Source organism: Leifsonia sp. GW821-FHT13C05 (assembly GCF_058806515.1).
In genome coordinates this window covers 1-56056 of the sequence record NZ_JBXAPT010000010.1, presented here as the reverse complement: position 1 = coordinate 56056, position 56056 = coordinate 1, and the positions used below count along the sequence as shown (strand labels likewise).

The 56056-nt window shown below is 69.6% G+C and carries 52 protein-coding genes (1 of these 52 cut by a window edge); 20 read left to right on the top strand and 32 right to left on the bottom strand.

Features of this window, described 5'->3' with window-relative positions; genetic code table 11:
* The 4 genes from AC1ROC_RS19875 to AC1ROC_RS19860 form a co-directional block, all read right to left on the bottom strand.
* A protein-coding gene (locus AC1ROC_RS19875; protein ID WP_493001920.1) for a heme/hemin ABC transporter substrate-binding protein crosses the window boundary here: on the bottom strand, nucleotides 1-904 show its 5' portion. It extends 254 nt beyond the left edge of the window; the window shows 904 of its 1158 coding nt (coding positions 1-904); its start codon is at nucleotides 902-904; its stop codon lies beyond the left edge, outside the window.
* Nucleotides 901-3123: an HtaA domain-containing protein gene (locus AC1ROC_RS19870; protein WP_493001919.1), complete on the bottom strand. Its 2223-nt coding sequence runs from the start codon at nucleotides 3121-3123 to the stop codon at nucleotides 901-903. The genes AC1ROC_RS19875 and AC1ROC_RS19870 overlap by 4 nt, the downstream gene beginning before the upstream one ends.
* 194 nt (nucleotides 3124-3317) lie before the next feature.
* On the bottom strand, nucleotides 3318-4367 hold the full coding sequence (gene lplAB, locus AC1ROC_RS19865; protein WP_085369671.1) for a lipoate-protein ligase LplAB: 1050 nt from the start codon (nucleotides 4365-4367) through the stop codon (nucleotides 3318-3320).
* A gap of 37 nt (nucleotides 4368-4404) precedes the next feature.
* Entirely contained in the window at nucleotides 4405-5250 is an 846-nt protein-coding gene (locus AC1ROC_RS19860; protein WP_493001918.1) for an alpha/beta fold hydrolase, read from the bottom strand.
* 72 nt (nucleotides 5251-5322) lie between these two features.
* On the opposite strand from AC1ROC_RS19860, the gene AC1ROC_RS19855 reads away from it, so the two are divergent.
* Nucleotides 5323-5754: a MarR family winged helix-turn-helix transcriptional regulator gene (locus AC1ROC_RS19855; protein ID WP_085369675.1), complete on the top strand. Its 432-nt coding sequence runs from the start codon at nucleotides 5323-5325 to the stop codon at nucleotides 5752-5754.
* Between the two features lie 5 nt (nucleotides 5755-5759).
* Nucleotides 5760-7058 (top strand): MFS transporter, encoded by a 1299-nt coding sequence (locus AC1ROC_RS19850; RefSeq protein ID WP_493001948.1) that lies wholly within the window; start codon nucleotides 5760-5762, stop codon nucleotides 7056-7058.
* A 60-nt stretch (nucleotides 7059-7118) separates the two neighbouring features.
* Here the strand turns inward: AC1ROC_RS19850 and AC1ROC_RS19845 are convergent, their stop codons facing one another.
* From AC1ROC_RS19845 to AC1ROC_RS19815, 7 genes are all read right to left on the bottom strand, one after another.
* On the bottom strand, nucleotides 7119-8600 hold the full coding sequence (locus tag AC1ROC_RS19845; RefSeq protein WP_493001917.1) for a rhamnulokinase: 1482 nt from the start codon (nucleotides 8598-8600) through the stop codon (nucleotides 7119-7121).
* Complete coding sequence (locus tag AC1ROC_RS19840) at nucleotides 8597-10633, bottom strand: bifunctional aldolase/short-chain dehydrogenase (RefSeq protein ID WP_493001916.1); 2037 nt, start codon at nucleotides 10631-10633, stop codon at nucleotides 8597-8599. The genes AC1ROC_RS19845 and AC1ROC_RS19840 overlap by 4 nt, the downstream gene beginning before the upstream one ends.
* A complete protein-coding gene (gene rhaI, locus AC1ROC_RS19835) occupies nucleotides 10633-11796 on the bottom strand; it encodes an L-rhamnose isomerase (RefSeq protein WP_493001915.1) in 1164 nt (387 codons plus the stop codon). Before rhaI ends, AC1ROC_RS19840 begins: the two co-directional genes overlap by 1 nt.
* A 9-nt stretch (nucleotides 11797-11805) precedes the next feature.
* Nucleotides 11806-14127 (bottom strand): alpha-L-rhamnosidase, encoded by a 2322-nt coding sequence (locus AC1ROC_RS19830; protein WP_493001914.1) that lies wholly within the window; start codon nucleotides 14125-14127, stop codon nucleotides 11806-11808.
* A gap of 40 nt (nucleotides 14128-14167) precedes the next feature.
* Complete coding sequence (locus AC1ROC_RS19825) at nucleotides 14168-15001, bottom strand: carbohydrate ABC transporter permease (protein WP_085369685.1); 834 nt, start codon at nucleotides 14999-15001, stop codon at nucleotides 14168-14170.
* Nucleotides 14998-15936 carry a carbohydrate ABC transporter permease gene (locus AC1ROC_RS19820; protein WP_085369686.1) on the bottom strand — a complete coding sequence of 313 codons (939 nt, stop codon included), beginning with the start codon at nucleotides 15934-15936 and terminating at the stop codon, nucleotides 14998-15000. Before AC1ROC_RS19820 ends, AC1ROC_RS19825 begins: the two co-directional genes overlap by 4 nt.
* A 106-nt stretch (nucleotides 15937-16042) precedes the next feature.
* Nucleotides 16043-17347 (bottom strand): ABC transporter substrate-binding protein, encoded by a 1305-nt coding sequence (locus AC1ROC_RS19815; protein WP_085369688.1) that lies wholly within the window; start codon nucleotides 17345-17347, stop codon nucleotides 16043-16045.
* Nucleotides 17348-17624: 277 nt separating this feature from the next.
* Between AC1ROC_RS19815 and AC1ROC_RS19810 the strand changes: the two genes are divergently transcribed.
* From AC1ROC_RS19810 to AC1ROC_RS19795, 4 genes are all read left to right on the top strand, one after another.
* Nucleotides 17625-18632 (top strand): LacI family DNA-binding transcriptional regulator, encoded by a 1008-nt coding sequence (locus tag AC1ROC_RS19810; RefSeq protein WP_085369689.1) that lies wholly within the window; start codon nucleotides 17625-17627, stop codon nucleotides 18630-18632.
* 77 nt (nucleotides 18633-18709) lie between these two features.
* Nucleotides 18710-19501, top strand: a complete 792-nt coding sequence (locus AC1ROC_RS19805) for a nucleotidyltransferase domain-containing protein (protein ID WP_493001913.1) — start codon at nucleotides 18710-18712, stop codon at nucleotides 19499-19501.
* A gap of 63 nt (nucleotides 19502-19564) precedes the next feature.
* Nucleotides 19565-20227, top strand: coding sequence for a nucleoside/nucleotide kinase family protein (locus tag AC1ROC_RS19800; protein WP_493001912.1), 663 nt, complete (start codon nucleotides 19565-19567; stop codon nucleotides 20225-20227).
* Nucleotides 20224-20478 (top strand): glutaredoxin family protein, encoded by a 255-nt coding sequence (locus tag AC1ROC_RS19795; protein ID WP_168688386.1) that lies wholly within the window; start codon nucleotides 20224-20226, stop codon nucleotides 20476-20478. Before AC1ROC_RS19800 ends, AC1ROC_RS19795 begins: the two co-directional genes overlap by 4 nt.
* Here the strand turns inward: AC1ROC_RS19795 and AC1ROC_RS19790 are convergent.
* A complete protein-coding gene (locus AC1ROC_RS19790; RefSeq protein WP_085369693.1) occupies nucleotides 20475-21101 on the bottom strand; it encodes an MBL fold metallo-hydrolase in 627 nt (208 codons plus the stop codon). The two genes, AC1ROC_RS19795 and AC1ROC_RS19790, sit on opposite strands and share 4 nt — an antisense overlap.
* A 113-nt stretch (nucleotides 21102-21214) precedes the next feature.
* Between AC1ROC_RS19790 and AC1ROC_RS19785 the strand changes: the two genes are divergently transcribed.
* Both AC1ROC_RS19785 and AC1ROC_RS19780 read left to right on the top strand, forming a co-directional pair.
* Nucleotides 21215-22186, top strand: coding sequence for an aldo/keto reductase (locus tag AC1ROC_RS19785; RefSeq protein ID WP_085369694.1), 972 nt, complete (start codon nucleotides 21215-21217; stop codon nucleotides 22184-22186).
* Complete coding sequence (locus tag AC1ROC_RS19780) at nucleotides 22183-23043, top strand: aldo/keto reductase (RefSeq protein WP_168688384.1); 861 nt, start codon at nucleotides 22183-22185, stop codon at nucleotides 23041-23043. Before AC1ROC_RS19785 ends, AC1ROC_RS19780 begins: the two co-directional genes overlap by 4 nt.
* Nucleotides 23044-23152: 109 nt before the next feature.
* Here AC1ROC_RS19780 and AC1ROC_RS19775 read toward each other — a convergent pair whose 3' ends face one another.
* Nucleotides 23153-24034 carry a LysR family transcriptional regulator gene (locus tag AC1ROC_RS19775; RefSeq protein ID WP_085369696.1) on the bottom strand — a complete coding sequence of 294 codons (882 nt, stop codon included), beginning with the start codon at nucleotides 24032-24034 and terminating at the stop codon, nucleotides 23153-23155.
* A gap of 87 nt (nucleotides 24035-24121) precedes the next feature.
* On the opposite strand from AC1ROC_RS19775, the gene AC1ROC_RS19770 reads away from it, so the two are divergent.
* Nucleotides 24122-24658 (top strand): GNAT family N-acetyltransferase, encoded by a 537-nt coding sequence (locus AC1ROC_RS19770; protein ID WP_168688383.1) that lies wholly within the window; start codon nucleotides 24122-24124, stop codon nucleotides 24656-24658.
* Nucleotides 24659-24723: 65 nt separating this feature from the next.
* Here AC1ROC_RS19770 and AC1ROC_RS19765 read toward each other — a convergent pair whose 3' ends face one another.
* The 6 genes from AC1ROC_RS19765 to ddaH all read right to left on the bottom strand — a co-directional run bounded on the left by AC1ROC_RS19765 (nucleotide 24724) and on the right by ddaH (nucleotide 30069).
* Entirely contained in the window at nucleotides 24724-24981 is a 258-nt protein-coding gene (locus AC1ROC_RS19765; protein ID WP_493001911.1) for a hypothetical protein, read from the bottom strand.
* Nucleotides 24978-25625: an MOSC domain-containing protein gene (locus tag AC1ROC_RS19760; RefSeq protein ID WP_493001910.1), complete on the bottom strand. Its 648-nt coding sequence runs from the start codon at nucleotides 25623-25625 to the stop codon at nucleotides 24978-24980. Before AC1ROC_RS19760 ends, AC1ROC_RS19765 begins: the two co-directional genes overlap by 4 nt.
* A gap of 17 nt (nucleotides 25626-25642) precedes the next feature.
* On the bottom strand, nucleotides 25643-25921 hold the full coding sequence (locus tag AC1ROC_RS19755) for a hypothetical protein (RefSeq protein WP_493001909.1): 279 nt from the start codon (nucleotides 25919-25921) through the stop codon (nucleotides 25643-25645).
* Between the two features lie 391 nt (nucleotides 25922-26312).
* The gene (locus AC1ROC_RS19750) at nucleotides 26313-27791 is read right to left on the bottom strand and encodes a peptide MFS transporter (RefSeq protein ID WP_493001908.1); all 1479 of its coding nucleotides are present in this window, start codon (nucleotides 27789-27791) and stop codon (nucleotides 26313-26315) included.
* 86 nt (nucleotides 27792-27877) lie between these two features.
* Nucleotides 27878-29197 (bottom strand): ornithine--oxo-acid transaminase, encoded by a 1320-nt coding sequence (gene rocD, locus AC1ROC_RS19745; RefSeq protein WP_493001907.1) that lies wholly within the window; start codon nucleotides 29195-29197, stop codon nucleotides 27878-27880.
* Between the two features lie 11 nt (nucleotides 29198-29208).
* Nucleotides 29209-30069, bottom strand: coding sequence for a dimethylargininase (ddaH, locus tag AC1ROC_RS19740; protein WP_434950950.1), 861 nt, complete (start codon nucleotides 30067-30069; stop codon nucleotides 29209-29211).
* Nucleotides 30070-30255: 186 nt separating this feature from the next.
* Between ddaH and AC1ROC_RS19735 the strand changes: the two genes are divergently transcribed.
* From AC1ROC_RS19735 to AC1ROC_RS19715, 5 genes are all read left to right on the top strand, one after another.
* A complete protein-coding gene (locus AC1ROC_RS19735; protein WP_168688378.1) occupies nucleotides 30256-30693 on the top strand; it encodes an Lrp/AsnC family transcriptional regulator in 438 nt (145 codons plus the stop codon).
* 57 nt (nucleotides 30694-30750) lie between these two features.
* Nucleotides 30751-31173, top strand: coding sequence for an SRPBCC family protein (locus AC1ROC_RS19730; protein WP_493001906.1), 423 nt, complete (start codon nucleotides 30751-30753; stop codon nucleotides 31171-31173).
* Nucleotides 31174-31279: 106 nt separating this feature from the next.
* Nucleotides 31280-31972, top strand: a complete 693-nt coding sequence (locus tag AC1ROC_RS19725; RefSeq protein WP_085369704.1) for a response regulator transcription factor — start codon at nucleotides 31280-31282, stop codon at nucleotides 31970-31972.
* A gap of 78 nt (nucleotides 31973-32050) precedes the next feature.
* Entirely contained in the window at nucleotides 32051-33610 is a 1560-nt protein-coding gene (locus AC1ROC_RS19720) for a sensor histidine kinase (protein WP_493001905.1), read from the top strand.
* Nucleotides 33611-33623: 13 nt separating this feature from the next.
* Entirely contained in the window at nucleotides 33624-34028 is a 405-nt protein-coding gene (locus AC1ROC_RS19715; RefSeq protein ID WP_247597247.1) for a GntR family transcriptional regulator, read from the top strand.
* Between the two features lie 41 nt (nucleotides 34029-34069).
* On the opposite strand, the gene AC1ROC_RS19710 is transcribed toward AC1ROC_RS19715, so the two are convergent.
* Entirely contained in the window at nucleotides 34070-34897 is an 828-nt protein-coding gene (locus AC1ROC_RS19710; RefSeq protein WP_493001904.1) for an aldo/keto reductase, read from the bottom strand.
* 30 nt (nucleotides 34898-34927) lie between these two features.
* Nucleotides 34928-38572, bottom strand: a complete 3645-nt coding sequence (locus AC1ROC_RS19705; RefSeq protein ID WP_493001903.1) for a proline dehydrogenase family protein — start codon at nucleotides 38570-38572, stop codon at nucleotides 34928-34930.
* Between the two features lie 157 nt (nucleotides 38573-38729).
* Between AC1ROC_RS19705 and AC1ROC_RS19700 the strand changes: the two genes are divergently transcribed.
* Nucleotides 38730-39623 carry a LysR substrate-binding domain-containing protein gene (locus tag AC1ROC_RS19700; protein WP_493001902.1) on the top strand — a complete coding sequence of 298 codons (894 nt, stop codon included), beginning with the start codon at nucleotides 38730-38732 and terminating at the stop codon, nucleotides 39621-39623.
* Between the two features lie 141 nt (nucleotides 39624-39764).
* Here the strand turns inward: AC1ROC_RS19700 and AC1ROC_RS19695 are convergent, their stop codons facing one another.
* The gene (locus tag AC1ROC_RS19695; protein ID WP_493001947.1) at nucleotides 39765-40076 is read right to left on the bottom strand and encodes an SdpI family protein; all 312 of its coding nucleotides are present in this window, start codon (nucleotides 40074-40076) and stop codon (nucleotides 39765-39767) included.
* Nucleotides 40077-40287: 211 nt separating this feature from the next.
* Here AC1ROC_RS19695 and AC1ROC_RS19690 point away from each other — a divergent pair, with 211 nt between their 5' ends.
* Both AC1ROC_RS19690 and AC1ROC_RS19685 read left to right on the top strand, forming a co-directional pair.
* Nucleotides 40288-41928, top strand: coding sequence for a phytoene desaturase family protein (locus AC1ROC_RS19690; protein WP_493001901.1), 1641 nt, complete (start codon nucleotides 40288-40290; stop codon nucleotides 41926-41928).
* Between the two features lie 103 nt (nucleotides 41929-42031).
* The gene (locus AC1ROC_RS19685; RefSeq protein WP_434950933.1) at nucleotides 42032-42598 is read left to right on the top strand and encodes an SRPBCC domain-containing protein; all 567 of its coding nucleotides are present in this window, start codon (nucleotides 42032-42034) and stop codon (nucleotides 42596-42598) included.
* Between the two features lie 11 nt (nucleotides 42599-42609).
* Here the strand turns inward: AC1ROC_RS19685 and AC1ROC_RS19680 are convergent, their stop codons facing one another.
* Nucleotides 42610-43566 carry a DNA-3-methyladenine glycosylase family protein gene (locus tag AC1ROC_RS19680; protein ID WP_493001900.1) on the bottom strand — a complete coding sequence of 319 codons (957 nt, stop codon included), beginning with the start codon at nucleotides 43564-43566 and terminating at the stop codon, nucleotides 42610-42612.
* 77 nt (nucleotides 43567-43643) lie between these two features.
* Between AC1ROC_RS19680 and AC1ROC_RS19675 the strand changes: the two genes are divergently transcribed.
* The gene (locus AC1ROC_RS19675; RefSeq protein WP_493001899.1) at nucleotides 43644-45041 is read left to right on the top strand and encodes an FAD-binding oxidoreductase; all 1398 of its coding nucleotides are present in this window, start codon (nucleotides 43644-43646) and stop codon (nucleotides 45039-45041) included.
* 115 nt (nucleotides 45042-45156) lie between these two features.
* On the opposite strand, the gene AC1ROC_RS19670 is transcribed toward AC1ROC_RS19675, so the two are convergent.
* From AC1ROC_RS19670 to AC1ROC_RS19660, 3 genes are all read right to left on the bottom strand, one after another.
* Complete coding sequence (locus tag AC1ROC_RS19670; protein ID WP_493001898.1) at nucleotides 45157-45687, bottom strand: acyl-CoA thioesterase; 531 nt, start codon at nucleotides 45685-45687, stop codon at nucleotides 45157-45159.
* Nucleotides 45688-45861: 174 nt separating this feature from the next.
* The gene (gene menD / locus AC1ROC_RS19665) at nucleotides 45862-47622 is read right to left on the bottom strand and encodes a 2-succinyl-5-enolpyruvyl-6-hydroxy-3-cyclohexene-1-carboxylic-acid synthase (RefSeq protein ID WP_493001946.1); all 1761 of its coding nucleotides are present in this window, start codon (nucleotides 47620-47622) and stop codon (nucleotides 45862-45864) included.
* Complete coding sequence (locus AC1ROC_RS19660) at nucleotides 47615-47971, bottom strand: PLD nuclease N-terminal domain-containing protein (RefSeq protein ID WP_085371298.1); 357 nt, start codon at nucleotides 47969-47971, stop codon at nucleotides 47615-47617. The genes menD and AC1ROC_RS19660 overlap by 8 nt, the downstream gene beginning before the upstream one ends.
* Before the next feature lie 42 nt (nucleotides 47972-48013).
* Between AC1ROC_RS19660 and AC1ROC_RS19655 the strand changes: the two genes are divergently transcribed.
* Nucleotides 48014-48298, top strand: a complete 285-nt coding sequence (locus AC1ROC_RS19655) for a DUF4229 domain-containing protein (RefSeq protein WP_247597245.1) — start codon at nucleotides 48014-48016, stop codon at nucleotides 48296-48298.
* A gap of 73 nt (nucleotides 48299-48371) precedes the next feature.
* Here the strand turns inward: AC1ROC_RS19655 and AC1ROC_RS19650 are convergent, their stop codons facing one another.
* The 3 genes from AC1ROC_RS19650 to AC1ROC_RS19640 form a co-directional block, all read right to left on the bottom strand.
* On the bottom strand, nucleotides 48372-49349 hold the full coding sequence (locus AC1ROC_RS19650) for a 1,4-dihydroxy-2-naphthoate polyprenyltransferase (protein WP_493001897.1): 978 nt from the start codon (nucleotides 49347-49349) through the stop codon (nucleotides 48372-48374).
* Nucleotides 49350-49431: 82 nt separating this feature from the next.
* Nucleotides 49432-50466, bottom strand: coding sequence for an AMP-binding protein (locus AC1ROC_RS19645; protein WP_085371309.1), 1035 nt, complete (start codon nucleotides 50464-50466; stop codon nucleotides 49432-49434).
* Between the two features lie 252 nt (nucleotides 50467-50718).
* Nucleotides 50719-51630, bottom strand: coding sequence for a 1,4-dihydroxy-2-naphthoyl-CoA synthase (locus AC1ROC_RS19640; protein WP_493001896.1), 912 nt, complete (start codon nucleotides 51628-51630; stop codon nucleotides 50719-50721).
* Nucleotides 51631-51686: 56 nt separating this feature from the next.
* Between AC1ROC_RS19640 and AC1ROC_RS19635 the strand changes: the two genes are divergently transcribed.
* Complete coding sequence (locus tag AC1ROC_RS19635; RefSeq protein ID WP_085371302.1) at nucleotides 51687-52679, top strand: o-succinylbenzoate synthase; 993 nt, start codon at nucleotides 51687-51689, stop codon at nucleotides 52677-52679.
* A 4-nt stretch (nucleotides 52680-52683) separates the two neighbouring features.
* Here AC1ROC_RS19635 and AC1ROC_RS19630 read toward each other — a convergent pair whose 3' ends face one another.
* The 3 genes from AC1ROC_RS19630 to AC1ROC_RS19620 are packed head-to-tail and all read right to left on the bottom strand — an operon-like array spanning nucleotide 52684 to nucleotide 55842.
* Nucleotides 52684-53706 carry an HAD-IIA family hydrolase gene (locus AC1ROC_RS19630; RefSeq protein ID WP_085371303.1) on the bottom strand — a complete coding sequence of 341 codons (1023 nt, stop codon included), beginning with the start codon at nucleotides 53704-53706 and terminating at the stop codon, nucleotides 52684-52686.
* A complete protein-coding gene (locus AC1ROC_RS19625; protein ID WP_179150882.1) occupies nucleotides 53681-54727 on the bottom strand; it encodes a hypothetical protein in 1047 nt (348 codons plus the stop codon). The genes AC1ROC_RS19630 and AC1ROC_RS19625 overlap by 26 nt, the downstream gene beginning before the upstream one ends.
* The gene (locus AC1ROC_RS19620; RefSeq protein WP_143466083.1) at nucleotides 54625-55842 is read right to left on the bottom strand and encodes a hypothetical protein; all 1218 of its coding nucleotides are present in this window, start codon (nucleotides 55840-55842) and stop codon (nucleotides 54625-54627) included. The genes AC1ROC_RS19625 and AC1ROC_RS19620 overlap by 103 nt, the downstream gene beginning before the upstream one ends.
* Nucleotides 55843-56056: the final 214 nt, after the last annotated feature.

The following is a 56056-nucleotide window of genomic DNA, read 5'->3' as shown; positions in this document are numbered from 1 at the left end:
CGGTGATGCCCGCCTCGGTCGCCACGTCGACGGCACCGAGCGCTCCGATCAGGTCGTCGGCGCCCATCCCCTTCCCGAACAGGAAGAACACTCCAGCGCGGCCGCGCACGTAGAGCATGGCCGCACGCAGCCGGTCGTCGCCGGTCGGCGCCATCTCCGCGATGGTCTTCTTCGCCGCCGCGAGGTCGCCCGCCACGCGAGCGGCGAGCCGCTTGCCGTCCGCGTCGAGCCCGACCGCGTGAGCGACCGTCTCGATCTGCGAGCCGATGGCGCCGATGCTGCGTTCCGCGTCGAAGAACACGACAGTGACCCCGGATGCGCGGAGCTGGTCCTGCACGTCGCGCGGCCCGAGCGTCGTGTCCGTGAGCACCAGCGTCGGGTGCAGCGCGAGGATCGCCTCACCGTTGAGCTCGTGCCCGTTCTGGGTCACCAGCGGCAGTTTCGACATCACCCCGAGCGTGTTCGATGCTCCCCGGCCGACGAGCGCATCGCCGAGCCCGAGGCCGACGACCGTCTCTGCGAGGGTGCCGTAGACGTCCAGGGCCAGGATGCGGCTGGTGTCAGCGACCGTGACCCTGGTGCCGGAGGCGTCGTCGACCGTCACAGGCAGCTTCGGCTTCGGCGCGGTGGTGATCGGCACGACGTCGGCGACGGGCGCGGCGGTCGACGGACCGGTGATGGTGCGCGGGTCGGCGAGGCCGCTCAGCGCATCCGGTGCCGTGGCCGTGCTGCTCGGCGCTGGTGATGCGGCCGACGTCGCCGCCGTCGCGCCGCATCCCGAGAGCGTCGCGACCACGGAGACGACGGCGGCCAGCCGCAGGAGTCGGGCGGACCGCGACGGCCGCCGACGCCCGTGGGCGGAGCCGACGGCCCCGCCCACGGCTGCTTCGGTGCTGGAGGTCACGCCTGCGCCACCGCCTGGGTGGACGCGCGGCGCCGCACGGCGACGACCGCCGCGACCCCGACCAGGACCATCAGGCCGCCGAGCAGCGGCCAACCGCCGGCGTCTCCTCCGCCGGTGGTGGCGAGGCTGGACGCTGTCGCGCTGTCGCAGGCGACGGATGCGCCGAGCGGCAGGCTGAACGAGACGGGATCGAGGGCGGTGCCCGCCTCGTAGAACCCGGCGAATGCGGATGCGCCTGCCGCGGTGAGCGTGACGGGAGCGTCCGTCGCGGTCACCCGGGAGCCGGATGCTCCTCCGTTCAGCGCGACGGAGGCGAACGCGATCCCGGAGTGGTCGCTGGCGGCGCCTCCCATGTCGGTCGAGTGCACGTCGGCGACGATGGTGGCCGAGTCCGGCCCCGTCACGCGGAGGGCGATGTTGGAGAGCACGAGGCTGAGGACGCCGCCGTGACCGGAGAATGAGACGCTGCCGGGGAAGCGCGCGATGCCCTTCTCGTCCTCGGGGTTGTAGCTGCCGGAGCCGTTCGACCAGCCGAACCGGCCGTCGGCGTACGTCACGCCGGAGAGGGTCCACGATCCGTTCGCGATCCCGCCGGAGATGTAGGTGCGGAAGCTCGACTTGAGGCCCCAGCTCATGGTCGCGCCGTCGATCGAGCGGGCGACGCAGACCGGCTCTGCGACCGCGGTCGGTGCGGTCACGACCGCGGGGACCGCGGGCTCGACGGGCGGGGTGACCACCGGGGCCGCCGTGACGGTGTGCGAGACGGGAGCGGCCGTCGAGCCGGCGAACGCGGAGGGGTCGGCCGGAGTGAACGTGGCCGACAGTGTGCGCTCGCCCTGGGGAAGGGTGGAGATGCGGGTGGTGGCCTGGCCGTCGCGGAGCACGAGGTTGCGCGCGACCACGGTGCCGCCGTCGAGGATGCTCACGGTGCCGTCGGCCTTCGGCGAGACGGTGACGGTCACATCCACACCGGCGCCCGCAGCCGAGCTGACCGACGAGGTGGTGAGGCTGAGGGTGGTGGCGACGGGCGCCACGGCGGGGACGGCGAACGCGATCGGCGTGTACGTGTCCTGGCTGCGGTCGGCCGAGCCGTGTGCGGCGAAGGTGTACACGCCGCACTCCTCGGTGGAGCAGTCGACCTGGCGGCCGTTCGAGGTGAAGACCTGCGCGATCCCGCTCAGTGTGGTGGTGAACGCGCCGTCCGCTCCGATCGTGCGCACCCACGCGACGCCCTGGAAGAGCGAGGCGGTGAGGTTCCAGGCCGGCTCGTTCGCGGCCGACTTGGGTCCGACGCCGACGTAGACGCCCGGCACGGCTCCGCCGGTCGCGGCGAAGCCCGCGCCCGTGACGGTGATGGATGCGCCGGCGGGGTCGAGCCCGGTGGCCGGGGCGACGGTGACGGATGCGGGGGCGGGCGCGCCGACGGCGGTGACCGTCACGCTCACGGCCGAGGCGGTGGATGCGGCGAAGGCGGTGGAGTCGGACGGGGCGAACGATGCGGCGATCGCGTGCGAGCCGACCGCGAGACCGCTCGTCGTGAGAGCCGCGGTGGCGCCGGAGACGTTCGCCGTCCCGAGCGTCGTCGCACCATCGGTGAAGGTGACGACACCCGCGGCGGCCGGGCTGACCGTCGCCGTGACGGTCACGGGCGAGCCGTCCGTGACGCTGGCGGCGCTCGATGCCAGCGCCAGCGTGGTGGAGGCGGGCGGGGCGGGAGCGTAGACCAGCGGGGTGGTCGAGTTCTGGCTGGTGTCGCTCATCCCCTGGCCGTGGCCCTTGGAGGTGTAGACCGCGTACGCCGCGATGGATGCGCTGGCGGCGGGGACGGTGACCGTGACGGAGAACGTGCCGTCCGCGTTCATCGGCGCCGTGCGGCCGGACGGGCTGGTGCCGTCGACGTTGCCCGGCGCGATCCAGACCGTCTCGCTGCTGATCAGGCTGCTCGCTCCGAGGTAGAAGCCGGGCAGTCCGGCCGGGCCGACGCCCAGGTAGATACCCTGCGTGCTCGGGGTGAAGCCGCTGCCGCTGAGCGTGATCGTGCCGCCCGCTGCCGGGACCTGCTGGGCGGAGACCGCCGGCCCGGCCGCGTGGGCCGGGGTGGCGACGGCGGTGACGCCGAGCGCCGCCAGGGCGGTCGCGACCAGGGCGGCGAGCAGGCGCGTGCCGCGTGGTCTGGCCGGTGCCGTGGCGGCTGTGGGCGGGGAACTCATCGATCTCATGGCGCTCCTGTGAGCGGGTCGGCGCACCGCCGACCCGCTGGACTCTGAATGGTGTGGTTAGGTAAGGCTTAGCTAACTAAGCTTTGCCTAACCTAACAAGATCGCCGCTCCGAACGCAATCAAGCCCAGGGTTTTTCCTCGCAAGACGACGACGAAAAAGCCTGGGCTCGATGGATGCGCGGGGCGCGAGAGGACTACGGCACGCGGTACAGCCACTCCGGGGTGCCGAACTTCTCGGCGACCAGCTTCTCGGCGGCGGCATACTCCTCCGGAGTGATGTCGCCGGGGGTGGCGCCGTAGAGCTGCGTGAAGGTCTGCTTCATGCGCTCGATGATCTCGGCACGGGTCATGCCCGTCTGGCTGCGCAGGGGGTCGACGCGCTTCGCGGCGCTGGTGATGCCCTTGTCGCTGATCTTCTCGCGGCCGATGCGCAGCACCTCGGTCATCTTCTGGCCGTCCATGTCGTAGCTCATGGTCACGTGGTGCAGCACGGCGCCGGAGCCGAGACGCTTCTGCGCCGCCCCGCCGATCTTGCCCTTCGGGCTGGTGATGTCGTTGAGCGGCTGGTAGAACGCGTCGATGCCGAGCGACTTGAGGGCGACGATCGCCCACTCGTCGAGGAACGCGTAGCTGTCGGCGAAGCTCATCCCCTGCACCAGGTCGGCGGGCGCGTAGATCGAATAGGTGACCACCGAGCCGGCCTCCATGAACATCGCGCCCCCGCCGGAGATGCGGCGCACCACGTCGAAGCCGTACTTCTCGGCGTTCTCCGCATCCACTTCGTTCTTGACGGACTGGAAGCTGCCGATGACCACGGCGGGCTCGTCCCACTCCCAGATACGGAGGGTCGGACCGCGGCGGCCCTCCCCCACCTCGGTGGCGAGAACCTCGTCGAGCGCCATCTGCATCACAGGAGGCACGGCCTTGGAGTGCACGATCTGCCAGTCGTAGTCGCGCCAGCTGGTCGCGCGGGCGAGCGAACGGCGCACGGCGACGGCGACACCCTCCGGCGAGAACCCGAGCAGCGTGGCACCCTCGGGCAGCGCACCGCGGACGGCGGCGGCGATGGTCGCGGCGTCCGCCTCGGCGGGGAGGCCGTTCACCGCGTTGTCGATCGCCTCCAGCGCGGTGTCCGGTTCGAGGAAGAAGTCACCGGCCAGGCGGAAGTTCGCGAGTCTGCCGTCGATCACATCCAGGTCGACGACGACGAGCTTGCCACCAGGAACCTTGTATTCACCGTGCATGACTACAGCCTAGATCGCCGCAGCGCCGATCGAGCGGCTACACCCGGGACGGGATGCGCGCATCCAGCCAGGCGGTCAGGTCGGCCATGACCTCCGCCTTGTTCGTCTCGTTGTAGATCTCGTGCCGGGCGCCCGGGTAGACGATGGTGGTCACGTCGGTGAGCCCCGACCGCTTCCGGTATGCCTGCTCGAGCCTGCGGGCGCTCGCCTCGCCGCCGAGCGGGTCGTCTCCACCCACCTGGATGAGCAGCGGCAGGTCGCGCGGGAACGAGCGGGCCGGGCGGCCGAGCAGCCGGGAGGCGTCGAGCAGGCCGAACAGCTTGGCCAGCGGGACGGACGTGGTCAGCGGGTCGTCGACGAAGGCCTGGGCGACCGCGGGGTCACGGCTCAGCCACTCGACGCCGGTGGTGCCGAGGTGGGCGTGCCGCTTGTTCAGGTCGCCGCTGTTCATCGAGCCGAGCACCCGGTATGCGGTGCCGGAGAGCACGGCGGCGTCGTAGTCGCTGCTGTGTTTGTTGAGGATCATCTGACCCATCAGCGAGCCCCAGCTGTGGCCGAAGAACACGAGTGGGAGGTCCGGGTTCTGGTCGCGGATGATCCCGGAGAAGTCGTGCAGCGCATCCACGGCGGCCCGCAGACCGCCGACCCCCAGGTGACCGAGCTTCTCCGGGTCGTTCCACTGGGCCATGCCGGTGCGGCCGTGGCCGCGGTGGTCGTCGGCGTAGACGGTGTACCCGTCGGCGTTAAGTTGCGCGGCGAGCTCCCGGTATCGACCGGCGTGCTCGCCGACCCCGTGGGCGACCTGGACCACCGCACGGGGGGAGTCGACCGGATACACGTCGTAGGTGATCGGGATGCCGGCGGCGTCGTCGTAGGTGGGCACGTCGCCATTCTGGCGCACGCCGCAGGCGAACGGGATTTATTTAGCGAGACTAATTTGTTAGGCTAACGATGTATGGCTCAGCGACTCTCCACCCACGACCTCAGCACCGCCGTCCGCATCGCGGTGGCGCGCCTGTCCCGTCGGCTGCGCGCGGAGAAGGCGGACGACGAGCTGAGCGACACGCAGACCTCGGCGCTCGCGTTCCTGGTGCGCGAAGGTTCGGGCACGATCGGGCAGCTCAGCGACCACGAGCGGGTCAAGCCGCCGTCGATGAACCGCACCATCAACTGCCTCGAAGAGGCGGGCTACGTGCGCCGCACCCCGGATGCCGACGACGGCCGCAAGGTGGTCGTCGTGCCCACGGAGCAGGGCCTCGCCCTCGTGGCGGAGACCAGGCGGCGACGGGATGCGTGGCTGCACAAGCGACTCCGCACCCTCACGCCGGAGCAGCGCGCGACACTGGCGGAAGCCGCATCCATCCTGCGTGAGCTGGCCGATTCGTGAGTGCGATGTTCCGCTCGCTCTCCGGAGTGAACTATCGCATCTGGGCCGGCGGCGCGATCGTCTCCAACGTCGGCACCTGGATGCAGCGCACGGCCCAGGACTGGATCGTCCTCACCCAGCTCACCCACAACAACGCGGCCGCCGTCGGCTTCGTCATGGCGCTGCAATTCGGGCCGCAGCTGCTTCTCCTGCCCGTCACGGGATGGGCGGCCGACCACCTCGACCGCCGCAAGCTGCTCATGGCCACACAGGGGATGATGGGCACGCTCGGCCTCGGGCTGGGCATCCTGACCGTGACCGGGGTGGTGCAGCTGTGGCACGTCTACGTCTTCGCGCTGCTGCTCGGCTGCGTCGCCGCCTTCGATGCGCCGGCCAGGCAGACGTTCGTGTCCGAACTGGTGGCAGGGCCGAACCTGTCCAATGCGGTGGCCCTCAACTCGGCGTCGTTCAACATGGCGCGACTGCTCGGTCCGGCCGTCGCCGGCCTGCTGGTGGCGGTGGTCGGCGCTGGATGGGTGTTCCTCATCAACGCGGCGACGTTCGGAGCCGTACTGCTGTCGCTGAAATTCCTGCGGGTGGAGGAGCTGTACCGGTCCGAGCGTGCGAAGAAGCAGCGCGGCGGCCTGGTCGAGGGCTTCCGGTACGTGCGCCGCCGCCCGGACATCATGGTGATCCTGGTGATGGTGTTCCTGATCGGCACTTTCGGCCTCAACTTCCCGATCTTCATCTCGACGATGTCGGTGTCGGTGTTCCATGCCGGGGCGGGCGAGTACGGCCTGCTGTCGTCGATCATGGCGATCGGCTCCGTGGTGGGTGCGCTGCTTTCCGCCCGCCGCGAGCGTCCCCGCGTCGCCCTGCTCTTCGCCGGGGCAGCGTTCTTCGGCTTCGGCTGCGCCCTCGCCGCCGTGATGCCCGACTTCTGGCTGTTCGCCGCGGCGCTCATCGTCATCGGCGTCTCCTCGCAGACCCTGATGACCACGGCCAACGGCGTGGTGCAGATGACCACGGACCCGAAACTCCGCGGCCGCGTGATGGCGATCTACATGGCGATCTTCATGGGCGGCACCCCGGTCGGCGCCCCGATCGTCGGCTGGGTGGCCGACACGCTCGGCCCGCGCTGGGCGATGGGCGTCGGTGCAGCATCCGGTTTCGCGGCGGCCATCGTCGGCGTGTTCTACCTGGTCAAGTACCGCCACCTGCGCCTCCGCTTCGCGGCCTGGCGCCCCCGCTTCACCCTCTCGCCCCGCGAGGTCGCCCGCGAGGACCTCGCCGACACCGAGGCCACCGCCGCCCGCGCCTCCTGACCCCCGGCGCCCGCCGCGAGATGCCAGTAACTGCTGCGCATCCCGGGCGTTTCGCGACAGTTAGTGGTGTCTCGCGAAGGCAGGCGCGTACTCGACCGGCGCGTGCGTGCGCAGCACGAGGGCGCGCAGCGCCTCCAGCGAGCCGCTGACCAGGCCGTGCGCCCGCGCCTGCACCAGCACGTTGCCGATGGCGGTCGCCTCGACCGGACCGGCGAGCACCGGCACGCCGCAGCGGTCGGCGACCAGCTGGCAGAGCAGCCGGTTCCGTGCCCCTCCGCCCACGATGTGCACCACGTCGACCCGACGACCGGACAGCTCGGCGGCCGACCGCACCGCCGCCGCGAACGCCTCGGCCAGGCTCTCCACGATGCTCCGCACGTATTCGACCGGCCCGGCCGGTGCGGCCACGCCGTGCTCCGTGCACCACTCCGCGATCCGCGCCGGCAGGTCTCCCGGCGCCAGGAACCGTGGGTCGTTCGCATCGAAGACCGTCACCGGCACACCGGCACCCAACGCCTCGGCACGCTCCAGCAGCTCCACCAGGTCCACGTCCAACCCGGCGTCGCGCCAGCTCCGGATGCTCTCGCTCAGCAACCACAGGCCCATCACGTTGTGCAGGAACCTGACGCGCCCATCCACCCCGCCCTCGTTGGTGAAGTTGGCGTCGCGCGCAGCAGCAGTCAGCACCGGATGCTCCAGCTCCACGCCCACGAGCCCCCAGGTCCCGCAGGAGATGTACGCCGCGTTCGAGCTCCGCATGGGCACCGCCACCACCGCGGACGCCGTGTCGTGCGAGCCGACCGCGGTCACCACCGGGCCGCCACCGCCACGAGCACCGCCATCACCACCATCCGGGATGCGCACCTCGCCCCGCACACTCGGCAGCAGCGGACCGAGCACGGTCCCCGCATCCACCACCGGCCGGAACACTCCCCGCGCAATCCCCAGCGTCTCGATCAGCGCCGCGTTCCACGCGCCATCCACCCCCAGCAACCCGGTCGTCGACGCGTTCGTGCGCTCGGCGACGCGTTCTCCGCTCAGCCAGTACGCGATCAGGTCCGGGATGAGCAGCATCGTGTCGACCCCGTCGAGCCGCCCGTCCGCGCGGTCGACCGCCAGCTGGTACAGCGTGTTGAACGGCAGGTACTGCAGCCCGTTCTGCCGATACAGCTCGTCGGAGGGCACGCGCGCGTGCACCGCTGCCACCCCCGCCGCCGTCCGCTCGTCGCGGTAGTGGTACGGGATGCCCTGCAGCACTCCGCCGCGCAGCAGCCCGTAGTCGACGGCCCACGCATCCACGCCGACGCTGACGATGCCCGGCTCGGCGTGCAGCGCATCCCGCAGCCCGCCGATCACGTTGCGGTACAGCTCGGGGATGTTCCAGTGCAGCGCCGCCCGCTCGCCCTCCCAGATTCTGACGGGCGTGTTCGGGAACCGTGCGGCCTCGGTCAGGTCGAGCGTGTCCTGCCCGACCCTCCCGATCATGACCCGCCCGCTGGTCGCGCCGAGGTCGACGGCCGCGACGGTCCCCGTTCCGTTCATCGCAGGAACGCCGCCGCCACGCCGGCATCCACCGGGATGTGCAGTCCCGTCGTGTGATCGAGGTCGGACGAGCACAGCACGAACACCGCGTTCGCGACGTGCTCCGGCAGCACCTCCCGCTTGAGCAGGGTGCGCTGCGCGTAGTACTGCCCGAGCTCCTCCTCCGGCACCCCGTACACCGCGGCGCGTTTGGCGCCCCAGCCGCCCGCGAAGATCCCGGAGCCGCGCACGACGCCGTCCGGGTTGATCCCGTTGACGCGCACCCCGTGCTCGCCGAGCTCGGCCGCCAGCAGCCGCACCTGGTGCGCCTGGTCGGCCTTCGTCGCCGAGTACGCGATGTTGTTCGGTCCCGCGAAGATCGAATTCTTGGACGAGATGTAGACGATGTCCCCGCCGAGCTTCTGGTCGATCAGCACCCGCGCGGCGGCGCGGGACACCAGGAAGGAGCCCTTCGCCATCACGTCGTGCTGCAGCTCCCAGTCGGCCACGGTGGTTTCCAGCAGCGACTTCGACAGCGACAGCCCGGCATTGTTGACCACCAGGTCGAGCCCGCCGAACGCCAGCAGGGACGCATCCACTGCCGCCTGCACCGCGCGCTCGTCCGTGACGTCCGCCTGCACCCCGACGGCCACGTCCGTCCCGCCGATCGACGCGGCGGCAGCCTGCGCCTTCGCGAGGTCGAGGTCGGCGATGACGACGCACGCACCCTCCGCCGCGAGGCGGGTGGCGATGGCCTTGCCGATTCCGGATGCCGCACCCGTCACGAGCGCGATCCGTCCGGCGAGCGGTTTCGGCTTCGGCATCCGCGCCAGCTTCGCCTCCTCCAGCGCCCAGTACTCGATGCGGAACTTCTCCGCCTCGTCGATCGGCGCGTACGTCGACAGCGCCTCCGCTCCGCGCATCACGTTGATGGCGTTCAGGTAGAACTCGCCGGCCACCCGCGCCGTCTGCTTGTTCGCGCCGTAGCTGAACATCCCGACGCCGGGGACGAGCACGATCGCCGGGTCGGCGCCACGGATCGCAGGCGAATCCGCGGTGGCGTGCCTGTCGTAGTAGCCCTGGTAGTCGGCCCGGTACGCCTCGTGCAGCTCTTCCAGCCGCGCCACCGAGTCCTCCACGGACGCGTCGGCGGGCAGGTCGAGCACCAGCGGCTTGACCTTCGTGCGCAGGAAGTGGTCGGGGCAGGAGGTGCCGAGCGCCGCCAGCCGTGGATGCTCGGAGCGCGCCAGGAAGTCGAGCACCGTCTCCGAGTCGGTGAAGTGCCCGACCTGCACCCTGTCCGTCGACGCCAGCGCCCGCAGGTGCGGCGCGAGCGCCGCCGCCTTCGCGCGGCGCTCCGCCTCCGGCAGTGCGCTGTAACCGTCCAGGACGGTTCCGAACGGCTCGTCCCTCCCGTGCTCCGCGATGTACGCGGCGGCGGTCTCGATGATCCACAGCGAGTTCGCCTCCGCCTCCCCCGAGGTCGCGCCCCACGCGGTGATGCCGTGACCGCCCAGGATGCAGCCGATCGCCTCCGGATGCGCCGCCTTCAGCTCCGCGATGTCGAGCCCGAGCTGGAAGCCGGGACGCCGCCACGGCACCCACAGCACCCGTCCTCCGAACGCCTCAGCGGTCAGCCGCTCACCATCGGCAGCCGTCGCGAACGCGATCCCGGAATCGGGATGCAGGTGGTCGACATGCGCCGCATCCACCAGCCCGTGCATGGCCGTGTCGATCGACGGCGCTGCGCCGCCCTTTCCGTGGAGCGTGTAGTCGAACGCCGCGACCATCTCGTCCTCGCGCTCGACACCGGGATACACGCCCACCAGCGCGCGCAGCCGGTCGAGCCGCAGCACGGCCAGCCCCGCCTCGGTCAGTGTGCCCAGGTCTCCTCCCGAGCCTTTCACCCAGAGCAGTTCGACCGGTTCACCCGTGACGGGATCGGTGTCCGTGCCCTTCGCCGACGTGTTGCCGCCCGCGTAGTTGGTGTTGCGCGGGTCTGCGCCCAGCCGGTTCGACCGGGCGATCAGCGCCTCCGCCGCCTCGGTGGCCATCAGGCGCCCCATCCTGCCTGCACGCCGCCGACCCTGTCCGCCTCGATTCTCTCCTGGTATCCGGATCCTGCGTACGCCTTCATCGGATCGGCGGGCAGCCCGCGGGACTCGCGCCACTCGGCGAGCGCCGGGCGCACATCCGTGTAGAACGCGTCCATCAGGATGCCGTTGGCGCCGAGCACGTCGCCGGCGGCCTGGGCGGCGGAGAGCGCCTCCCTGTCGATCAGCAGCGCGCGGGCGGTCATCTCCTGCACGTTGAGCACCGACCGGATCTGGCCGGGGATCTTCTTCTCGATGTTGTGGCACTGGTCGAGCATGAACGCCACATCCGGGTTGTTGAGCCCGCCGCCACGCACCACCTCGGCGATGATGCGGAACAGCTGGAACGGGTCGGCGGCGCCCACGATCAGATCGTCGTCGGCGTAGAACCGCGAGTTGAAGTCGAACGAGCCGAGCTTCCCGAGCCGCAGCAGCTGCGCCACGATGAACTCGATGTTCGTGCCGGGCGCGTGGTGCCCGGTGTCGAGGCAGACGTACGCCTTGTCGCCGAGCGCGACGGTGTGCGCGTAGCTGGTCCCCCAGTCCGGAACGTCGGTGTGATAAAACGCCGGCTCGAAGAACTTGTACTCGAGCACGAGCCTCTGGTCATCGCCGAGCCGCGCGTAGATCGCGGCCAGCGACTCGGCGAGACGGTCCTGCCTGGCCCGGATGTCGTCCTGGCCCGGATAGTTCGTGCCGTCCGCGAGCCAGATCTTCAGATCGCGGCTACCGGTCTGGTCCATCACGTCGATGCAGCGGAAGTGGTGGTCGATCGCCTTCTGCCTGATCGCCGGATCGCTGTGGGTCACCGAGCCGAGCTTGTACGCGTCGTCCTGGAACGTGTTCGAGTTCACCGTGCCGAGCGACACCCCGTTGTCCTCCGCGTGCTTGCGCAGGTCGGAGTACGAATCGACCACATCCCACGGGATGTGCAGCGCCACCTTCGGGGCGAGCCCGGTGTGCTTGTGCACCTGCGCGGCGTCCGAGACCTTCTCGAACGGGTCGCGCGGGGTGCCTGGCGATCCGAACACCTTGAACCGGGTGCCCGAGTTGCCGAACGCCCAGGATGGGAGCTCGATCGCCTGGTCGGCGAGGTCCGCTGCGATGGCGGTGAGGTCAGTCATGGTGCCTGGTCATTTCTCTGAAGCGGTGGCTGCGGCGAGCGCAGGAGCAGCGAAGGGGACGGTCACGGAGACGGGGCCTCCGCTGAGCTGCCGGTCGTCCTGGCCGGGCAGGCGGAGCACGCCGTCCACTCCGGCCGGGAGCTCGGCGTCGACGGTGAGCTCGTCGCCGTCGACGGTCCAGTGCACGGCAACGCGGCCGTGTGGGGTGTCGAGCGTCGTCTCCGCCTCGGTGATGCCGCCTCCGGGCTGCGGGGCGACGAGCACCTTCGCGTATCCGGGGGCGAGCGGGGCGAGACCGCCGACGACCCTGTGCATCCAGTCGGCGACCGCGCCGAGCGCGTAGTGGTTGAACGAGGTCATCTCGCCCGGGTTGATGGTGCCGTCCGGCAGCATCGAGTCCCAGCGCTCCCAGATCGTGGTCGCGCCCATCGTCACCGGGTAGAGCCACGACGGGCACTCGCGTTCGAGCAGGAGCCGGTACGCCGCATCCAGGTGCCCGGTCTTCGTGAGCGCGTCGGTGATGAACGGCGTTCCGGCGAACCCGGTGGAGATGCGGTATCCGGCCTCGGCGCTGAGCTCGGCGAGCCGGGCGCCGGCGGCGGCCTCGTCGGCGGCGTCGAGCAGTCCGAACACGATGGCCAGCGCGTACACCGTGGTGCAGTCGCTCTTCACGACGCCGTCGTTCACGTATTCACGGTTGAACGCCTCGCGCAGGCCGGTCGCGATCCGCTCGAACTCCGCCTGCTCCTCCGTGCGGCCGAGCAGCGCCGCCGTCTCTGCGACGATCCGCGCAGAGTGGTACGCGCACGCGGTGGCCACCACGCCCTTGTCCGCCTTGGCCTTCGCGGGGTCCTCCGGCGGAGCATCCGGGTCGAGCCAGTCGCCGAACTGGAAGTTGCCGTCCCAGACGCCTGCGGGAGACAGGAGCGACTTCACCCGGCGCACGTGACTGGCCATCGAGTCGAACTGGCGGCCGAGCACATCCTGGTCGCCGTATGCCTGGTAGAGCGTCCAGGGCACCCAGACGGCCGCGTCGCTCCAGATCGCCGTAGAGTCCGCAGGGCCGAACTCGGTCGGGATCTCGCGGTCGGTGTACTTGAGCACATCCGGGATGACGAACCCGACGATGCCGTCGTGATGGCGCTGCTCCGCGTCGAGATCGATCAGCCAGTCCGAGAGGAAGGAGTCCACGTCGAAGAGGAAGGCGGCCGTCGGCGCGAACGCGGCGATGTCGCCTGTCCAGCCGAGGCGTTCGTCGCGCTGCGGGCAGTCGGTCGGCACGTCGACGAAGTTGCCGCGCATCCCCCAGACCACGTTCTCGTGGAACTGGTTCAGCATCGGGTCGGAGCTGCGGAAGGTCCCGATGCGCTCCAGGTCGGAGCCGATGGCGACGGCGGTCAGGTCGTCCGCCGTCAGCTCGCCCGGCCATCCGGAGACCTCGGCGTAGCGGAAGCCGTGGAAGGTGAACGTGGGTTCGAACACGTCGTCGCCGCCGCTCAGGATGTAGCGGTCGGTGGCGAGCGCGGAGCGCAGCGGCCGGGTGCCCAGCTCGCCGTGCTCGAGCACCTCCGCGTGCCGGATGGTGACCTCGGCGCCCTCGTCGCCCCGGACCGAGACGCGCACCCAGCCGACGAGGTTCTGCCCGAAGTCCACGAGCGTCTTGCCCGACGGCGATGTGCTGATCTCCACGACCGGCAGCTCGTTCCAGCGGTGGACGCGCGGCCCGACGTACGGGGTCAGAATGGCCGTGTCGAAGTCCAGCGCGTGAACACCCACCCAGCCGTCGCCCGCGAATCCGGCGGAGAGCCAGGAGTCGTCCCTGCGGCGGGCGTCGATGGTCTCTCCGTCGTAGAGGTCGTTCGCGAGCACCGGGCTCGGCCCTGCGGTCCATGCGCCGTCGGCGTCCGTCACGACCGTCTGCGTCGAGCCGTCGGCGAAGGTGACCTCCAGCTGCGCGAACGCGCCGAGCTCCGAGCCGTAGAAGCCGGAGCGTCCCGTCCAGCCGAGCCTGCCGCGGTACCAGCCGTTTCCGAGGGCGATACCGAGCACGCCGACCGCGCCCTCCGCACTCCCCGCGTCGCCGGCCAGCAGGTCCGTCACGTCGTACTCCGCGTAGCGCAGGCGCCACTCGTAGCTGCTCCATCCGGGAGTCAGCAGGTCGTCGGAGACGGGGCGGCCGTTCAGCCACGCCTCCACCACGCCGAGCGCGCTCAGGGTGAGGGTCGCGTTCGTCACGGCGCCGTGGCCGCCGTCGATGCCGAACTCGCGGCGGAGCAGCGGTGCCCCGTCGAAGTCGTCGTCTGCGGCGATCATGCGAGCTTGCCAGTTCATTGATGTCACTCCAGTGTTCTCGTTCGTGGTCACGGTGATGTCAGCCCTTGACGGCGCCGCTGGTGATGCCGGCGACGATCTGCCTGTTGAAGAAGATGTATGCGATGAGCGGGGGGATGGTGATGAGGAAGATGGCCATGAAGAGCAGGTTGTAGAAGCTCAGGTTCTGGCCGGAGAAGGTGTACAGCGCGAGCTGCACCGTCACGTTCTGGTCGCCGGGGAGGAAGTAGAGCGGTCCGGCGAAGTCGTTGAAGACGAACACCGACTGCACGACGATCACGGTCACCACGACCGGGCGCAGCAGCGGGAGCACCACCCGGAAGAAGAGCCGGATCGGGCCGGAGCCGTCGAGCACCGCCGCCTCGTCCAGCTCCCGCGGGATGTTCCCGACGAACGCCCGGAACAGCAGGATGCAGAACGAGAGCCCGAAGGTCGCCTCGACCAGGATCATCCCGGGCATCGTGCCGAACAGCTGCAGCCCCTGCAGCACCCAGATGGTCGGGACGACGGCGGGCGGCACGATCAGCCCGGCGAGCACGAAGAAGTTGACGACGGGGCCCCACTTGCTCTTCTTGCGGGCGAGCACGTACCCGGCCATCGCCGACAGCACCACCATGATCGCGACAGCGCCGATGGTGAGGATCGCGCTGTTGATGATGGCGCGCCAGATGACGCCGTCGTTCGAGTTCAGCGTCTCCCAGAAGTTCTGGAAGAACAGGAACTCCTTCGGCCAGGAGAACGCGAGGTTCGATGCCTCCGCAGGGGACTTCGCCGCCTGCAGCAGCACGAAGACGAACGGGACGAGGAAGACGACGACGGAGACGACGATCGCGATGATGCCGACGATCCAGGCCCTGGTGCGCTCGCGGCTCACAGCTCCACCTGCTTTCTGTTGAGGAAGTACGAGAGCGGCACCATGATCACCGTGACGACGAGGAAGAGGACGACGTTGCCGGCGGTCGACAGACCGTAGAAGCCCGCCTGGTACTGCTTGTAGATCACGGAGGCGATCACGTCGCTGGTGAAGCCCGGGCCGCCCCCCGTGGTGGCCCAGATGATGTCGAACGACCGCAGGCCGCCGATCAGCGACAGGATGATGACGGTCGCCGTCGCTCCGCGGGTCAGCGGCATCGTGATCTGGCGCAGGATCTTCCAGGAGCTCGCCCCGTCGATCTTGGCCGCCTCGAAGTACTCGTTCGGGATGGCGACGATGCCCGCCATGAAGATCAGGGTCGCGATGCCGACGCCCTTCCAGATGTCGACGCCGGCGATGGAGTAGAGCGCGAGGTTCGGGTCGGTGAACCAGCCGGGCTGCGGGAGCCCGAAGAACCCGAGGACGGCGTTGACCATCCCGTGGAAGGGGTCGAGCAGAGACTTCCACATGATGCCGACGCCGATGGTGGAGAGCAGCACGGGGAAGAAGACGACGGCCCTGAGGTAGCCGCGGCCGACGATCGGCCCGGTGAGCAGGATCGCGAGGAAGAAACCGATGATGACCTTCGCACCCGACGTGATCACCGCGTAGATCAGGGTGTGGATGAAGCTCGTGTACAGCTGAGGGTCACGGAAGAACTGGACGAAGTTGTCGAAGCCGATGAACTGCGAGTCGAACAGCGACCAGCGGGTCAGCGAGAAATAGAACGACGAGAACGTCGGGATGGCGAAGAACACGACGTAGAGCGCGACCGCCGGGATGAAGAACCAGGTCGGGTAGTACGACTTGATCGGTCGCCGCTTCTTCGGTGGCGGCGCGATGTCCGCGATGATGTCGGCCGCTTGGATGGCGGTCGCTGGGTTGGCCGTCGACATGTTTTACTCCTCGTCGAGTTCAGTGCGATGGTGCTGTGGTGCTGTGCGGGGCCGACGGCCGTGGCCATCGGCCCCGCGGTGCTGCGCAGTGCTGCGTCGTCCCGGGTTACCAGCCCTTGAGGCCGAGCTGCTGCGCCTGCGCCTTCACATCGTTGTCGTAGAGCGCAGCGCCCGCCTTGGCATCCGTGATGCCGGAGCCGACCTGGATGAGGATCTTCTCGAGGTTCGGTCCCTTGATCGGGGAGAGGAACTCGAGCGCCAGCCCGGTCTGCTTGGCCTCCTGGTACTTCAGCTCGTCCGCGACGAGGGCGGGAGCGTCATCCGGGAGCTTGCAGCTGCTGATCGCGAACGGCCCGGCGGGGACACCGGCCGAGTTCTGCACGTCGCAGCCCTTCGGCGAGTTGATGAACGCCACCAGCTTCTTGGCCGCGGTCAGCTTGTCGCCCGTCGTCGACTTCGGGATGTACGCGCCGTTCGCCTCCCAGACCGTCGCCTGGCCTTCGCCGGAGTCGGCGGGCATCGCGAAGTAGCCGATGTCGTTGACCTGGTCGGGGTTGCTCTGCACCACGTTGCTGATCACCGCGGTGATCATCGGGTACTGCGCCGCTTCGCCGGTGGCGAGCAGCTTGAGCGCGTTCACGTTGGTCAGGGACGCGTAGTCCTTGTTCATCAGACCCTTGTCGAAGACCTCCTGCGTGTGCGTGAAGCCGGCGAGCGCGGGCGGGTCGACGTACTTGGCCTTGTTCTCGGTGTACTTCGTCGCCCACTCGGGATCCTGCTTGCTGATGTTGGCGAAGTCGGCGAGGACGAAGAGCTGGCTGGTCCAGGTGTCCCCGTACGACTGGAGCACCGGGATGATGCCCGCCGCCTTGATCTTCTCGCTGTTGCTGATGAACTCGGCCCAGGTCTTCGGCACGGTCAGACCGAGCTTCTCGTAGACCTTCTTGTTGTACATGATGCCGCCGTTGAAGGTCGTGCCCCACGGTGCGCCGTACGTCGCCTTCGACGTGCTGACGGTCTTCTTGAAGTCGGGGGTCAGTTCCTTCACCCATGCCTCGTCGGTGAGGGGCTGAAGCTGCGTGTCCGGGTTGAGCGCCTGGAACAGCGATCCGGAGTTGTAGAGGAAGACGTCGTCCATCGTGCGGGTGGAGAGCCTGGTCTTGATCAGGTTGTCGCCGTCCGTGCCGCCCGGGCGCGTGTTCACCTTGACCTTGATCGACGGGTTCTCCTTCATGAATCCGTCGGCGATCGACTTGGCGAACTTGGTCGCAGCTGGGTCGTTTCCGCCGGCCATGAGGGTGATGGACGATCCGCCGCCGCCACTCGATGAGCAGGCGACGAGGGTGGCGGCCAGCACGGCTGTGCTGGCGACTGTGGCGGCAACGCGAGCTGCCGTCCTTCGAGAGAACATGAATACCTCCTTGTATTGGCGCTGCAGGTCCCAGAGTGCGCGCTGGGTTCGCATTGAAACGCTTCATTTGAAGATAGGGGGCGGGTGGAGGGACGTCAACACGCGATTGTAACGATTCAGTAACGAGCCATTGTTTGTTGTCTTCCCCGGCAATTCACACGGGATGCGGGGAAGGACTATCGTTCAACCCATCGGCAGCCCGCGCCGCCAGCGATTCGTCGCAGGGGCGACGCGCGTTAACGATTCAATGTCCTAAACTGCGATCGGGAGGGCGATCATGGCATCGGCGAGCGTGAAGGATGTGGCCGCACTGGCCCGCGTCTCCATCGGCACCGTCTCGAACGTGCTGAACCGCCCGGAGATCGTCTCCCCGGAGACGGTGGAGCGGGTCACCCTGGCGATGGAGAAGTTGTCGTACGTGCGCAACGAGGCGGCCAGGCAGCTCCGCGTGGGCCACAGCAACGCGCTCGGCCTGATCACCCTGAGCGGCAGCAACCCGTTCTTCACCGAGCTGACCACCGCCGCAGAAGACGGCGCAGCCCTGGCCGGATACTCGGTCATCGCGGGCAACAGCGACGAGAAGAAGGAACGCGAGTCCGGCTACCTCACCCTGTTCGAGGAGCTGCGCGTCCGCGGCGTGCTCATCTCCCCGGTGGGCAACGTGGCGCCCAGGCTGCGCCGGATGCGCGACCGCGGCATCCCGTCGGTGCTCGTCGACCGGGTGAGCAAGGACGTGTCGATCAGCTCGGTCTCGGTGGACGACATCGCCGGCGGAGCGCTGGCCGCCCAGCACCTGATCGACACGGGCAGGCGACGGATCGCGTTCGTCGGGGGCCCGCTCGAGATCCGGCAGGTGAGCGACCGTCTGCAGGGCGCCCGGCAGGCCGTCGCCGCGCATCCGGGTGTCACCATCGAGGCGATCACACTCCCCGCGCTGACCGTGCAGGAGGGCCGCCGGGCGGGCGACGCCATCGTGGACCGCTCCCCCGCCGAGCGCCCGGACGCCGTCTTCGCGGCGAACGATCTTCTCGCGATCGGGCTGCTGCAGGCCCTGTTCATGCAGGGCAAGATCGCCATCCCGGACGAGATCGCACTGGTCGGCTACGACGACATCCTGTTCGCGAGCGCATCGGTGGTCCCGCTCACCTCGATCCGTCAGCCCAGCCGCCTCATCGGAGAGACCGCCGTCGACATCCTGCTCGAAGAGGCGGACGACCCCGACCTCGAACCCCGTCAGATCCTGTACCAGCCGGAGCTGGTCGTCCGGGCGAGCAGCTCGGACTGACCCCGGCCGTCGCCGCCCCGGGCGCCACCACCGTCGTCCGCGCATTGAAGCGATTCACCCCGAATGGAGACCCACCGTTGCTGCACCATGACCAGGCCATCGAACGCTACCTCGCCCGCGAGACGGCACGGCCGGACACCGTCGCCGTCATCCTCACCGGCTCCGTCGCCCGCGGCACGGAGCGCGTCGACTCGGACGTCGACCTCTACCTCGTCGTGACCGAGGAGCGCTGGGCGGACGCCGACGCCGCCGACCTCCTGATGTACACCGAGGACGACGACATCGGCTACGACGGCGGCTACTTCGACATCAAGCTCGCCACCCTGTCCTACCTCGACGATGCCGCCGACCGCGGCGACGACCCGGTGCGCGACTCCTTCGCCGCATCCCGGGTCGTCTTCAGCCGCGTCGACGACCTGGATGCACGCATCGCCCGCATCCACCCGTCGTCCCTCCCTGAGGCCGAGTGGGACGCCAAGGTGGCGTCGTTCCTCGCGCAGGCCAGGCTGTACGGCGGTTACTTCCTGCAGCAGGCGGCCGCGAGCGGCGACCAGCTGCTGCTGCGGCACGCGTCCGTGCACCTCGTCACCTCGGCCGCGCGGGCGCTGCTCGCGGCCAACCGCGTCGCGTTCCCCGGCCCCAAATACCTGACGAAGCTCGTCGCCGGGCTGGACAGCAAGCCCGACGGTTTCGACGCCCTGCTCACGGCCGTACTCGCCGATCCGACCCCCGCCACCGCCGACGCGCTCCTCGCCTCGCTGGAAGCCTTCACCGGAGACCTGCTCCCGCCCGCGCACACGCTCTCCCGTTTCGCCCGGGACAACGAGCTCGCCTGGCGCTACCGCACCGCTCCGCCCGAGTACTCCTGACGTGCACGCACGCGCTCGCGCACCGCGCACCACACCCTGGCCTCGATGCCCGAGAATGAGGGGATGAGCGAAGCCGGGGCAGCACGGGCGGAAGAGCTGCTGCTGGCAGCGCGAGGCGGGCGCGTGCTGCTCGGGATCGCCGGCAGCCCCGGCTCGGGCAAGACCACGCTGGCCCGCACCATCGTCGAGCGGGTGAACGAGCGCGCGGGCGGCCGCCCGCTCGCCGCGCACCTCCCGATGGACGGCTTCCACCTGGCCAACACGACACTGGATGCGCTGGGCCGCCACGACCGCAAGGGCGCGATCGACACGTTCGACGCCTGGGGTTTCGTCGCCACCCTCCGCCGGGTCGTCGCCGAGCAGGCCCACACCGTCTATGTCCCTGCGTTCGAGCGCACCGTTGACGAGCCGGTCGCCGCCTCCATCGCCATCGAGCCGGAGACGCGGCTGGTGGTGGTGGAGGGCAATTACCTGCTGGCCGACGCCGAGCCGTGGTCGCGCATCCCGAGCCTGCTGGCGGAGAGCTGGTTCGTGTCGACGCCGGAGCACGTGCGCCTGGCACGGCTGATCGACAGGCACACCCGCCACGGCCGCACCCCGGAGGCGGCGGAGGCGTGGGCCCGCGAGGTCGACGGCGCCAACGCCGCCATCATCGAGCCCAGCCGGATGCGCGCGACCCGCCTCGTGGACGGCTCCCAGCCGGAAGCGCTTAGGCTCGATGAATGACTTCCGCTGAAACCTACGACAAAGTGACCATGTTCGGCGCGGACTGGTGCCGCGACTGCATCCGCTCGAAGGCCCTCCTCGACCGCCTCGGCGCCGACTACGACTACGTCGACCTGGTCGCGACCCCGGAGAAGGCCGACGTGGCCCTCTCGATCAGCGGTCGCACGAACATCCCGGTCATCGCCTTCCCCGACGGCTCCTACCTGGTGGAGCCGACGGACCCGGAGCTGGAGGCGGCGCTCAGCCGCTAGGCCAACCGGTCCGGGGCTCCGTGCCCCGGGCACACCAGCCGCGGGCGACGGGATGCGATCAGCTCGGTCGTCGCCAGCGCCTGCGCTTTGTCGCTGATCAGCAGCCGCGGCATCTGCACGAGCCTGCCCTTCGAGACGCGCACGGCATCCCCGGCGAAGATCACGCCCCGCCACTCCACGACGACGTGGCCGTCGGTGTGCCCGGGAGCGGGGATGGCGACAAGGCCGGGCAGGATCTCCGTCTCGGCAGCATCCGGGAGTTCGTGCAGGTCGGCCGGCACCTCGGTCTTCGGGTAGACGCGGCCGAGGAACCTCCGGAAGCCGGTCGACGGCGGCGTCTCTCCGCGCAGCACGGCGGCGTCGGCGCGGCCGATCCAGACCCGGGCGCCCGTCTCGCGCTGCAGCGCGGCGGCCGATCCGGCGTGGTCGGGGTCGTAGTGCGTGAGGACGATGTCCGTCACCGGCGGCAGGCCGCGCGCCTCCCGGAGCTCGGCGGCCAGCTTCGCCGCACCGCCCGGGGTTCCGGTGTCGATGACGACAGCGGCGTCTCCGGTGTCGACGAGGTACGCGTTGGCGCCGGTGGCCTTCTGCAGGCGGTAGACGCCGTCGGTGAGGAGCTGCATGCGCTCAGCTTCGCACCGTCGCCCGGGAGGCGCATCCATTCAGTTGCCACCCTGCACAATGTCATCCACATCTCCTGTTGGACAGCTGACTCGGGCGGGCGGATGCTGACGGTATGGAGTACACACATCTGGGCCGGTCCGGCCTGAAAGTCTCTCGACTCGCACTCGGCACGATGAACTTCGGTCCGCAGACCAGCGAGGACGACTCGTTCGCCATCATGGATGCGGCGCACGGGTACGGCATCAACTATTTCGACACGGCCAACGTCTACGGGCAGCACCGCGGCAAGGGCGCGACGGAGTCGATCATCGGCGACTGGTTCGCGAAAGGTGACGGCCGCCGCGAGCGCACGGTGCTCGCCACCAAGCTCTACGGCGACATGGGCGACTGGCCCAACGACGGCAAGCTGTCCGCCCTGAACATCCGGCGCGCACTCGACGCCAGCCTCAGCAGGCTGAAGACCGACTACATCGACATCTACCAGTTCCACCACGTCGACAGGGACACCCCGTGGGACGAGATCTGGCAGGCGATGGAGGTCGCCGTCGCGCAGGGCAAGATCCTGTACGCGGGTTCGAGCAACTTCGCCGGCTGGCACATCGCCACCGCGCAGGCGGAGGCCCGCAAGCGCAACTACACCGGCCTGGTCAGCGAGCAGTCGATCTACAACCTCCTGACCCGTCAGGTGGAGCTCGAAGTGCTGCCGGCCGCTCAGGCGAACGGCGTGGGCGTCATCGCCTGGTCGCCGCTGCACGGTGGCCTCCTCGGCGGGGTCGTGCGCAAGCAGAACGAGGGCAAACGTCGCCTGGAAGGGCGCGCCGCGGAGACCCTCGAGAAGCACCGGGATGCTGTGGAGGCGTACGAGGCCTTCGCCGACGAGCTCGGGCACGAGCCGGGAGACATCGCGCTCGCCTGGCTGCTCGCGCAGCCGGCCGTGACGGCGCCGATCATCGGGCCGCGCACGATGGAGCAACTGGATGCGGCGGTCCGTGCCGTCGACGTCACCCTCGACGAGGCCGCACTTGCGCGCCTCGACGAGATCTTCCCTGGCCACAAGACAGCACCGGAGGACTACGCCTGGTGAGAACACGCAGAATCGCCGACGTCGAGGTGAGCGCGATCGGCCTGGGCGGCATGCCCATGTCGATCGAGGGCCGCCCGGACGAGGACCGCTCCATCGCCACCATCCACGCCGCGCTCGACGCGGGCGTCACCTTCATCGACACGGCGGACGCCTACCATCTGCACGCCGACGAGGTCGGTCACAACGAGTCGCTGATCGCCGGTGCCGTGCGCAGCTGGGGCGGCGACGCATCCACTGTTCTGATCGCCACGAAGGGCGGCCACCTCCGCCCCGGCGACGGAAGCTGGTACGTCGACGGCCGCCCGGAGTACATCAAGGAGGCCGCGAAGGCGTCGCTCGCGCGGCTCGGCGGCGACGCGATCGGGCTGTACCAGTTCCACCGTCCGGACCCCGAGGTGCCGTACGAGGACTCGGTCGGCGCGATCCGCGACCTGCTCGACGACGGCGTGATCCGCCTCGCCGGGATCTCGAACGCGAACCCCGAGCAGATCCGTCAGGCGCAGGAGATCCTCGGCGGCCGTCTCGCGTCGGTGCAGAACCAGTTCTCGCCGGCCTTCCGGTCGAGCGAGCCCGAGCTGGAGCTGGCCGACGAGCTGGGCATCGCGTTCCTGCCGTGGAGCCCGCTCGGCGGCATCACGTCCGCCGCGTCGCTCGGCGACAGGTTCGCGCCGTTCCAGCAGGTCGCGGATGCGCGTGGCGTCAGCCCGCAGGTCGTCGCGCTCGCCTGGCACCTCGCCAAGAGCCCGCACGTCATCCCGATCCCCGGAGCATCCCGCCCAGAGTCGATCCGTGACTCGGCGACGGCGGCCGACCTGACCCTCACCCCCGAGGAGCTGGCGGCGCTCGACGCGGCCTGACCCGCGCCGCCTGATCCGCGCCGGGTGATCCGCGCGGCACATTCGGGTCCGGCGTCATTCGCGACACCTCGGTGTCACCGGCGAGTGGCGTCGGGCTCGAGTGCTGCGTTTACGCGGCGGCTCCGACGGGCTGCAACTGCCGCAGGAAAGCGCCGGCCGCCGGGCTGGGCTCCTCGGCCACCGCCACCGCCACATTCCACGCCGGCACGTCGCCGCGCAGCCCGACCGCCTTCAGCTGCTCCGGGCGCTTGCGGGCGAAGCTCGCCGGCACGATCGCGACGCCGAGGTTGTAGCCGACCAGGTCGAGCAGCGGATGCACGTCATTGACCTCCATCGCCGCCCGGTAGTCGAACCCGGCCGCCGCGAACGCCCGCCGCGCGAGCGCCTGCGCACCCCACCCCTCCTGAAAACCGATCAGCGCCTCACCGCGCAGACTCTCCAACGGGATGCTCGACTCAGCCGCGAACCGGTGGTCGGGGTGGCAGAGCACCAGCATCTCCTGCGTGCTCAGCTGTCGCAGCTGCACCCCGGCGGGCGTGTGGCCGGTGTCGACGACCAGGGCGACGTCGACGCGGCCCCCGGCGACCGCATCCACCAGCTCGACGGATCCGGAGTAGCGCAGCCGCACCTCCACGCCGGGGTTGGCCGTGCGGAACGACGCGAGCTCGGCGGGGAGGTCGACCGAGCCGAGGCACGGCTCAGCTCCGATGGTGAGGCGGCCGCGCACCAGGCCGCGCACGGCGGCGACGGCGTTGCGGGCCGCTGCCGCGCTGGCGAGCGTGCGCACGGAGTCGGCGAGCAGCGCTTGTCCTGCGGTGGTCAGCTCCACGCGACGCGTGCTGCGGATGAACAGGGAGGTGCCGAGCTCCTGCTCAAGCGACCGGATGGACGCGGACAGTCCGGACTGCGAGATCTGCAGCAGTTCCGCCGCGCGTGTGAAGTGTCGTTCCTCCGCCACCGTGACGAAGTGCTCGAGCTGCCGGAGTTCCATTCAGCAATGGTACGACTGAATCGGGGGCGGCTTGACCGCATCCACTGATGGTTGCCGCCGCGCGGGACGATCGGCTAGGAATGACCCATGCTTACTGGCAGCACGGTGGGACTGAGGGCCCGGCACGAAGAGGACATCCCGATCCTGCTGAAGGAGATGTGGGACGACGTCGTCGTCGGCTCCCGCGCGGAGGGCAGCCCGTGGCGTCCGATCTCTCCCGGTTCGGACGACCCCCGACTGAAGGTGGGCACGTCCGACGACGATGTGGTGCGGTTCTCGATCGTCGAATTGGCCGGAGGAACGCTGATCGGCGCTGCCACCCTCTGGGGCATCGACACGCACAACCGGTTCGCCCACATCGGGCTGGGCCTGACCCCCGCGGCGCGCGGGCACGGCTACGGCACAGACGTGGTGGCGGTGCTCACGCACTACGGTTTCGTGGTGCGCGGACTGCACCGGCTGCAGATCGAGACGCTGGCGGACAACACGGCCATGCTGCGGGCGGCGGAGAGCAACGGCTACGTCCGTGAGGGGACGACCCGCGCGTCAGCGTGGGTGCTCGGCGAGTTCATCGACGAGGTCATCCTGGGGCTGCTCGCGGCGGAGTACGCGCCGCGAGCCTGAGCGCGCCGCGGGTGCGCGATTGGTGAGACGCGCGCGGTCGGTGAGACGCCGTCAGCCTGCGCCGGTCAGGCGTGCGCCGCGTGCGCCGCGTGCACGTGGGACGCGAAGGCGGCGATCTCGTCGGCGCGCGCCGCGTCGTAGAAGAAGCTGAGCTTGCCGCCGTGGGTCGGTGTGATGGACACCATCTTCTTGCCGACCGTGATCGTCGGACGGTACGCGATGTGCATCCTCTGAACATCCGCGAAGCCGAACACCTCCAGGATGCGCCCGTCGAACCCCAGCAGCGTCGACTCGCTCGCCCACACCTCGACCACCCCGCTCACGCGCTCACCCGCGCAGCGATCTTCCGCATCGCCACCACCATCTCGGGCACGAGCGTCACGCTCCCCGCGCGCTCTGCCGCTTCGAGCGCATCCACCTGGTCGGCGTCGGGGGAGGTGAACCAGGAGGCGACGGTCACTCCGTGCCCCGGCCTCGACACGACCTCGATGCTGTCGCCGGCTCCGATACTCCCGGACTTGACGATGCCCAGGTATGCGCCGGGCAGCCCCACCTCGGTGAAGCGCTTGACCCACTGCCGCTCCCCCATGCGCCGTTGGAACGTCGCACACGGCTCGCGCGGACAGGTCACCTCGACCACTAGCTCGTCGCCGATCCTCCACCGCTCGCCGATCTCTGCACCGTTGACGTCAAGTCCCGCCGTGCGCAGGTTCTCGCCGAACAGCCCGGCAGGGATGTCGCGCCCGAGCGCATCCGCCCAGTACTCCGCGTCCTCCTGCGCATACGCGTACAGCGCCTTGCTGAGGCCGCCATGATGCTTGCGGTCGGCCTGCACGTCTCCGTAGAGCCCGTACGGTCGCACCCTGAGCGGACCGGCGACGGGTCGCTTGTCGATCGCGGTCACCCCGATGCTGCCCGAATCCGGGATCAGCTTGTCCACCCTGCACAGTTCGAGCAACTCGGCCATGCGACCAGTCTGCTGCCTCACCGAGCGGCACGCACGGGCGGCGCGATCAGCATGGGTACCAAACCGTAGGCCCACGACGCGAAGTGCACCAGAATCCACGCGCCGAGAACGGCATCAGACCAGTGTCCGGCCACCATTGTGAGATGTGTCGGGATGAGCCACTGAGTGGCCGCGCCCGCCGCGACGCCTCCGAGCGCGAGAAGCGCGATCCGCGTGACCATCGCGCTCAGTGCGGGCACGGCGAGGATCACGCAGCCAGCGACGAGTGCGCAAGTCATCACGGCGAGCGCGCCCACGAAGACCTCCGATTCCTCGCTCGACCGGTCTGCGCCACCGGGAGATGACCAGTGCGTGCCGAGCTGGCGAGGGATCTCGGAACCCCACGCCCAGCGCGCCACCACTGTTGCTCCAAGCGGGAGGGCGAGCGAGACGGCACTGAAGGCGAGCCGAGTGCGGGATGGCCGCGACGGCGGCGTCATTCGTGGTTCTTCAGGATTGTGAAACCGAGCGCTATCGCCCGACCGATGACCGTGGCGAATGCACCACGAGCGCAGCGATCGCGACCACTCCCGTCAACGCGATCGAAACGACACTCTTATTCTTCACAATTCAACTCCCAGCACTTCGACGTACCGGGATAGCGTATCAAAACTCTTAGGTGCTAAATACTAAATACATACAATTGCCTCACCGCACGCCGCGCATTATCTTCAGCACCCACGGGCTCATCACGGCCAGGACCACGCCGATCGCGATGGCCACCGCGCCGATGATCCCGAAGTAGACGCCCTCCGTCGCCGGCGAGTACAGCTTCGCGAGCTGGCCGGCCATCGCGGTGCCGAGTGCGACGGACAGGAAGTAGAGAGCCACCATCTGCGCACCGAACGCGTGCGGCGCCAGCTTCGTGGAGGCGGACAGCCCGACCGGCGAGATCAGCAACTCCGCGACCGTGAACACGAGCAGGATGCCCACCACGGCCAGCAGCGGCGTGCTGTTCTCTCCGCCGCCCGCCCAGAAGAGGAACAGCCAGAACGCCAGCCCCATCACCACCGTGCCCGCCGCGAACTTGAGCGGCGTCGACGGCTGCTTGTCTCCCCACTTCGTCCAGATCGCCGCGAAGACACCGGACAGGACGATGACGAAGATCGGGTTGATCGACTGCACCCAGGAGACCGGGAAGTCCCAGCCGAACAGGTTGCGGTCGAGTCGCTTGTCCGAGTAGATCGTGATCACCGTGAACTGCTGCTGGTACAGAGACCAGAACGCCGCGTTCGTGATGAACAGCGGGATGAACGCCACGATCCTGCTGCGCTCCTCCGCGTTCACCAGCTTCGACGTGAGCAGCAGCGTGAAGTACGCGATGGCGGCGACGATCACCACGCCGATCACGATGAGCGCCAGGTTCTGCGCCGTGATCACGCCGAGGAGCACCAGCGCGACCACCACGATCACCCCGGCCACCGCGATCCCGATGACGAGCGGGCGACGGGATGCCGGCAGCGGGTTGGGCACGTCGTGCGCCTCCTCCGGCAGCCGCTTGCGCCCGAAGGAGTACTGGATGAGCCCGATCGCCATGCCGACCGCCGCCAGCCCGAAGCCCCAGTGGAAGCCCAGCTCGGTCTGCAGCAGCCCGGTGAGGAGCGGCCCGAAGAACGCGCCGAGGTTGATGCCGAGGTAGAAGATCGAGAACCCGGCGTCCCTGCGCGAGTCGTGCTCCGAGTAGAGCGTGCCGACGATGCGGGTGGCGTTCGCCTTCAGCCCGCCACTGCCGAGCGCCACCAGCAGGAGGCCCACGATCACGCCGGACACCCCGGGCAGCAGGGCGAGCGAGATGTGCCCGGCCATGATGACCACGGCACTCCAGAACAGCACGCGTTCCGACCCGAACATCCGGTCGGCGAGCCACGCGCCGAGGATCGTCGAGAGGTACACCGCCCCTCCGTACGCGCCGACGATGCCGGCGGCCGTGGCCTGGTCGATGCCGAGGCCGCCGTCGGCGACCGAGTGATAGAGGTAGATGAGCAGGATGCCCTGCATCCCGTAGAACGAGAAGCGCTCCCACATCTCGACGCCGAAGATGTTCGCGAGCGAGCGGGGTTGCCCGAAGAACGTCTTGCCGCCGTCTGGCCGTTCGGGCGCCGTCGCCTGTGTGCTCGGATCACTCATGGCGCCCATGCTTCCACTCGGGAGCACCCGGCGCGACGAAAAAACCCGAAGCTGTGGATAACTCCTGCGCTCACAGGCGAAAGCCGTCAGCGGGTGGACAACTCCTGCAGCACCGCATCGAGCTGGTCGACCGCCCAGTCCAGGTCGGCGGGATCCACCACGATCGGGGGCGCCAACCGGATGGTCGACCCGTGCGTGTCCTTCGCCAGCAGCCCGCGCTCCATCAGCAGTTCGCAGACCTCCCTGCCCGTCGCGAGCGCCGGATCGATGTCGATCCCGGCCCACAGCCCAGCCCCGCGCACCGCGAGCACGCCGTGCCCGACCAGCCGCGAGAGCCCGGCGTGCAGGCGCCTGCCGAGCAGCGCGGCGCGCTCCTGCGGCTCGCCGGTCGCGAGCATCCCGACCACGGCCCGCCCGACGGCGGCAGCGAGCGGGTTCCCACCGAACGTCGACCCGTGCTCCCCGGGGTTCAGCACCCCGAGCACATCACGGTTGCCGACGACAGCGGAGACCGGCACGATACCGCCGCCGAGCGCCTTGCCCAGGAGGTAGAGGTCGGGTACCACTCCCACCAGGTCGCACGCGAACGTCGCACCGGTGCGGCCGAGGCCGGACTGGATCTCGTCCGCGATCAGGAGCACGCGTCGTTCGTCGCAGAGCGCGCGCAGTTCGGGAAGGAAGGAGGCGGGCGGCACGACGATGCCGGCCTCGCCCTGGATCGGTTCGACGAGCACGGCGACGGTGTCGTCGTCGATGGCCTCCGCGGCCGCGGCGGCGTCGCCGTACGGCACCGTGCGGAATCCCGGCGTGTACGGGCCGAACCCGTCACGCGCATCCGGATCGTCGGAGAAGCTGATGATCGTGGTCGTGCGCCCGTGGAAGTTGCCGGCCATCACGATGATGTTCGCCCGCCCGTCCTGCACACCCTTCACGCGGTACCCCCACGCGCGCGCCACCTTGATGCCGGACTCGACGGCCTCGGCTCCCGTGTTCATCGGCAGCACCATGTCTTTGCCCGCGAGCGCGGCGAGCGCCTCCACGAACGGGCCGAGTTGGTCGTTGTGGAACGCGCGGCTCGTCAGCGTGATGCGGTCGAGCTGGGCCCGCGCCGCATCCAGAAGCACGGGGTTGGAGTGGCCGAAGTTCACGGCCGAGTATGCGGCGAGGCAGTCCAGGTAGCGCCGGCCGTCCACATCCGTGACCCAGGCGCCGTCCCCCTCCGCGACCACGACGGGCAGTGGATGGTAGTTGTGCGCCATGTGCTCCTCTTCCCGCTCGATCGCCTCGGCCTGGCGCTCGGTCGGGGCGACGGTGCTGGGGTGGATGCGGTGGGCGACGGTGTCAGCACCGGCGACCGTGTCAGCGTCGGTCGTGCCCGCGGGGGCGACCGTGTCTGTGTCGTTCATGCGCTGTCCTTTCAGCGTCGCAGTTCGAGGGTGCAGCACTTGACGCCGCCGCCGCCGAGCAGCAGCTCGGAGAGGTCGACGCCGATCGGGTTGTATCCGTGCTCGCGCAGCTGCCGCTCGAAGTCGACAGCCCTGGATGCGATCACCACGTTGTATCCGTCGGAGAACGAGTTGAGTCCGAGCACGGCGGCGTCCTCGTCGTTGACGACGATCGCGTCGGGGAACCGCTCGGCGATGACGGCCCTGCTGGCGTCGTCGAACGCGGACGGCAGGTAGGCGATGTGCTCCTGCCCGGGCGTGCCGTCGAGCACCGAGAGCGCCGTGTCCAGGTGGTAGAAGTTCGGGTCGATCAGCCGCAGCGAGACCACCTCGCGGCCGTACAGCTCGGCGAGCTCGCCGTGACTGGCGTCGGTGCTGCGGAAGCCGGTGCCCGCGAGGATCGTGTCCCCGACGAGGAGGAAGTCGCCCTCTCCCTCGTTCACGCTGCGCGGCTCAGCGACCTCGAACCCGTGGCTGCGGAACCAGTCCATGTATGCCGGGCCTTCCGGCTGCCGCTCCGGGTATGTGAAGCTCGCGCCGTACGCCACGTTGTCGACCACGAACCCGCCGTTGGCCGCGTAGACCATGTCCGGCAGCCCTTCGATGGGCTCGATCAGCTGCACGTCGTAGCCGAGCTCGACGTAGGTGCGGTAGAGCACATCCCACTGCTGCACGGCCAGCGACGTATCGGTCGGCAGGGCGGGGTCCATCCACGGGTTGATCCGGTAGACGACCACGAAATGCTCGGGACGGCACATCAGCACCGACCGCCGCGTCGGGATCCGCGCCGGCCGGTCCGTCCGCGGCTCAGCGTCTTCGTGGGTGATCGACATGGGGATAGTGTCACACACGATTGTCGGCGAATGGATGCGTCCGGGCGCACGTAATCGCCAGGATCCGGCCTCGCCGCGCAGAATGTTTGCGTGCCTGTGCGGCGAGAGCAGATCGTTATACAGCCCGCGCAACGATTCCGCGTAACACCAGGCGCTCACGCAACGATCCACCGTATGCTAGCGCTCGTGGACAACCTTGATCGCAGCATCCTCGACCTGCTCCGCCAGAATGCCCGCGCCGGATACGGAGATATCGGCTCCGTGGTCGGGCTGTCCGCGTCCGCGGTGAAGCGCAGGGTCGACCGCCTGGTCGCCGACGGCGTCATCCGCGGATTCACCATCCAGGTCGACCCGGCGATCGACGGGATGAGCACCGAGGCGTACGTCGAGCTGTTCTGCCGGGGGACGGTCGCGCCCGACGAGCTGCTGCGCATCCTGTCCGCCGTGCCGGAGGTGGTGGATGCGGGAACCGTCACGGGCAGCGCGGACGCCATCGTGCACATCCGGTCGCGGGACATCCCGAGCCTGGAGGCGGCGCTCGAAAAAGTGCGACTTGCGCCGAACGTGGACCATACGCGCTCCGCGATCGTGCTCTCGCGCCTGATCAGCCGCGGCAACGCCTGACCGGCACGCGTCGCATTTCTTCAAGCCATCCGCGCCCTCGAAGCGCACGATGGTGAGATGAGCGAGACAGCAGAGGCCACCATCCTCATCCACGCCGACCGGGATGCGGTCTGGCGCGCCATCACCGACCCCGACCTCATCGCGCAGTACCTCTACGGCACGCGCGTCGAGTCAGAGTGGACGGTCGGCAGCCCCATCGTCTACCGCGGGGAGTGGGAGGGGAAACCGTACGAGGATCACGGCACCATCCTGGAATTCGTGCCGGGCGAACGCCTGGTGAGCAGCTATTACAGCCCGCTCAGCGGCAAACCGGACGTGCCGGAGAGCTACCAGGACGTCGCGTACACCCTGCGCCCCGACGGCGACGGCACCCGCGTCACCATCACCCAGAGTGGATGCGCCGACCGCGCGGAAGCCGACCGCATGAGCACCAACTGGGCCTCCACCCTGGAGGGGCTTCGCGCCGTCGTCGAGCGCTGATGCGCATCCGGATTTCCGTGACGACCTGCGAGAACCTACAGGAAACGCCACACCCGATCCGCCGCCATCGGAGCACGACCACGGGAATCGGTGGCACGATGTCAGCATGAAGCTGCTCGTTGTCGAAGACGATCCCGACATGGGAGGCCTCGTCGAACGCGGTCTCACGGCCGAAGGCTACGACGTGACCCTGGTCACGAACGGCGTCGACGCGCTCATCGCCCTGCGCGCCGAAGGCTATTCCGCCGCCGCGATCGACGTGATGCTGCCGGGGATGAGCGGCTTCGAGCTGTGCCGCCACATCCGCGAGGCCGCCAACCCGATGCCGATCCTGCTGCTCACCGCACGAGACGCTATCGAGGACCGCGTTCACGGCCTGGATTCGGGAGCGGACGACTACCTCACCAAGCCGTTCGCCTTCGCCGAGCTCGCCGCGCGGGTGCGCGCCCTGCTGCGCCGCGAGCCGTCCGGGATGCGCCCCCAGGTGACGGTCGGACGCCTCACCATCGACTCGCACGAGCACCGCGCCCTGGTGTCCGGCCACGAGATGCCGCTCAGCCGCCGCGAGTTCACGCTGCTGCGCCTGTTCGCCACGAACCCGGACAAGACGCTCGCCCGCTCCGACATCCTCGAGACGGTGTGGGGCACGACGGAGAACATCGGCACGAACGTCATCGACCAGTACGTGTCGTACCTGCGCAAGAAGCTGGAACTCGCCGGCGCCGGGCTCGCCATCGTCACCGAGCGCGGCCGCGGATACCGGCTGGACGCCAAGAACGCCGAGGTCCCGACCCCGTGACGCGCGCGGCGGTCGGCGCTGTTCCGGGCTCCGGCTCCGGCTCCGGCTCCGGATGCGCGGATCGCGCGTGACCAGCCCATGAACCGTCTCAGGCGCCTCTCGATCACTGCCCGCATCACCATCGGCAGTCTCATCGTGGCGACCCTGTTCGGCCTGGTCGCTGTCGAGGTGGTGCGCTTCGGCGTCGCCTCCATCCTGCACAACGCCACGGTCACCCTCCTCGACAACGACGTCGCCGCGCCCGCCGCGGCTCTCGGCAACAACCCGTCCGGCCCGTTCGATCTGCCGGGAGGCGGCCAGGAGCTCGCGATCGTCGACGCGTCGGGCGCGGTGCTCGCATCCACTCTCCCCGGCTCGCTGGAGGCCGACATCGGCGGGCTGCTGCGGCTGGGCGAGCAGGCGACGAGCGTCAAAGTCGGCGACGACCAGTATCTGGTGCTGGTGCGCGCGGTCTCCACCAGGAACGGCGTGATGCACGTGGTCGCCGCCCGCAACAACGAGACCACCGACCTCATCCTGGACAGGCTCACCGGCGCCCTCGCGATCGGCGCCGTGCTGCTGGTGATCGGCTTCGGCGCGGCATCCTGGCTGCTGACGCGTGCAGCACTGCGCCCGGTGAGCCGGATGCGGGAGCAGGCGGAACGCATCGCCGATGTGCAGTCGACGGGCCTGCTGACGGTGAACCCGGCTCGCGACGAGCTGGCCGAACTCGCCGGGACGCTGAACGAACTCATCCGCAGGCTGCGCGCGTCGGCGGAACGCGAACGCCAGATGGTGTCCGACGCCAGCCACGAGCTGCGAACGCCACTTGCTGTCCTCCGCGGCCAGCTGGAACTCGCGGAGCTGGATGCCGGAGACGCGGAGGCACTGCTCGCGGACATCCGCTCCTCCCGCAGCACCGCCCTCCGCCTCGGCCAGCTGGCGAACAACCTGCTCGAACTGTCGCGCATCGAGGCGGGCCCGGCGAGCGGCCGCACCGACTGGCGCACCCTCACGGACGAACTGGCCGACGCCATCGACCGCGCCCGCCTCCTGGCCGCGAGCCCGGAAGAGAACACCCCGCCGATCTCGATCGACTTCGACTACAACCCGCGCAAGACCCCACCGGGCGACGGCCTGGTCGGCCTCTCCCCCACCGACTTCGGCCGCATCCTGGACAACCTGATCGGCAACGCGATCACCGCGATCGCGGGCGCGAGTGGGGGCGCGGGTGACGCGCCAGCGGGCGCGGGTGACGCGCCAGCGGACGCGGGTGACGCGGCGGCCGACGCGGCGACGGAAGCCGAGACAGGCGCCACCACCCCACCCGACCCCACCACCCCCGACGCTCTCACCCCCCGGGATGCGACGGTCACCGCCGAGCTGACGGCCACCGATGCCGAGGTCATCCTCACGGTCCGCGACACCGGCCCCGGGATGCCCGCGGACTTCATCCCCGTCGCTCTCGACCGCTTCACCCGGGCCGACGGCGCCCGCACCGCTCACTCGGGCGGCGGGCTCGGTCTCGCGATCGTCGGCGCGCTGGCGGGCTCGGCGGGCGGTAGCGTCGTACTGGCGAACGCCGAAGGCGGCGGACTCGTCGTCACCGTGGTGCTCCCACTCGTCGGCGCACCCTCACCGGCGAAGGCGGAACAGTGAAGGCGGAACAGTTGTGAGCGAATCCTCCGGCACGAACGGCGCCCCTGGCTTCTTGTCCGCCCCCATCGACGCCTCGGCGACGACCCCACCGTTCGAGCAGCTGAAGGCCCACATCCTCGCCGCCGTCAGCACCGGCGACGCTCCCGTCGGCACCCGTCTCCCTCCGGTACGGGCGCTGGCGGACTCCCTCGGTCTCGCCCCGAACACCATCGCTCGCGCCTACCGCGAACTGGAGCACGTCGGCGTCCTGGAGACCCGCGGCCGCGCAGGAACGTTCGTCGCCGCCGCCGACGCCACCCAGCGCGAGGCCGCCACCGCGGCCGCAGCCTTCGCCGAGCGCGCCGCCGACCTGGGCCTCACCGCGGACGAAGCCCTCACCCTCGCCCGAGCAGCCCTCGAGTCGCGCCTGCGCCCCTGACCGAAGGTCTCGCCCGTCTACCTCGGTCCGCGCCCCTGACCTCAGTGCCCGCTGCGGTCCGAGTCCACTCCGGCATCCGGACCCTCGTCGAGCGTGTCGATCCCGGTCAGGTCGGCGGCGTCCAGTTCGAACCCGAACACGTCGAAGTTCTCGGCGAGGCGTTGTGCGTTGCTGGATTTCGGGATCACGACGAGCCCGTTCTGAATGTGCCAGCGCAGCACCACCTGGCCCGGCGTCTTGTCGTGCTTCTCGGCGATCTCCGCGAGAACCGGCGACCGCAGGAGGTCGCCCCCAGCGCCGAGCGGACTCCACGATTCGGTGACGATGCCGTGCTCGCTGTCGTACGCCCGCTGCTCGCGCCGCTGGATGGCCGGGCTGAGCTGGATCTGGTTGACCGCCGGCACCACGCCGGTCTCCGCGATCAGCCTGTCGATGTGCGCCGGCTTGAAGTTGGAGACGCCGATCGCGCGCGCCTTGCCCGCTTCCCGCAGCCGGATGAACGTCTCCCAGGTGGACACGTACTCATCCCGGGCGGGCAGCGGCCAGTGGATGAGAAGCAGGTCCACATAGTCGAGCCCGAGCCGGGCGAGGGAGGCGTCGAGCCCGTCGAGCGCGCGGTCTTCGCCTTGGTACGTGCCGTCGAGCTTCGTCGTGACGAACAGCTCGTCCCTGTCGACGCCGCTGTGCTTCACGCCGAGCCCCACGCCGACCTCGTTGCCGTACTTCACCGCCGTGTCGATGTGACGGTATCCGATGGCCGCCGCCTCGATGATCGTGCGTTCGACCTCCTGGTCGTCGAGGGGCCACGTGCCGAGGCCGAGCTGCGGGATGGTGGTTCCGGAGTTGAGCGGGAGCGTGGGTGTCGTCATGGTGTCAGGCTACGCCGCGCCTGCCTCCTGTCAGATGACTGTTTCGGAAAGCTGCGTGGGGTTTCCGAACCGGTGGTTGGTGATCGAGATGGCTTGCTCGTGCAGGAACGGCAGCACCTCGATGCGTCCGGACGGCGTGACCTCGTTGGCGTAGACGGCCACATCCGGGCTCCCGCCGAGCGCGGCGGCCAGGGCGGATGCGTCGCCTCCGATCAGCCGGATGCGGTGCGGCCACGTCGCGTGCGACCGGATGCGCGACAGCCAGTGGGCGTCCGACTCCACGACCACCTCGAGCTCACGTTCGCGCAACAGCTGGTGCATCGCCCGCGGCAGCTTCACGGCGGTGCTCACCGTGAACGGCGAGTTGGCGACCGTTCCTGCCGCCATCACCCGCAGCAGCTCGGGCAGCCCCGAGCCTTCCGAGAGCCGGATGGTCACCGGCACGGGACGGTAGCGGAACAGGTTGCGCTCCACCTTGATGTCTGACACGTCTTTGACCGTGTGGTACTCCGTCGCCGCCGCGATGGCGTCGCTGAGCGCCGACCGCCGCACGACGTCGAACGCCGCGTAGTCCATCGACGACTGCCCGGACTCGATGAGGTCGGACACACGCTTGTCCAGCCCGCGCAGGTGGAGGCTGGCGCTGGAGTTGCCCGCATCCGGCACCCACGACCCGAGCCCGATCAGGTAGTTCGGTCCGCCCGCCTTCGTGCCTGCGCCGACCGACGAGCGCTTCCACCCGCCGAACGGCTGCCGCTGCACGATGGCGCCGGTGATCCCACGGTTCACGTAGAGGTTTCCCGCTTCGACGGTGTCGAGCCAGAGAGTGAGTTCGTCGGAGTCGAGCGAGTGCAGCCCCGCGGTGAGCCCGTACTCGATGGCGTTCTGGTAGCGGATGGCCTCGTCGAGGTTCTTCGCGGTCATGATCCCGAGCACAGGACCGAAGAACTCGGTGAGGTGGAAGTACGACCCCGGCTGCACCCCGGCCCGGATGCCCGGCGACCAGAGCTTCCCCGTCTCGTCCAGCTGCTTCGGCTTCACCAGCCATTCCTCGGATGCGCCGAGCGTGGTGAGCGCGTGCAGCAGCTTGCCGGAGGCCGGCTCGATCAGCGGACCCATCTGGCTCGTCGGGTCTTGCGGATAGCCGACGCGCATGCTCGTCACCGCGTCCACCAGCTGGTGACGGAAGCGGTCGGAGTTCGCGACGGACCCGACCAGGATGACCAGGCTGGCCGCCGAGCACTTCTGGCCGGCGTGCCCGAACGCGCTCTTCACGATGTCCGCGACGGCGAGGTCGTAGTCGGCGCTCGGCGTGACGATGATCGCGTTCTTGCCGCTCGTCTCGGCGAGCAGCGGCAGGTCCTGCCGCCACGACCGGAACAACTTGGCCGTCTCGTACGCTCCCGTGAGGATCACCCGATCCACTCGGGGGTCGGAGATGAGCGACTGGCCCAGGTCGTTCTCGGCCACGTCGGCGAGCGCCAGAAGTTCGCGCGGGATGCCCGCCTCCCAGAGCGCTTCGACCATGACGGCTCCCGAGCGCTTGGCCTGGGGAGCCGGCTTGATGATGACGCCGCTGCCCGCGGCGAGCGCGGACAGGACGGAACCGGCGGGGATGGCGACGGGGAAGTTCCACGGCGGGGTGACCACCGTGAGCTTCGACGGCACGAAGCGTGCACCCTGGACAGCATCCAGTTCTCGCGCCCTGCTGGCGTAGTAGTGGGCGAAGTCGATGGCCTCGCTCACCTCCGGATCGGCCTCGGCGATGGTCTTGCCCGTCTCGGCCGCCATGACCTCGATGAGCCGGTCGCGGTTGGCCGCGAGGGCGATCCCGGCCCGGTCGAGCACCGTGGCGCGGTCGAAGCCGCTGCGCGCGCCCCAGGCCTCTCCGTTGATCCGGACGGTCTGGATGAGCGTCTCCAGCTGGGCGGCGTCGGTGACCGCTGCTGCCGCAATGGTGTCGGCCCCGAGCGACGAGGTGGCCGACCTGGCCAGGATCTTCCGACCCCACGACCGGTTCGCGGCCAGCGACGGGTCGGTGTCCGGCGCGTTGTGGAACCCGCGAGTCACCTCGACGGGCACGGGCTCGCCGGCGACGATCCCGTCCCCGCTCGACCCGCGACGCAGCCCGAGCACCACGCTCGTCAGCCCCTCGTCGCTGCCGGCGACCGGCTCGGGCGCCGCCGGGCGCGTGAACTCGTCCGCGCTCGCCTGGTCCCACTCGCGCGAGCGGTCCTGCTGACGGTTCGGCAGCGGGGCCACTCCCCACGGCTGCTTGTCGGCTTCGAGGTCGGCGATCGACGCGAGGAAGCGCTGTTTCTCCCGCTCGAACAGTCCCGCATCGGAGTCCAGTTCGAACACCGCGGACATGAAGTTCTCCTGGCTCGCGTTCTCTTCGAGCCGGCGGATCAGGTAGGAGATGGCCACGTCGAACTCGCTCGGGTTCACGACCGGCGTGTAAAGGAGCAGGCTGCCGACGGTCTTCTTGACCGCCTCGGCCTGGGCGGTGGCCATGCCGAGCAGCATCTCGAAGTCGATGCCGTCGGTGACCCCGCGGCGCGAGGCGAGCAGCCACGCGTATGCCACATCGAAGAGGTTGTGACCGGCGACCCCGATCTTCACCGCGTCCGTGTGCTCCGGGGTGAGCGCCCAGTCGAGCACCCGCTTGTAGTTGGTGTCCGTTGCCTGCTTGCTGCCGTAGGTGGCCAGCGGCCAGTCGTGGATGGCGGCGTCCACGCGCTCCATGGCCAGGTTGGCACCCTTGACCACGCGGACCTTGATGGGCGCTCCGCCGACCACGCGGCGCTGGCTCGACCACTCGGTGAGCGTCTGCAGCGCATCCAGAGCATCCGGCAGGTAGGCCTGCAGCACGATGCCCGCTTCGAGCTTCACGAACTCCGGCTTGCTCAGGATGCCCGTGAAGACCGCCATCGTCAGGTTGAGGTCGCGGTACTCCTCCATGTCGAGGTTGATGAACTTCGGCGTGGGCGACGACGCGGCCAGCTGGTACAGCGGCGTGAGCCGCTCGACGACGCGCTCGACCGTCTCGTCGAACGACCACATCGACAGCTGGGACGCGATCGACGACACCTTGATCGAGACGTAGTCGACATCGTCGCGGGCGAGCAGCGCACGCGTGCCCTCCAGTCGCCGCGCGGCCTCCTTCTCGCCGAGCACGGCCTCGCCGAGCAGGTTGAGGTTGAGCCGGGCGCCGTGACCGTTCGGGTCGTCTGGGTTGCGCAGGTGCGCGATGGCGGGGCCGAGCTTCTCCGGCGTCGCGTCCACGACGAGGTGGCCGACCATCCCGCGCAGCACCCGGCGTGCGATCGGGATGACGATCCACGGCAGCACGGGACCGAACACACCGCCCAGCCAGATGGCGAACCGCATGTACCAGGGCAGGAACGACGGGATGTTCTTGGCGACCTTCTGCAGGTTGTAACCGGCGACGAACAGGTCTTGCGGCCGGGCGACCCCGTCCACGAATCCCACGGCGAAATCGAGCCCGTGCGGGTCTTTCAGCACACCGGCGAGACGCTCGGCCGCCGGGTCTTGCTTCGGCGTGGCGCCGTCGACTGTCGCGGTGCTCTGGGCGAGCCAGGTGCGCACGAGTTCGACCGCGTCTCCCGCGATCTGCGACGGGCGCGTCTCGTTGCCATCCGTGTGATTGACCATGTCCACGACTGTATTCCTCGCTGCTCGGGTGATCGCTGAGGCCCGTGAAATCTGTGCAGAAGTGACCCCTGTGGAAACAGTGTGCGGCCCAAGTATCATCAGGAAAAGCGAATGTTTTCGAACGATATCGTTCGACTGAACCGAATGAAGGCACCGGATGCTCGACGTGCGCAAACTCCGCCTGCTCCAGGAACTCAAGGTGCGCGGCACCGTCACTGGCGTCGCCGAGGCGCTCTCCTACTCTCCGTCCTCGGTTTCCCAGCAGCTCTCCGCCCTGGAGAAGGAGTCCGGCGTCACCCTCCTCGCCAAGGCCGGCCGCCGCGTCCAGCTCACCGCCCAGGCGGAGATCCTGGTGCGGCACACCGCGGAGATCCTCGACCTGCTCGACCGTGCGGAGGCCGAGTTGACCGCATCCCTCACCACCGTGGCCGGGGTCGTGCGCGTCGCCGTCTTCCAGTCCGCGGCGCACGCCATCCTGCCGCACGCCCTCTCCACACTTGCCTCCGAGTACCCGGAACTCCGCGTCGAGGTCACCGAGCGAGAGCCGGAGCAGGGCCTCTTCGAAGTGTCCGCCCGCGACTTCGACCTCGTCATCGCCGAGCAGTATCCGGGCAGCACCCGCGGTCTCCGCGCCGACCTCGACCGCGTCGAGCTCGCGACGGACGCCATCCACCTGGCGAGCAGTCCCGACCCGGATGCGCGGGTCGCCACTGCGAGCCTCGCCGGAGCCGCCTCCCTCCCCTGGGTGATGGAGCCGCAGGGCACGGCCGCGCGCACGTGGGCGGTGCAGCTGTGCCGCGCCGCCGGTTTCGAGCCGGATGTGCGCTACGAGACGGCCGACCTCATCGCACACATCCGCCTGATCCGTTCCGGGAACGCCGTCGGCATCCTCCCGGATCTGGTGTGGGCGGGCGACGCCCCGAGCGTCCGCCTGATCGACCTTCCCGGCTCTCCGCGCCGCACCGTCTTCACCTCGGCCAGGCGCTCGTCGGCCGAGCGGCCAGGCGTGGTCGCGTGCCGCGACGCCCTCGCCCGCGCCGTGCCGTCCTGACAGCCGACGGGGTTCAGACGCGGACGGAGCGCCATCTCCGGTAACGCATCGCCTGAGCGCTTCCGTTCGCTCGGAGGTCAGGCGAAGGCGGAGCAGCCAGCGTCCGGTCCGAGTGTCGTTCCTTTGCTTCTATGTTTCTGTTCAAGGTGAAGGCGTTGAGGCACTTCTTGCAGCCCTCTCGGCAATCACGCCCGCGCAGATCAGGACTGTGATGAGCGCAGCGAAACCCGACAGCATGACCAGGGCGACAACGCCCTCCGAGGGACTCTGTGAAATGAGTGCCACAGCTCCGCACACGACGCTCGCTGTGTACGCAGTCAATGCAGAGCTCCTGAGCCACGGCCTAGCGGCATCGTGCCCGGCACGCCAAGCCTCATCCGAAGCCAACGTCGCGCGAGTCTTGATCCCGAGCGAACGATTCCGCGGCAGGCCTCTCCGAATGGAGGCGTGCACAACGCTGAAAGCAGCACCAGCCACACCGAAGAGAGCCGCTCCGACTATCAAGACCAGCACGTTCCTCAACACCTCCGCTTCTGTTAAATATTGAATTTCTAAGATTAGACGGTACTATCATCGCTGTCCGGAGCGCAACCCGGCCCGTTTGTCCTGACCCGATGACACCCCGCGTTGAAGCCGGATCGGCCGTCCGAATAGGCTCAGACGCATGACCGCCACTTCCTCCCCCACCACTGCGCCAGAGCAGGCGCCGACGCACGATGTCGTGATCGTCGGCGGTGGCCACAACGGACTCACCGCCGCCGCCTATCTGGCACGAGCAGGCAAGAGCGTCATCCTTCTGGAACGCCTCCAAGCGGTGGGCGGCGCGGCGGTCAGTGCCCAGGCGTTCTCCGGCGTCGACGCCTGGTTGTCGCGCTATTCGTACCTGGTCAGCCTGTTGCCGCAGCGCATCATCGACGACCTGGGGCTGCGCATCCGGTTGGCGCGCCGGCGGTACTCCTCCTATACGCCCGTCCCCGGCGACGAGTCGGGGGCGGCGCTCCTCATCGACAACACGGACGCCGACGCGACCGCCGCCTCGTTTGCCCACATCGGCGCGGCCGACGACGCCGCCGCGTTCTCCGAGTTCTACGAGACCACCGGCGCCCTCGCGCAGTCCCTCTGGCCGACGGTCACCGAACCGCTCCTCACCCGGAGCGAGGCGAAGGCTCTGGTCGGCGACGACGAACTGTGGCAGAGCGTCTTCGAGCGCCCGATCGGCGAACTCATCGAGTCGAGGATCTCCAACGACCTCGTCCGCGGTGTCGTGGCGACGGATGCGCTGATCGGCACTTTCGCGAGCGTGAGCGACCCGTCGCTCGCGCAGAACCGCTGCTTCCTCTATCACGTCATCGGCCAGGGCACCGGGCAATGGGATGTGCCGGTCGGAGGCATGGGCACGGTCACCGGAGAACTGGCCAGGGCGGCACGCGAGGCGGGCGCCCGCATCGTGACCGACGCCGAGGTCACCTCGATCAGCCCGGACGGCGCCGTCCGCTACGACCGCCACGGCCACGAGCGCCGCGTGGTGGGGCGGCACGTGCTCGTCAACGTGGCCCCGGATGTGCTGGACGCCCTCCTGAGCGAAGGCGAAGCCGACACCGAAACCAAAACCGACACCGACACCGACACCACCCCACCCCGCCCCCGCGCGGAGGGCGCCCAGGTGAAGGTCAACCTCCTCCTCTCCCGTCTCCCCCGCCTCCGCGACGAGGCCGTCGATCCCGCAGCGGCGTTCGGCGGCACCTTCCACATCAACGAGACGTACACGCAGCTGGAGGAGGCGTTCGCCGGGGCGGTCCGCGGCGTCATGCCCGACCTCATCCCGTGCGAGATCTACTGCCATTCGCTCACCGATCCGAGCATCCTGGATCCGGAGCTGGCCGCATCCGGAGCCCAGACGATCACGGTCTTCGGCCTGCACACCCCGGACCGCTGGCTCACCGACGACAACAACGATGCCACCAGGCAGCGGCTTCAGGATGCGGTGGTCGCCTCGCTCAACTCCGTCCTGGCCGAGCCCATCGAGAGCCTGCTGCTCACCGATGCCGACGGCAACCCGTGCATCGAGACGAAGACCACGCGCGACATCGAGCACGCCCTCAACATGCCGGGCGGCAACATCTTCCACGGCCCGCTCTCCTGGCCGTTCGCCGAGGACGACGACCCGCTCGACACCCCCGCCCGGCGGTGGGGCGTCGCGACCAGGCATCCGCGCATCCTGATGTGCGGTTCCGGTGCGCGCCGGGGCGGAGCGGTCAGCGGTCTCGGCGGCCACAACGCCGCGATGGCCGTGCTCGAGGGCTGACACCCGACGCCCGAGCGCGCCTCGACGTGTGAGGACTCACACCGCACGCACTGCCGGAAACGGCGCAACGTGACTAGTGTGAGGATTCAGCGGGAGGTGCACCATGATGCCGCAACCAACGGGTCGACTCGTTCGCAAAGACGACGGGGTCTACGTGGTCCTGGACAGGATCTTCAAGGCGCCGATCGAGGATGTCTGGTCGTATTTCTCCCGATCTCCGCGCCTCAGCGAGTGGATCGGGCAACTCACCGGAACACCGTCCACCGGCGCAGCCCGGTTCCGGATGAACGCGGCGGGTGACGACGCCGACTGGGAGAACGTCACCATCCTGGAATGCGACGCCCCGCACCGTTTCGCCGCAGACATCGGGCCGTCGAACACGTCGCGGCGGGTGTACGTGCACCTCACCGAGGCCAGCGGTCACACGACCGTCACCCTCGGCCAGCGCCTCCGGTCGCTGAGAGAGGAGGCGGACATCGGCGTGAGCTGGGACTACTACCTGGACCGCCTGCTCGCGGCCCGCACCGGCAAGCCGATGCCGGACTGGAACGACTACGACCCGGCGATGCTGGAGCACTACGAGAACCTGTGCAGGGAGCTCGACCACGACATCAAGGCCGAGCACGCGACCCTGCACGCGGTGGACAGGGCGAACGGCACGGACGGCTAACGCAGCCCAGCTCAATGCCAGCGGTGGTCCTGCAGCGTGATGCGCGGGCCGCGCCGTTCGAATCGGTGCCCGCTGGCCAGGATGAGCCGGATGACCCTCTGACGGTGTCCGGCCCACGGGGCGAGCAGTTCGAGCATCCCGTCGTCGTCGACGCGCTGCCCGGTGAGCGCCTCGCCGACGTAGTGCGCGAGGTGGTAGTCGCCGACGCTGACGATGTCCGGGTCGCCCGTCGCCCGCTGCAGGGTCTCCGCCGCCGTCCACGGGCCGATGCCCGGGATGGTCTGCAGAGCGCGGGCGGCCGCATCCCGCGTCTCGGCCCGCTCGACAGCGCGTTCGAGGGACGCGGCGACGGCGAGCGCCGCCTGCGCCGTGCGAGCCCTGCCGGGGTCGACTCCCGCGCGGTGCCAGTCCCACGACGGGATGCCCCGCCACTGGATCACGGTCGGAACGACGCGCATCCCGTCCGGTGCCGGTCCCGGCGCGACCTCGCCGAACCACCGGAGCAGCCTCGCCCACGAGCGGTACGCCTCCAGGCTGGTCACGCGCTGTTCGATGATGGCGGGCAGCAGCGCTTCGATCAGCCGGTTGGTGCTGGACAGCCGCATCCCGGAATTGCGTCGCCGGCTGTCGTGCAGCAGAGGCGTGCCGCTCACGTCCAGGCCGTCCCAGTCGTCGTCGCGGCCGAGCAGCGCGGGCACGGCAGTGATCGCCCAGTCCGCCCCCGGTCCCCAGGCCGTCGCGCGGACGCTCCCGTCCGCCCCGGGATACCGGATGCGCACGGTCGCCGCCCCGACCGGCGTGCGGAACGTGCGCCACACGCCTCCCGCATCCCACCTGGTCGTCGGGTCGTGCGGGCCGCGGCCGAGGACGGAGAGCGTGCTCCGCACATCCACCGGCGACGCCGGCCGGTACACCGTCTCGACAGCGCCACCTGCGGCGGCCGGCGCTGTCGGAAGGGCGGTGCTCATGCAGGGAATGCTACGTCAGCCCGCTGACGATATCGGCTGTGATTCCTTCTGTCGGCGGTCTCCCATACATTCTCGTCATGGGAATCGAAATCAACGACGATGCCGTCGCGGCACTCCGCGGCGCCATCGCAGGAACTGTCTACCTCCGGGGAGAAGAGGGGCTCGCGGCCGAGGTCGCGTGCTTCAACCCGGTGGTCGTCCACGATCCGGACATCGTGGTCGCCGTCACCGACGAGAACGACGTCGCCGAGGCCGTCCGCTTCGCGCGCGACGCCGGCATCCCGGTGCGGCTGCAGGCAACCGGTCACGGCTCGGAGACTCCGATCGTCGGCGGCATGATCATCTCCACCCGTGCGCTCGACACCATCGCCATCGATCCGGATGCGCGGCTCGCCGCCCTCGGCGCCGGCGTGCGCTGGGCGCCGGTGATCGTGGCGACGGCGGAGCACGGTCTCGCGCCGGTCACCGGTTCGTCCACCAGCGTCGGCGCCGTCGGATACACGCTCGGCGGCGGCGTCGGCCCGCTCGCCAGGAGCCACGGCTTCACGTCGGACTGGGTGCGCAGCTTCCGCGTGGTCACGGCCGACGGAGAGACGGTCGTCGCCGACGCGGAGACCAACCCGGAACTGTTCTGGGCCCTCCGCGGCGGCAAGGGCGGCCTCGGCGTCGTCACCGAGATGACGCTCGAACTGGTTCCGCTGCGCACCCTGTACGGCGGCAGCGTCTTCTTCGAGGGCGACGCCATCGTCCCGGCGTTCCAGGCCTGGGTGGACTGGTCATCCGCGCTGTCCGAGGAGGCGACCACCTCGGTGGTCTTCCTGCAGATCCCGGACATGGAGGGCCCTCCTCCCCCACTCCGTGGCCGCTCCGTGCTCAGCGTGCGCTTCGCGTACCCCGGCGACGCCGCGGAGGGCGAGAAGCTGTTCGCCCCGATGCGCGCCGCCGCCCCGGTCTACCTCGACGTCGTCGCCGAGATGCCCACCACCGCGGTCGCCACGATCCACAACGATCCGGAGCAGGGTGCGCCGAGCTGGATCCGCGGCCTGATGCTCGACACGTTCGACCGGGATGCGGCAGACGCCCTGATGGCGGCGGCCGGCCCCGGAACGGACTCACCGTTCCTCGCGCTCGAGATCCGCCAGCTCGGCGGAGCGACAGCTCGGGATGTGCCGGGCGGCTCAGCCGTCGGCGGCCGAGACAGCAGGTACACGGTGTCGACCCTCGCGGCGAACCCGGCCACCTTCGCCGAACTCGCGCCCGCCCGCGCCGCAGCCGTGACGGCCGCCCTCGCCGGTCACGTCTCCACGATCACCAACGTGAACTGGTCCGCCGGACTCAGCGACGAGGTGGCGTTCGAGCACACCTGGCCCCCGGCGATCTTCGACCGCCTCGCCGCCGCACGCGCCACCTGGGACCCCCGCGGCGTCTTCGCCTTCGGCCCCACCCCGGCTCCGGCCTCCGCCCCGACCCCTTGATAATCGAGTCCGAACCTGTTCACGCGACACGCCGTACGGCCGCGTGAACAGGTTCGGACTCGTTCAGCGCCCCTAGCGCGAACGGGCCGCCCGGCTTCCGCCCGGCCCGCCCGGCTCACTCGGCCCAGACGCTCGGCGCTTCGGCCTTGGTCGACGGGAGCGCCGCATCTGCGCCCCACTGCACCAGCCACTCCGGCACAGACACGTCGGAGGGTGCGACGCCCACCGCATCCAGCAGCTCGTCGTTGGTCACGATCCCGCCGCTGCGCTTCAGGAACCGCCCCCGGATGAACGCCTGCGTGTAGATCTCGCCCTTCACGGTGAACCGCTGCTCCACATACACGGCCCGCTCGTCGAAGCCCAGGATGCGCGACTCCACCACGAACGGCTGCCACAGTTCCAGCGACTTCCGGAACGAGATGGTCTCCGACGCGACCACCGGATACCAGCCACGCTCTTTGAAGATCGCCCACACCCCGCTCCGCGTCAGCAGGTCGAACCGCCCGATGTCCGCGATCGACAGATACACACCGTTGTTCATGTGCTTCAGAATGTCGAGGTCGGTCGGCAGCACACGGAACCGGGTGCGGGCAACATCCCAGTGCCCCAGCCGGGCGCCGAACCGCGAGATCAGAGCATGAAGCATCGTCCGAAAGATCATGTGCACCCGACGATGCTAGCCAAGCGCCAACGCCCGCTCACTTTCGTTGTCGACGGCCTCCAAAACCCGGGCACGTGGTGCGGCGGTGGGTTGTGCGATCCGTCGCGACGGCGCGCGGCCGCTCCCCGAGCGACCGGCCCGACCAGGGCCCTACCCGGCTCACCGCTCCAGCGGCACCTCGACGATGCTCACGCCGGCGGGCGGTGCGGACAGCGCCTGGTCGAGCTCGCCCTTCGTCCGCACGACGCTGTACGCCCACCCGTACGCCTGCGCCAGCAGCGCCAGGTCGATCTTCTGCGGCGTGTACAGCACGCGGTCGAACGCGTTCGCGGGGGCGCTCGACGCCACCTCGAGTCCGTCGAAGATGGTCCCGCCGCCGTCGTTGCCGACGATCACCTGCAGGTGCGGTCGCCGCTCGCCTTCGCCGAACAGCAGGGACCCCACGTCGTGCAGCAGGGTGATGTCACCGAGCAGCACGCGGGTCACCCCCGTGGGCGCTCCTGCCGCTTCTGCGGCCGCCTGGCTTTCCAGGGCGATGCCGATAGCCGTGGCGACGGTGCCGTCGATCCCGGCGAGTCCGCGGTTGGCGTGCACGCGCAGCTTCTTCCCCGGCACGATGCGGTCCGCATCCCGCACCAACCGGGATGCGCCGAACAGCAGCCGGTCGTGCGGCCAGGTGTAGCGCCACAGCGCCTCGGCCAGCAGCGGCCGCGTGATGGGTGCGCGCACTGCAGCGAGTTCCGCTTTCGCGAAGGCGAGCGCGTCGGCGCGGTCGTATGAGCGCGCCTTGTCGACGTCGGGCGCCGTCGCGGCCGGGTCGGCCGCCTGCTCCGCCGCCTCGATGAGCCGCCTGCTGCCGAACACCCAGCTGCCCACCCATGCGCGCACCTCCGGCGCACGCAGATCGATGGATGCTGCCGGCAGCACGCGCCCGACGATCCGCGCCCGATGGCCGGGGTTGTACGCCTGCTTCCCGCGCGGTGCCACGACGATCACCTCGACGTCGGCGCGCGTGAGCAGGGCGGGAATCTCGCGGCTGAGCGTCGGGTGCCCGAACACGACAGCGCGCTCGACGCGCCCGCCGAACGTGTCCTCGTGCAGCAGCTCGCGGTATGCGACGACGAGGTTCGGCCCGAACCGCGACCCGCTCGACACCTCCGCGAGCAGTGGTGCCCCGGATGCGCGAGCGAACTCCTCGGCGTCTGGTCCGGCGTCCGCTCCCGCGATCACGACGGTGCGCGGCCCATCGGCGAGCTCGATGGTCTCGCGGCCGAGCGCATCCGGCCCTGCGGTTGCAGGATGCTCGCCGGTCTCGATCCGCCCCAGCTCGGGGACCGCCACCGACAGTGGCTCGCGGAACGCGACGTTGAGGTGCACCGGGCCGGGGTCTCCGCTGTCGGCACCGACCGCCTCGCGCACGGCGGCGAGCGCGGTCGCGGCGGCGGCATCGAGTTCGCCGGCTGCGCCGTCCGGCGCGGGGATGTCGCGCGTGGAGCGCACGGCCACGTCGTAGAGGCCGTCCTGCTGGGTGGTCTGGTTGGCGCGGATCCCGCGCAGTTCGTCCGGCCGGTCGGCGGTGAGCACGATCATCGGGATGCCGGATTCGTGCGCTTCGAGGACGGCCGGGTGCAGGTTGGCCGTTGCGGTGCCGCTGGTGGTGATGACGACGGCGGGTGCCCCGCCTTCACGTGCGAGGCCGAGCGCCAGGAATCCGGACACGCGCTCGTCGATGCGCACGTGGAGCCGGGCGGAGCCGGAGCGTTCGAGTTCGGCGGCGACGAGCGCGAGGGCCTGCGAGCGTGAGCCCGGGCTGACGATCAGGTCGCGGACGCCGGCGCTGACGAGCCCGGTGAGGAGTGCGATGGAGTAGTCGGTGGCGGGGTTTCCCGTGGGTGCGGGTCTGGTGAGGGGTTCACCCATCCCGGCGGCCGGTTTGGTCGTTGTCTGGTCCGTTGTCATCGAGTTCGGCGAGTTCCTTCTCCAGCTGCCGGATGCGCTCCTCCTGGTCGTGGTCGACGCGGAGGCGCTTGAGGAATTCGGGGTCGTCGTCCGGTGCGACGGTGCGGCGTCCGATGCCGCTCTTGCGTCGACCGCGTCCGATGAGGAACCAGAGCACCCCGCCGATGACCGGGAACAGGATGATGACGAGAAGCCAGACGGGCTTGGGAAGGCCGCGCACTCGCGAACGGTCGAACAGGGCGCAGTCTGCCACGGAATAGATGTAGAAAACCGCGGCAGCGACGCCGAGGACTATCCAGAGGCGAACCATGTGTCAATCGTAACTCTCAGAGAGTGTCTCTAAGCTGGGAGGGTGAAACGCATTCCCTCGTGGGTCACCTATACGGTGCTCAGACTGCTGTTGTTCGCGATCCCGCTCGCGATCCTGCTGGTGCTGCGCATCGAATGGTGGATCGCGGTCATCGCGGCAGCCCTCATCGGGCTCTGCCTGTCGTACATCTTCCTGAGCAAGCCGCGCAACGCGGTCTCGAGCGACCTCTACGCCGCCCGCCACCGCGATAAGCCGGCCACCACGGTCGACGACGACGCGGAAGACGCGGTCGTCGACGCGGTCGACCACCCGGACAAGTCCGCCTGATCAGTCCCGTCCAGGCGCGACCGCGCCTGCGCCAGTGCGTGCGTCTGCGTCTGCAGGAATCCCCGCGCCTGCGTTAGAACGCGTACGCCGCCCCGAGCGCCAGCGCGACCAGCAGCCCGGTGAAGCTGGTGAGCTGCAGCGCGGTGACCAGCTCTCGCGGAGTCTTCGCGAACAGTGTGATCGCACACGCGGGCAGCGCGGCCAGCAGGGCGAACATCCCGAACCAGGCGAACGGGTACAGCAGCGCGAGCACCGCCAGGATGCCGAACGGCACCAGCAGGAACACGCAGAAGACGATCCGGGATGCGACGTTGCCGAGAAGCACGGCGAGCGTCCGCTTGCCCGCCTGCTTGTCCGGCCCGATGTCCCGGATGTTGTTCACCATCAGCACGGCGCACGCGATGAGCCCCGCGATGACCGCGCCGAACCAGGCTTCCTGGTTGACGGCGCCGGACAGCATGTAGGTGGTACCCGCCGTCGCGACGAGACCGAAGAACACGAAGACGAACACTTCACCGAGCCCGAAGTAGCCGTACGGCCGCTTTCCTCCGGTGTAGAACCACGCCGCGACGATGGCGGCCGCGCCCACGAGGATGACCCACCAGTGCTGGGTCAGCAGCACGAGCGCCAGCCCGGCGACCGCCCCGAGCGCGAAGAAGACGAGCGCAACGGTGAGCACCCGCTTGGGCGCCGCCCGTCCAGAACCGGTCAGCCGGCTCGGCCCCACCCGGAACTGGTCCGTGCCCCGGATGCCGTCGGAGTAGTCGTTCGCGTAGTTGACGCCGATCTGCAGGAACACCGCGACCGCGAGGCAGAGAAGCGCACGAACCGGATGCCAGATGCCCGCTCCGTCAGCGACCTTGGCGGCCCCGACACCGATGATGACGGGCGCGATGGCCAGCGGAAGCGTGCGCAGGCGCGCCCCGGCGATCCAGTCGGATGCGGTCGCGGGCTTGACCTTGACCTTCGCCGCCCCCGGCCGACCGCTCTTGCCGCCGTTGCCGCGCTGAGCGGGCGTCATCCGTTGCATCCGTGGCTTGTTCTGACTCATCACAGAGCGAATCGTAACAACAACCGCTATGCCGTTTCGTCCGCCCCCGTCGCTCGTCGCATCGCGCGCACCGTGCCGCGCCTCACCCCCGCCTCGCCCGCTCGCCCCGCGCGCTCTCCGCGATCCGCCGCGCAGCCACCCGGTCCGGCTTGCCGCTGCTGAGGTGCGGAAGCACATCCACCTCCACGACCTCCGCAGGCGCCGCCGCCCTCCCGACCTGTTCCGCCACATGAGCGCGCACTGCGGCGAGCTCGGTGGCCGCTGCAGCCCCGCCACTCTCGACGACCACAACCGGCACCTGACCCCACTCGGCATCGTCCGCCGCCACGACGACCGCGCCGCCGAACCCGTCCAGAGCCCGAACCGCCCCCTCGACAGCGTCGAGCAGCACCTTCTCCCCACCGGAGATGATCACGTTGTCCGCACGCCCGAACACCCTCACCAGCCCGCCGTCCACCGCGCCGAGGTCTCCCGTGCGATACCACTTCTGCCCATCCGCCTCATGGAACGCGGCCGCCGTCCTATCCGGGTCGCCAAGGTAGCCTTCCGCAAGCACCGGCCCCGCGATCTCGAGCAACCCGTCCACCGACCGCACCGCGGTCGTGCCGATCGGACGCCCGTCGTACACGCACCCGCCCGCCGTCTCACTCGACCCGTAGGTGCTCAGGATGCGCGCCCCCGCGTCCAGCGCGCGCTCGCGCAGCTCCGTGGTCAGCGCCTGACCGCCCACGAGGATCCCGTCGAATCGCCGCAGAGCGTCCGCCACCACCCTGTCGCCGGCCTCCGTCGCCGCGACCAACCGCGCCAGCTGCACCGGCACGAGCGAGACGAACCGCAGGTCGTGGGTGAGATCTCGCGCCACCTCGGCGAACCGCCCGGGGTCGAAGTGGCCATCGCCATAGAGCACCGGCTCCGTCTCGGCCGCAATCGACCGCACCAGCACCTGCGCTCCCGCGACGTAGTGCGCCGGCAGGGCGAGCATCCACTGTCCCTGCCCGCCCATCGCGCCCGCCGAGGCCGCCGCACTGGCCAGCAGCGCGTCCGCGGACAGCGCCACCCGCTTCGGCACTCCCGTCGACCCGGAGGTCTCGATCACGAGCGCGACGTTCTGCCCCACCCGCTCGCTCTCGCCCGGCCACACCCGATCGACCCGCCCATCGTCGAGCCGTCCACCATCGAACCGCCCACCGTCGACTCGCCCACCGACGCGCCGACCGCCCCCGCCTTCCCGCGGCACCACCGCCGGCCCTCCGCCGCCGAGCGCATCCCGCAGCGCCTCGAACACCTCATCCACCCGCGCCGAGTCCACCACCCTCAACGCCCTGGTCACCGCGTCCTCCGCCTGCACACCACGCTCACCCTGCCGCGCTCAGAACTGCCATGGGAACGGCGACCAGTCCGGCGCCCGCTTCTCCAGGAACGAGTCGCGTCCTTCGACGGCCTCGTCGGTGCCGTACGCCAGCCGCGTGGCCTCACCGGCGAACACCTGCTGCCCCACGAGTCCGTCGTCCACAGCGTTGAACGCGAATTTCAGCATCCGGATCGCCGTCGGCGACTTGGTCAGGATGTCGTTCGCCCACTCCAGAGCGGTCGTCTCGAGTTCCGCGTGCGGCACGACCGCGTTGACCGCGCCCATCTCGTACGCACGCTGCGACGAGTACTCCCTGGCGAGGAAGAACACCTCGCGCGCGTTCTTCTGCCCGATCTGCCTGGCGAAGTACGCGCTGCCGTATCCGGCGTCGAACGAACCCACATCCGCATCCGTCTGCTTGAACCGTCCGTGCTCGGCGCTCGCGATGGTGAGGTCGCAGACCACGTGCAGCGAGTGCCCGCCTCCGGCCGCCCACCCGGGAACGACGGCGATCACCACCTTCGGCATGAACCGGATGAGCCTCTGGACCTCGAGGATGTGCAGCCGCCCACTGCGCGCAGCGTCGATGCCCGTCGCCGTCTCCCCGTCCGCATACTTGTAGCCGTCTCGCCCCCGGATGCGCTGATCGCCTCCCGAGCAGAACGCCCACCCACCGTCTTTCGGACTCGGCCCGTTGCCGGTGAGCAGCACGACGCCGATGTGCGGGTTCGTGCGCGCATCCTCCAGCGCGGCGTAGAGCTCGTCGACCGTGTGAGGTCGGAACGCATTGCGCACTTCTGGCCGGTTGAACGCCACGCGCGCCACCCGTCCGGCGACATCGTGGTGATAGGTGATGTCGGTCAGCTCCTCGAAGCCGGCGACCTCGTTCCACGCGCTCTGGTCGAAGATCTCTGAGACTGCTTTTGCCATGAACCCAGCCTACGGTTCACCATCCCGCCGCGGACCGGTCGTGCCAGACTTGTGGAATGTTGCCCGAGCTCGCCGACCTGTTGAAAACTGCACGCGTCGTCGCGCTGCCGATGACGGCGAAGTTCCGCGGCATCACGGTTCGTGAGGCGGTGCTGTTCGAGGGCCCGGAGGGCTGGACCGAGTTCTCCCCGTTCGTCGAGTACGACGACGCGGAGGCCGCGCACTGGCTGCACGCCGCGATCGATTTCGGCTGGCACGCCGCCCCACCCCTGCTCCGCGACCGCATCCCGGTCAACGCGACCATCCCGGCTGTCGCCGCGGATTCCGTGGCCGAGATCCTCACCCGCTATCCCGGCGCGCGCACGGCCAAGGTCAAGGTGGCCGAGCCCGGCCAGACCCTCGCCGACGACGTCGCTCGCGTCCGCGCGGTCCGCGACCTTCTGGGGCCGGAGGGGCGCATCCGGATCGACGCGAACACCCTGTGGAACGTCGACGAGGCCGAGCACGCCATCCACGCGCTCGCGCCGTTCGACCTCGAGTACGTCGAGCAGCCCTGCGCGACCGTCGACGAGCTCGCCGAGATCCGCCGCCGGACGAAATACATGGATGTTCCGATCGCCGCCGACGAGAGCGTGCGCAAGGCGTCCGACCCGCTCGCGGTCGCGCGCGCCGGCGCAGCGGACCTCCTGATCGTCAAAGCACAGCCGCTCGGCGGCATCCACTCCGCCCTGCGCATCGTCGCGGAGGCCGGCCTGCCGATCGTCGTCTCGAGCGCGATCGACACCTCGGTCGGCATTGCGATGGGCGCCCACCTCGCCGCGGCCGTTCCGCGTCTCGACTTCGACTGCGGTCTCGGCACGGCCGCGATGTTCGTCGAGGACGTGACGGACGAGCCGCTCCTCCCGGTCGACGGCAGCATCCCCGTCGTCCGTCCGTCGGTGTCCGGCGCGCGACTCGACGCCCTCGCGGCCGACGACGACCGCCGCGACTGGTGGCTCGACCGCGTTCGCCGCTGCTACCGCCTGGTCGAGCGCGCCGCAGCGCTCTGACCGCTCAGCTGTACAGCTTCTCCGGGACTTCGAGTCCGTAGATCGCCCGCCCAGAACCCCAGATCACCGCGCACGCCGCCCGCAGCAGGTTCAGCTCGTCGCCGCCCTCGCTCAGGATGCGCACGTCGTTGCCCTCGATCGCCACCGAGGCGTCGCCGACCGTGGCCGTCCGCCCGTCCTTGCTGAACTCGGTGACCGGATACGGTTCGCTCAGCCCGCGCAGGTCGGCGAGGATGTATGTCGGCCGCGAGTTCGCATCCGCAGCGATCAGCTGCTTGGCCCGATCCACCCCGGTCAGCACGAGCACCGAGTCGATCCCCGCGCGATTCGCGCCCAGGATGTCGGTATCCAGCCGATCGCCGATGAACAGTGCTTTCGACGAACCGAACCGCGTGACTGCCTCCTCGAAGATGGCGACCTCGGGTTTGCCCGCCACGATCGGAAGGCGGCCGGCGGCCGTGTGCACAGCAGACACGAGCGTCCCGTTGCCCGGGGCGATCCCGCGCGCGACCGGGATGGTCCAGTCGGTGTTTGTCGCGACCCACGGCCGCTCCTCGTCCGTCCGACCCTGCAGCGCGAAGGCGGCTTCAGCGAGCTGGGTCCAGCCGATCTCCGGCGCGAAGCCCTGGATCACGGCGGCCGGGTCGTCGTCGGCGGAACGGGTCACGGAGAACCCGCCCTTCTGCACCTCGTCGACCAGCCCGTCCCCGCCGATGACCAGGATGGTCGCGCCGGCAGGGACATGCTGGGCCAGCAACCGCACGGCGGCCTGCGGCGAGGTCACCACATCGCTCGGCGCCACCGTCAGGCCGAGGTCGGTGAGGTGTCCCGCGACGGATGCGTCGGTCCGGGATGCGTTGTTCGTGATGTAACCGACTCGCACGGTTTCGGCGGCCTGGTTGAGGCTCTCCACGGCGTGCGGGATCGCGTCGGCGCCCTTGTAGACGACCCCGTCGAGGTCGGCCAGCACCAGATCGACTCCGTCGAGCGGGGTCACGGTCTTAGCGCTCCGTCGAAACAGGGCCATCGGTCGCGTCATCCTCCGTGTCGTCGCGGTCATCGTCGCCGGCGCTCACGGGCATGGCGTCGGTCGAGTCGTCTTCGTCTTCGTCGGCGCCGTTGTCATCGGCCTCAGCGTCGGAATCGTCGTCATCGTCATCGGAGTCATAATCGTCGTCGTCCTCGTCCTCGTCGTCCGAGTCCTCATCCAGGTCCTCGTCGTCCGCCTCGTCGAGCTCGACGTCGTCCTCGATCTCGATGACCACATCCGCATCGTCATCGAACGTTCCGGCGTCACCGATGGCGATACTGTCCTCACCGTCGATGTCGAACTCGTACTCTTCCTCGACGACGTCGACAGTCTCGTGTTCGTCCATCGAGAGCGCCTCGCCGATCGCCTCCTCGGCACGGGTCGCACGTTCCCGCCAGGCCTCGGATTCCTCGGTGCGTCCGACTTCGCCGAGCACGTCCGCGTAGGCGTGGAACAGGTCGGGACTCCAGCTGTACGCCCGGTTGGGGTCGAGCTGCGGAATCTCGAGCTCGGCCAGTGCGGCATCCGGCTGCTCAAGGTCGAGGCGGGCACCGGACATCGCAATCGCCAGGGACACCTGCACGTCGTTCGGCAGTGTGGAACGGTCGACAGAACGACCCAGCTCAAGCGCGCGATCGGGGCGTCCTACGCCACGCTCGCTGTCCACCATCAGCGGCAGCTGCTCGTTGGATCCGGAGATCCGGCGATACGTGCGCAGCTCCCGCAGCGCGAGGGCGAAGTCGCCCGTCGCGTACGCGGTGATCGCGAGCGTCTCCCGCACGACGGCGATACGACCCGCCCGCCGAGCGGCCGAAAGCGCGTGCCGGTGTGCGAGTTCCGGGTCCTCTTCGATCAGTTGCGCGGCCATCACCAGGTGACGCGCGACCCAGTCGGCGTTGTCCTTGCTCAGGGTCTTCAGTTCGACGCGGGCACCCTTGTCGAGGTCGCGCGCCTGCACGCTCTCCGGGATCTCCGGGTCGTCATGGCGCGGACGAACCGATCGCAGTTCGCGCGCCATGCGCTCTTCTTCGGTGAGCTCGCGCTCGTAGTCGCGCGCATCGCGGTCGCCACGAGCCGGCCGTCCGTCCCTGGTCCACAGCTTGTCGCCGTGTCCGCCGCCGTCGCGTCCAGCTCCGCGTCCGCCGCCATCGCGGTCGTAGCCACGGGATGCGCCCCCACGGCTACCCGCCGGAGCCCCGCCGCGCTGCCCGTCGCGCCCACCGCGATAGCCATCGCGCGGAGCACCCTCACGGGGTGCGCGGTCATTGCGGTAGCCATCACGGGGAGCACCCTCACGCGGCGCCCGCTCACTGCGGTAACCATCACGAGGAGCGCCCTCACGCGGCGCGCGGTCGTTGCGGTAGCCATCGCGCGGACCACCCTCGCGAGGTCCGCGATCACTGCGATACCCATCACGCGGCGCACCGTCGCTGGGGCGCCGATCGTTGCGGTAGCCATCGCGCGGAGCACCCTCGCGAGGTCCGCGATCACTGCGATACCCGTCACGCGGAGCACCATCGCTGGGGCGCCGATCGTTGCGATACCCGTCGCGAGGAGCACCATCACGCGCGCCCCGGTCACTCCGGTATCCGTCCCGCTTCTCGCCATCACGCGGAGCACGGTCATTTCGATATCCGTCTCGTGACCCACCGCTGCGCGGAGCACCGGCAGCACTGCCGTTCCCGCGGTAGCCACCCGAACGCTCGCCGTCCCGGCCACCGCCTGCTCGGTATCCACCCTCGCGGGGAGCGCGGTCGCTGCGATATCCATCCCGTGGTGCACCCTGACGCGGGGCCCGGTCACCGCCGCGCCCACCGTCGTTCGCGTCGCCACTCCTGCCGCGGTAGCCGTCGCGCGGACCGCCGTCCCGCGAGGCAGGATAGCCGCCGGAACGCTCGCCGTCGCGCGGCGCACGATCATTGCGGTACCCGCCGGAACGCTCACCATCCCGCGGCGCACGATCATTGCGGTACCCACCCGAGCGCTGACCGTCGCGGCCGCCCTCTCGGGGTGCGCGATCGCCACGATAGCCGCCATCGGAGCGCTGGCCGTCGCGCGAGTTGCCGCCGCGTCCACCCTGGTTCGGGCGACCCGATCCGCTGTCGGATCGGCGCGGTCCGTTGCCTCGGTCACCATCGGAGCGTGCACCGGATGCGCCGCCCCGATTGTCGGCGCTGCGCGCGTCTCGCTGGTCGTCTGCCGGTGTATCGCTCACGACTTCTCCTGTTGGGTGGCGGGCCTGTCGCCCAGCCTATGTCGTTGGTGGTGTGGTCTGTGTGGTGTTGTGGTGGTGTTAAATGCGAAAGAGCCACCCGGTGTGGGGTGGCTCTTTCTAAAAGGAGTCCGG

What these genes read in the sequence shown, in the direction of transcription:
- AC1ROC_RS19870 (WP_493001919.1), bottom strand. Translation starts at nt 3,123, where the DNA reads ATGAGATCGATGAGTTCCCCGCCCACAGCCGCCACGGCACCGGCCAGA.
- lplAB (WP_085369671.1), bottom strand. Translation starts at nt 4,367, where the DNA reads ATGCACGGTGAATACAAGGTTCCTGGTGGCAAGCTCGTCGTCGTCGAC.
- AC1ROC_RS19855 (WP_085369675.1), top strand. Translation starts at nt 5,323, where the DNA reads ATGGCTCAGCGACTCTCCACCCACGACCTCAGCACCGCCGTCCGCATC.
- AC1ROC_RS19850 (WP_493001948.1), top strand. Translation starts at nt 5,760, where the DNA reads ATGTTCCGCTCGCTCTCCGGAGTGAACTATCGCATCTGGGCCGGCGGC.
- AC1ROC_RS19845 (WP_493001917.1), bottom strand. Translation starts at nt 8,600, where the DNA reads ATGAACGGAACGGGGACCGTCGCGGCCGTCGACCTCGGCGCGACCAGC.
- AC1ROC_RS19840 (WP_493001916.1), bottom strand. Translation starts at nt 10,633, where the DNA reads ATGGCCACCGAGGCGGCGGAGGCGCTGATCGCCCGGTCGAACCGGCTG.
- rhaI (WP_493001915.1), bottom strand. Translation starts at nt 11,796, where the DNA reads ATGACTGACCTCACCGCCATCGCAGCGGACCTCGCCGACCAGGCGATC.
- AC1ROC_RS19830 (WP_493001914.1), bottom strand. Translation starts at nt 14,127, where the DNA reads ATGAACTGGCAAGCTCGCATGATCGCCGCAGACGACGACTTCGACGGG.
- AC1ROC_RS19820 (WP_085369686.1), bottom strand. Translation starts at nt 15,936, where the DNA reads ATGTCGACGGCCAACCCAGCGACCGCCATCCAAGCGGCCGACATCATC.
- AC1ROC_RS19815 (WP_085369688.1), bottom strand. Translation starts at nt 17,347, where the DNA reads ATGTTCTCTCGAAGGACGGCAGCTCGCGTTGCCGCCACAGTCGCCAGC.
- AC1ROC_RS19810 (WP_085369689.1), top strand. Translation starts at nt 17,625, where the DNA reads ATGGCATCGGCGAGCGTGAAGGATGTGGCCGCACTGGCCCGCGTCTCC.
- AC1ROC_RS19800 (WP_493001912.1), top strand. Translation starts at nt 19,565, where the DNA reads ATGAGCGAAGCCGGGGCAGCACGGGCGGAAGAGCTGCTGCTGGCAGCG.
- AC1ROC_RS19795 (WP_168688386.1), top strand. Translation starts at nt 20,224, where the DNA reads ATGACTTCCGCTGAAACCTACGACAAAGTGACCATGTTCGGCGCGGAC.
- AC1ROC_RS19790 (WP_085369693.1), bottom strand. Translation starts at nt 21,101, where the DNA reads ATGCAGCTCCTCACCGACGGCGTCTACCGCCTGCAGAAGGCCACCGGC.
- AC1ROC_RS19785 (WP_085369694.1), top strand. Translation starts at nt 21,215, where the DNA reads ATGGAGTACACACATCTGGGCCGGTCCGGCCTGAAAGTCTCTCGACTC.
- AC1ROC_RS19775 (WP_085369696.1), bottom strand. Translation starts at nt 24,034, where the DNA reads ATGGAACTCCGGCAGCTCGAGCACTTCGTCACGGTGGCGGAGGAACGA.
- AC1ROC_RS19770 (WP_168688383.1), top strand. Translation starts at nt 24,122, where the DNA reads ATGCTTACTGGCAGCACGGTGGGACTGAGGGCCCGGCACGAAGAGGAC.
- AC1ROC_RS19760 (WP_493001910.1), bottom strand. Translation starts at nt 25,625, where the DNA reads ATGGCCGAGTTGCTCGAACTGTGCAGGGTGGACAAGCTGATCCCGGAT.
- AC1ROC_RS19750 (WP_493001908.1), bottom strand. Translation starts at nt 27,791, where the DNA reads ATGAGTGATCCGAGCACACAGGCGACGGCGCCCGAACGGCCAGACGGC.
- rocD (WP_493001907.1), bottom strand. Translation starts at nt 29,197, where the DNA reads ATGAACGACACAGACACGGTCGCCCCCGCGGGCACGACCGACGCTGAC.
- ddaH (WP_434950950.1), bottom strand. Translation starts at nt 30,069, where the DNA reads ATGTCGATCACCCACGAAGACGCTGAGCCGCGGACGGACCGGCCGGCG.
- AC1ROC_RS19730 (WP_493001906.1), top strand. Translation starts at nt 30,751, where the DNA reads ATGAGCGAGACAGCAGAGGCCACCATCCTCATCCACGCCGACCGGGAT.
- AC1ROC_RS19725 (WP_085369704.1), top strand. Translation starts at nt 31,280, where the DNA reads ATGAAGCTGCTCGTTGTCGAAGACGATCCCGACATGGGAGGCCTCGTC.
- AC1ROC_RS19720 (WP_493001905.1), top strand. Translation starts at nt 32,051, where the DNA reads ATGAACCGTCTCAGGCGCCTCTCGATCACTGCCCGCATCACCATCGGC.
- AC1ROC_RS19710 (WP_493001904.1), bottom strand. Translation starts at nt 34,897, where the DNA reads ATGACGACACCCACGCTCCCGCTCAACTCCGGAACCACCATCCCGCAG.
- AC1ROC_RS19705 (WP_493001903.1), bottom strand. Translation starts at nt 38,572, where the DNA reads ATGGTCAATCACACGGATGGCAACGAGACGCGCCCGTCGCAGATCGCG.
- AC1ROC_RS19700 (WP_493001902.1), top strand. Translation starts at nt 38,730, where the DNA reads ATGCTCGACGTGCGCAAACTCCGCCTGCTCCAGGAACTCAAGGTGCGC.
- AC1ROC_RS19690 (WP_493001901.1), top strand. Translation starts at nt 40,288, where the DNA reads ATGACCGCCACTTCCTCCCCCACCACTGCGCCAGAGCAGGCGCCGACG.
- AC1ROC_RS19685 (WP_434950933.1), top strand. Translation starts at nt 42,032, where the DNA reads ATGATGCCGCAACCAACGGGTCGACTCGTTCGCAAAGACGACGGGGTC.
- AC1ROC_RS19680 (WP_493001900.1), bottom strand. Translation starts at nt 43,566, where the DNA reads ATGAGCACCGCCCTTCCGACAGCGCCGGCCGCCGCAGGTGGCGCTGTC.
- AC1ROC_RS19675 (WP_493001899.1), top strand. Translation starts at nt 43,644, where the DNA reads ATGGGAATCGAAATCAACGACGATGCCGTCGCGGCACTCCGCGGCGCC.
- AC1ROC_RS19670 (WP_493001898.1), bottom strand. Translation starts at nt 45,687, where the DNA reads ATGCTTCATGCTCTGATCTCGCGGTTCGGCGCCCGGCTGGGGCACTGG.
- menD (WP_493001946.1), bottom strand. Translation starts at nt 47,622, where the DNA reads ATGGGTGAACCCCTCACCAGACCCGCACCCACGGGAAACCCCGCCACC.
- AC1ROC_RS19660 (WP_085371298.1), bottom strand. Translation starts at nt 47,971, where the DNA reads ATGGTTCGCCTCTGGATAGTCCTCGGCGTCGCTGCCGCGGTTTTCTAC.
- AC1ROC_RS19650 (WP_493001897.1), bottom strand. Translation starts at nt 49,349, where the DNA reads ATGAGTCAGAACAAGCCACGGATGCAACGGATGACGCCCGCTCAGCGC.
- AC1ROC_RS19640 (WP_493001896.1), bottom strand. Translation starts at nt 51,630, where the DNA reads ATGGCAAAAGCAGTCTCAGAGATCTTCGACCAGAGCGCGTGGAACGAG.
- AC1ROC_RS19635 (WP_085371302.1), top strand. Translation starts at nt 51,687, where the DNA reads ATGTTGCCCGAGCTCGCCGACCTGTTGAAAACTGCACGCGTCGTCGCG.
- AC1ROC_RS19630 (WP_085371303.1), bottom strand. Translation starts at nt 53,706, where the DNA reads ATGGCCCTGTTTCGACGGAGCGCTAAGACCGTGACCCCGCTCGACGGA.
- AC1ROC_RS19625 (WP_179150882.1), bottom strand. Translation starts at nt 54,727, where the DNA reads ATGGCGCGCGAACTGCGATCGGTTCGTCCGCGCCATGACGACCCGGAG.